The organism is Pseudomonas sp. GM49, from assembly GCF_000282355.1.
Taxonomy (GTDB): Bacteria; Pseudomonadota; Gammaproteobacteria; order Pseudomonadales; family Pseudomonadaceae; genus Aquipseudomonas.
Window position 1 is genome coordinate 1 of the sequence record NZ_AKJL01000014.1, and the last position, 47,617, is coordinate 47,617.

General features: G+C 58.6%; 44 protein-coding genes, 3 tRNA genes and 1 other RNA gene. 31 read left to right on the forward strand and 17 right to left on the reverse strand.

The window, feature by feature from the left end; all coding sequences use genetic code 11:
- Positions 1–25: 25 nt before the first annotated feature.
- A complete protein-coding gene (locus tag PMI29_RS28115; RefSeq protein ID WP_007993544.1) occupies positions 26–1,432 on the reverse strand; it encodes a DUF2252 domain-containing protein in 1,407 nt (468 codons plus the stop codon).
- A gap of 142 nt (positions 1,433–1,574) precedes the next feature.
- On the opposite strand from PMI29_RS28115, the gene PMI29_RS28110 reads away from it, so the two are divergent.
- Complete coding sequence (locus PMI29_RS28110) at positions 1,575–2,483, forward strand: YeeE/YedE thiosulfate transporter family protein (RefSeq protein ID WP_007993545.1); 909 nt, start codon at positions 1,575–1,577, stop codon at positions 2,481–2,483.
- A 53-nt stretch (positions 2,484–2,536) separates the two neighbouring features.
- On the opposite strand, the gene PMI29_RS28105 is transcribed toward PMI29_RS28110, so the two are convergent.
- The 11 genes from PMI29_RS28105 to PMI29_RS28060 form a co-directional block, all read right to left on the reverse strand.
- Positions 2,537–2,716, reverse strand: a complete 180-nt coding sequence (locus tag PMI29_RS28105; protein WP_007993547.1) for a hypothetical protein — start codon at positions 2,714–2,716, stop codon at positions 2,537–2,539.
- Position 2,717: 1 nt separating this feature from the next.
- The gene (locus PMI29_RS28100) at positions 2,718–3,080 is read right to left on the reverse strand and encodes a DUF6124 family protein (RefSeq protein WP_007993549.1); all 363 of its coding nucleotides are present in this window, start codon (positions 3,078–3,080) and stop codon (positions 2,718–2,720) included.
- Positions 3,081–3,254: 174 nt separating this feature from the next.
- Positions 3,255–3,716, reverse strand: a complete 462-nt coding sequence (locus PMI29_RS28095; protein ID WP_007993551.1) for an isochorismatase family protein — start codon at positions 3,714–3,716, stop codon at positions 3,255–3,257.
- Positions 3,717–3,895: 179 nt separating this feature from the next.
- Positions 3,896–4,289: a transfer-messenger RNA gene (gene ssrA / locus PMI29_RS30715) on the reverse strand.
- Positions 4,290–4,383: 94 nt separating this feature from the next.
- Entirely contained in the window at positions 4,384–4,662 is a 279-nt protein-coding gene (locus PMI29_RS28090) for a hypothetical protein (RefSeq protein WP_007993553.1), read from the reverse strand.
- A gap of 335 nt (positions 4,663–4,997) precedes the next feature.
- On the reverse strand, positions 4,998–5,273 hold the full coding sequence (locus PMI29_RS28085; protein WP_007993555.1) for a hypothetical protein: 276 nt from the start codon (positions 5,271–5,273) through the stop codon (positions 4,998–5,000).
- Between the two features lie 198 nt (positions 5,274–5,471).
- A complete protein-coding gene (locus PMI29_RS28080) occupies positions 5,472–8,282 on the reverse strand; it encodes an FAD-binding and (Fe-S)-binding domain-containing protein (RefSeq protein WP_007993558.1) in 2,811 nt (936 codons plus the stop codon).
- A complete protein-coding gene (locus PMI29_RS28075) occupies positions 8,279–8,950 on the reverse strand; it encodes a LutC/YkgG family protein (RefSeq protein ID WP_007993560.1) in 672 nt (223 codons plus the stop codon). Before PMI29_RS28075 ends, PMI29_RS28080 begins: the two co-directional genes overlap by 4 nt.
- On the reverse strand, positions 8,950–10,401 hold the full coding sequence (locus tag PMI29_RS28070) for a LutB/LldF family L-lactate oxidation iron-sulfur protein (protein ID WP_007993562.1): 1,452 nt from the start codon (positions 10,399–10,401) through the stop codon (positions 8,950–8,952). The genes PMI29_RS28075 and PMI29_RS28070 overlap by 1 nt, the downstream gene beginning before the upstream one ends.
- Positions 10,398–11,222, reverse strand: a complete 825-nt coding sequence (locus PMI29_RS28065) for a (Fe-S)-binding protein (RefSeq protein WP_007993564.1) — start codon at positions 11,220–11,222, stop codon at positions 10,398–10,400. The genes PMI29_RS28070 and PMI29_RS28065 overlap by 4 nt, the downstream gene beginning before the upstream one ends.
- A 151-nt stretch (positions 11,223–11,373) precedes the next feature.
- Complete coding sequence (locus PMI29_RS28060) at positions 11,374–13,068, reverse strand: lactate permease LctP family transporter (protein WP_007993566.1); 1,695 nt, start codon at positions 13,066–13,068, stop codon at positions 11,374–11,376.
- Positions 13,069–13,329: 261 nt separating this feature from the next.
- On the opposite strand from PMI29_RS28060, the gene PMI29_RS28055 reads away from it, so the two are divergent.
- Positions 13,330–14,097 (forward strand): GntR family transcriptional regulator, encoded by a 768-nt coding sequence (locus PMI29_RS28055; protein WP_007993567.1) that lies wholly within the window; start codon positions 13,330–13,332, stop codon positions 14,095–14,097.
- Between the two features lie 158 nt (positions 14,098–14,255).
- Here PMI29_RS28055 and smpB read toward each other — a convergent pair whose 3' ends face one another.
- Entirely contained in the window at positions 14,256–14,738 is a 483-nt protein-coding gene (smpB, locus tag PMI29_RS28050; protein WP_007993569.1) for an SsrA-binding protein SmpB, read from the reverse strand.
- Between the two features lie 118 nt (positions 14,739–14,856).
- Here smpB and PMI29_RS28045 point away from each other — a divergent pair, with 118 nt between their 5' ends.
- The 3 genes from PMI29_RS28045 to PMI29_RS28035 are packed head-to-tail and all read left to right on the forward strand — an operon-like array spanning position 14,857 to position 17,016.
- Complete coding sequence (locus PMI29_RS28045) at positions 14,857–16,260, forward strand: sodium-dependent transporter (RefSeq protein WP_007993571.1); 1,404 nt, start codon at positions 14,857–14,859, stop codon at positions 16,258–16,260.
- Positions 16,261–16,267: 7 nt separating this feature from the next.
- Positions 16,268–16,702 (forward strand): type II toxin-antitoxin system RatA family toxin, encoded by a 435-nt coding sequence (locus tag PMI29_RS28040; RefSeq protein ID WP_007993574.1) that lies wholly within the window; start codon positions 16,268–16,270, stop codon positions 16,700–16,702.
- An 11-nt stretch (positions 16,703–16,713) separates the two neighbouring features.
- Complete coding sequence (locus PMI29_RS28035; protein WP_007993576.1) at positions 16,714–17,016, forward strand: RnfH family protein; 303 nt, start codon at positions 16,714–16,716, stop codon at positions 17,014–17,016.
- A 61-nt stretch (positions 17,017–17,077) separates the two neighbouring features.
- Here PMI29_RS28035 and PMI29_RS28030 read toward each other — a convergent pair whose 3' ends face one another.
- On the reverse strand, positions 17,078–17,605 hold the full coding sequence (locus tag PMI29_RS28030) for an outer membrane protein assembly factor BamE (RefSeq protein WP_007993578.1): 528 nt from the start codon (positions 17,603–17,605) through the stop codon (positions 17,078–17,080).
- 97 nt (positions 17,606–17,702) lie between these two features.
- Between PMI29_RS28030 and fur the strand changes: the two genes are divergently transcribed.
- Positions 17,703–18,107 (forward strand): ferric iron uptake transcriptional regulator, encoded by a 405-nt coding sequence (gene fur, locus PMI29_RS28025; RefSeq protein WP_003197684.1) that lies wholly within the window; start codon positions 17,703–17,705, stop codon positions 18,105–18,107.
- A 75-nt stretch (positions 18,108–18,182) separates the two neighbouring features.
- On the opposite strand, the gene recN is transcribed toward fur, so the two are convergent.
- Entirely contained in the window at positions 18,183–19,856 is a 1,674-nt protein-coding gene (gene recN, locus PMI29_RS28020; RefSeq protein WP_007993581.1) for a DNA repair protein RecN, read from the reverse strand.
- Positions 19,857–20,096: 240 nt separating this feature from the next.
- Between recN and grpE the strand changes: the two genes are divergently transcribed.
- From grpE to PMI29_RS0129785, 8 genes are all read left to right on the forward strand, one after another.
- Positions 20,097–20,663: a nucleotide exchange factor GrpE gene (grpE, locus tag PMI29_RS28015; protein WP_007993584.1), complete on the forward strand. Its 567-nt coding sequence runs from the start codon at positions 20,097–20,099 to the stop codon at positions 20,661–20,663.
- Positions 20,664–20,765: 102 nt separating this feature from the next.
- Positions 20,766–22,682: a molecular chaperone DnaK gene (dnaK, locus tag PMI29_RS28010; RefSeq protein ID WP_007993585.1), complete on the forward strand. Its 1,917-nt coding sequence runs from the start codon at positions 20,766–20,768 to the stop codon at positions 22,680–22,682.
- A 295-nt stretch (positions 22,683–22,977) separates the two neighbouring features.
- Complete coding sequence (gene dnaJ, locus PMI29_RS28005) at positions 22,978–24,102, forward strand: molecular chaperone DnaJ (RefSeq protein WP_007973132.1); 1,125 nt, start codon at positions 22,978–22,980, stop codon at positions 24,100–24,102.
- A gap of 10 nt (positions 24,103–24,112) precedes the next feature.
- The gene (gene dapB, locus PMI29_RS28000) at positions 24,113–24,916 is read left to right on the forward strand and encodes a 4-hydroxy-tetrahydrodipicolinate reductase (protein WP_007993588.1); all 804 of its coding nucleotides are present in this window, start codon (positions 24,113–24,115) and stop codon (positions 24,914–24,916) included.
- A 259-nt stretch (positions 24,917–25,175) separates the two neighbouring features.
- A complete protein-coding gene (gene carA / locus PMI29_RS27995) occupies positions 25,176–26,312 on the forward strand; it encodes a glutamine-hydrolyzing carbamoyl-phosphate synthase small subunit (protein WP_007993591.1) in 1,137 nt (378 codons plus the stop codon).
- Between the two features lie 118 nt (positions 26,313–26,430).
- Entirely contained in the window at positions 26,431–29,652 is a 3,222-nt protein-coding gene (carB, locus tag PMI29_RS27990; protein ID WP_007993593.1) for a carbamoyl-phosphate synthase large subunit, read from the forward strand.
- Positions 29,653–29,654: 2 nt separating this feature from the next.
- Entirely contained in the window at positions 29,655–30,131 is a 477-nt protein-coding gene (greA, locus tag PMI29_RS27985; RefSeq protein WP_033051914.1) for a transcription elongation factor GreA, read from the forward strand.
- 49 nt (positions 30,132–30,180) lie between these two features.
- Positions 30,181–30,564: a hypothetical protein gene (locus PMI29_RS0129785; RefSeq protein ID WP_033051915.1), complete on the forward strand. Its 384-nt coding sequence runs from the start codon at positions 30,181–30,183 to the stop codon at positions 30,562–30,564.
- A 9-nt stretch (positions 30,565–30,573) separates the two neighbouring features.
- Here the strand turns inward: PMI29_RS0129785 and PMI29_RS27980 are convergent, their stop codons facing one another.
- Positions 30,574–30,882, reverse strand: coding sequence for a YhbY family RNA-binding protein (locus PMI29_RS27980; protein ID WP_007942889.1), 309 nt, complete (start codon positions 30,880–30,882; stop codon positions 30,574–30,576).
- A gap of 105 nt (positions 30,883–30,987) precedes the next feature.
- Here PMI29_RS27980 and rlmE point away from each other — a divergent pair, with 105 nt between their 5' ends.
- The 17 genes from rlmE to PMI29_RS27905 all read left to right on the forward strand — a co-directional run bounded on the left by rlmE (position 30,988) and on the right by PMI29_RS27905 (position 47,168).
- Complete coding sequence (rlmE, locus tag PMI29_RS27975; protein WP_007988685.1) at positions 30,988–31,620, forward strand: 23S rRNA (uridine(2552)-2'-O)-methyltransferase RlmE; 633 nt, start codon at positions 30,988–30,990, stop codon at positions 31,618–31,620.
- Between the two features lie 199 nt (positions 31,621–31,819).
- Positions 31,820–33,730, forward strand: a complete 1,911-nt coding sequence (ftsH, locus tag PMI29_RS27970; protein ID WP_033051913.1) for an ATP-dependent zinc metalloprotease FtsH — start codon at positions 31,820–31,822, stop codon at positions 33,728–33,730.
- An 8-nt stretch (positions 33,731–33,738) separates the two neighbouring features.
- Positions 33,739–34,590: a dihydropteroate synthase gene (gene folP, locus PMI29_RS27965; protein WP_007993598.1), complete on the forward strand. Its 852-nt coding sequence runs from the start codon at positions 33,739–33,741 to the stop codon at positions 34,588–34,590.
- A gap of 16 nt (positions 34,591–34,606) precedes the next feature.
- Positions 34,607–35,944 carry a phosphoglucosamine mutase gene (gene glmM / locus PMI29_RS27960; protein WP_007993599.1) on the forward strand — a complete coding sequence of 446 codons (1,338 nt, stop codon included), beginning with the start codon at positions 34,607–34,609 and terminating at the stop codon, positions 35,942–35,944.
- A gap of 66 nt (positions 35,945–36,010) precedes the next feature.
- A complete protein-coding gene (gene tpiA, locus PMI29_RS27955; RefSeq protein WP_007993600.1) occupies positions 36,011–36,766 on the forward strand; it encodes a triose-phosphate isomerase in 756 nt (251 codons plus the stop codon).
- Between the two features lie 4 nt (positions 36,767–36,770).
- Positions 36,771–37,154, forward strand: coding sequence for a preprotein translocase subunit SecG (secG, locus tag PMI29_RS0129790; RefSeq protein WP_017336473.1), 384 nt, complete (start codon positions 36,771–36,773; stop codon positions 37,152–37,154).
- A 22-nt stretch (positions 37,155–37,176) separates the two neighbouring features.
- A tRNA-Leu gene (locus PMI29_RS27950) sits at positions 37,177–37,262 on the forward strand.
- Positions 37,263–37,359: 97 nt separating this feature from the next.
- Positions 37,360–37,436: transfer RNA gene (locus PMI29_RS27945), tRNA-Met, on the forward strand.
- Between the two features lie 138 nt (positions 37,437–37,574).
- Entirely contained in the window at positions 37,575–38,033 is a 459-nt protein-coding gene (gene rimP / locus PMI29_RS27940; RefSeq protein ID WP_007993601.1) for a ribosome maturation factor RimP, read from the forward strand.
- A gap of 59 nt (positions 38,034–38,092) precedes the next feature.
- Positions 38,093–39,574: a transcription termination factor NusA gene (nusA, locus tag PMI29_RS27935; RefSeq protein WP_007988680.1), complete on the forward strand. Its 1,482-nt coding sequence runs from the start codon at positions 38,093–38,095 to the stop codon at positions 39,572–39,574.
- Between the two features lie 27 nt (positions 39,575–39,601).
- Positions 39,602–42,127 carry a translation initiation factor IF-2 gene (gene infB / locus PMI29_RS27930; protein WP_007993602.1) on the forward strand — a complete coding sequence of 842 codons (2,526 nt, stop codon included), beginning with the start codon at positions 39,602–39,604 and terminating at the stop codon, positions 42,125–42,127.
- A 159-nt stretch (positions 42,128–42,286) separates the two neighbouring features.
- Complete coding sequence (gene rbfA, locus PMI29_RS27925; protein WP_007973108.1) at positions 42,287–42,688, forward strand: 30S ribosome-binding factor RbfA; 402 nt, start codon at positions 42,287–42,289, stop codon at positions 42,686–42,688.
- 3 nt (positions 42,689–42,691) lie between these two features.
- Positions 42,692–43,609 carry a tRNA pseudouridine(55) synthase TruB gene (gene truB / locus PMI29_RS27920; protein ID WP_007993603.1) on the forward strand — a complete coding sequence of 306 codons (918 nt, stop codon included), beginning with the start codon at positions 42,692–42,694 and terminating at the stop codon, positions 43,607–43,609.
- A gap of 115 nt (positions 43,610–43,724) precedes the next feature.
- On the forward strand, positions 43,725–43,994 hold the full coding sequence (gene rpsO / locus PMI29_RS0129795; protein ID WP_011332409.1) for a 30S ribosomal protein S15: 270 nt from the start codon (positions 43,725–43,727) through the stop codon (positions 43,992–43,994).
- A 217-nt stretch (positions 43,995–44,211) separates the two neighbouring features.
- Positions 44,212–46,317 carry a polyribonucleotide nucleotidyltransferase gene (gene pnp, locus PMI29_RS27915; RefSeq protein ID WP_007993604.1) on the forward strand — a complete coding sequence of 702 codons (2,106 nt, stop codon included), beginning with the start codon at positions 44,212–44,214 and terminating at the stop codon, positions 46,315–46,317.
- A gap of 139 nt (positions 46,318–46,456) precedes the next feature.
- Positions 46,457–46,532: transfer RNA gene (locus tag PMI29_RS27910), tRNA-Thr, on the forward strand.
- A gap of 330 nt (positions 46,533–46,862) precedes the next feature.
- Positions 46,863–47,168: a DUF6388 family protein gene (locus tag PMI29_RS27905; RefSeq protein WP_007993607.1), complete on the forward strand. Its 306-nt coding sequence runs from the start codon at positions 46,863–46,865 to the stop codon at positions 47,166–47,168.
- 121 nt (positions 47,169–47,289) lie between these two features.
- Here the strand turns inward: PMI29_RS27905 and PMI29_RS27900 are convergent.
- The coding region (locus tag PMI29_RS27900; protein ID WP_007993609.1) for a nicotinate-nucleotide diphosphorylase at positions 47,290–47,617 on the reverse strand (328 nt) is incomplete at its 5' end.

Sequence of the window (47,617 nt, forward strand, 5' to 3'; positions counted from 1 at the left end):
CCCCGCGCCGGAGCCTGCCACACCGCTACGGCAGGTGATCTGCGGCAAAGTCGGCTTCCGACCGTGCCCGCAATCGGCCCTTGCGACAGGCTTGCTGGAACCGCTCGAAATCGCGCTCGTTCTGCTCGGTATAACCCCGGGCATATTTATAGAGCGCGTCGGCCAGTGCCTCGCTCTTGCCGATGTAGCCGCTGATCACCGCCGCGCGCCCGGAAGACTTGGCATGGGCACGAGCCAGGGCCCGGCCGCAGAGCCGGCCATAGGCCGCGAATGCGTCGCCATCGAAAGTCTCGAGTTCGGCGGATATTTTCATATCGCGCAATTGCCGCACATAGAAATGCCGTCCGCTGGGGCCGGTGGTCCAGCCGAGGAACAGGTCGCTGGCCGATTGCATCAACCGCTGACCGTCGACCACCCGCTGCCCTTCATGCCGCACTCGTGACTTGGCTTTCACGTAGCCTGCGAGCACCGAGCGCCGCGCTTCCTTGAATTGCAGGAACAACGGGAACTCCTGATCGTCGGTCAACAGCGCCACCAGGCAACGGGTGCCGACACTGCCGACACCCACCACTTTGAACGCCACGTCCTGAACATGAAACCGCGACACCAGATCGCGGCGGTCCGCTTGCAGGGTGCCGCGATAGTCGCGCATGAAGGTGTCGTAGAGCGGGCGCCAGTCCGAGAGGCGCAACCAGTCATCATCGGCGTCCAGCAGCGTGGTGTTTTTGTGCAGGTGGAAAATTTCTGGCAGGTCATCGCGAATGATCAGACGACCATGGGCGTCGCGTTCGCTGATTTTTGGCAGCAGTTCGGCATGGGTGCGACGCTCGGCTTTTTCGATGGCCCGTTCCACGTGTTCCAGGGTGCTTTTGTTGGCCTGCGCCAGCAGGTCGTCATAGCTGATGGCCTCGTACCAGGTTTCCAGCGCACTTTGTTCGGCGCATTCGAGCATGGTTTTCTGATAGGCGCCCACGACCTGATGGCAAACCGTTTCTTCAACCGTTTCCCCATGACGCAGATCGCGAGCCGCCACCAGGAAACTTGCCACCAGACGTTTCAAGTCCCACTCCCACGGCCCGGGATGGGCTTCGTCGAAGTCGTTGACACTGAACAGCAGATTGCGTTCAGGCGTTGCGAAGCCCCCGAAATTCATCAGGTGGCTATCACCGCAAATCGGCGAATCCAACCCCATGTTCGAGGTGCCCGACAGGTCGTGGGCCTGCAGCAGCGCATTACCGCGATAGAAGGTGAAAGGTGACACCAGCATTCGCCCGTAGCGCAACTCCACCAGCGATTTGACGCGTCCTTCACTTGAGGCCTTGATCAGCGGTATCGGGTCGCGGGCGACATTTCCCAAGGAGGCTTGCGAACTGCGCGAGCACTTCTTGCGCGCATCCTTGCCTTGCTTCAAGCGGTCGGTGAGGGTGGTCATGAGGGCCTATTCGACAGGTGTTGTAGGGCATATGCCGATTGAGTGTAGAAGGGCTTTACGGGGTCATCCCAAGTGTTTGCGCAGCGGCTAGTCTCTCTCTCAGGCATCGGCACGATGTCACTGACCGGAGACAGGGAGGCCTGTGCTTTCACTGCTGATTTCGCTGTTGTTGGCGTTCCTTATCGGCTGGGTGTCCCAACGCATGGGCATGTGTCTGGTCAACGCCATGGGGCTGCTGCTCAAGCGCCGGCCGACCCTGTTCGTGTCGTTGGTCAGTTGCGGTTTGTTCGGCCTGTTGCTCGCGCCGTTCTACGCCTTGTTTGGCGTCAGTCAGCCGTTGTTCATTCCCGAGGTTGGCTACTTGTCGCTGGTCGGTGGCGGGCTGTTGTTCGGCCTCGCCTCGGTGCTCAATGACGGATGCAGCGTCGGCACCCTGACCAAACTCGCCAGCGGCAACCTCAACAAGGTTTTCACCATCCTCGGCTGGGTGCTGGGCATCGTGCTGTGGCATCACCTGAACATGCTGACCGAACACCGGGCGCTGCAAATGCCGATGATTTCCAGCCGTCATTACTGGCTGGTCATCGGCATCGTGTTGCTGATTTTGCTGTCTTTAATCCGGATCCACGGTGACAAACACCTGGTGCTGTCGAGCCTGTTGCTGGGCGCGCTGACCAGCGCCCTCTACACCTTCGAACCGCAGTGGACGCCCAGCGTGTTCTTTTACGATCTCTCGAAAATGTTCTGGTTGCCGGGCGAAAACATGCTGACCCAGCAACGTGTCGCGGTGTTCAGCCTGTTGCTGGGGGGTATGCTCTGTTACACATTGCATCGTCGTACGTTCAACTATCAGCGGTTTGAAGTGATGACGGCGGGCAGGCATTTACTGGCTGGCGTGCTGATGGGGACCGGTGCCTCGATGATGCTGGGCGGGAATGACTCGCAGATATTGTTGGTGTTTCCGACACTGACCTGGGTAGGCGCTGTGCCGTTGGTGTCGATTGTGTTGGGGATATTGGTGGGGGTTTGGGTGAGGCGGTTGCGTGGTTGAGTGATCGCGGCTCTGAGTTGGACGATCTCAATGGGATCGTCCATGTTCAAGGATCAAACCCGCGCCTGTTTGCTGTAAACACCCACATCCGCCGCGAAGCACTCCAGCAATGGCATCGCTGTGCGGATGCGATAGGCCGCTGTTTCGTGCAGAACATCCAGTGGTACTTCGGCGTCGATCAGTAGTGATGCGATGGTGCAGTCGATGCCGGTCATCGTCATGTATCGATCCATCTCAAGCCTCCACTTCATCAAGTGGCGCAATGTTGTCCAGCGCCCGATTCACCAGCAATTGCGCCAGCACAGCCAATTGCTGGATTGCCAGGGCGATGTTGCGGCGCGAACTTTCAAGATCACAGGCCAGGTCAGTGCTCATGACGTTGAGCGAGGCGAGGGTTTCGCTGGCGTGGGTGAGCAGGGACGGCGTGTCGATGTCGGGGCGGATGGTGAAGACGTGGCTGACGGGGTCGAGGTGACTGGGGTTGCGCAGGCGGGCGCTGATGGCGGGTTCGGTGGTTTTGGAGAGTTTGGATAAGTCGGGTGTTTTGTTGGTTGGATCAGATGAAGAGTTTTGTGGAGTGGGGCTGTGTTTTTTCATGATGGAGATCCTGGTCTATTCATAGGAGCTGCCCCGGTTTTCAGTCTGTCAAAACTGATCGCTGATGTTCAGCGACCCCAGAAGGCTATCTTCGAGAATCAGCGTCCGCCAGTTCATGAAAGGCGATGCGTTTTGCGGGAAATTTCCTAGGACGTGGTGAAGTCATTGCACCGATCACAGGTCACTCGATCGCACCATGTGCTTGAAATGATGCTCCCAAAGCCTGACCCCCAACCCGCCCGTCCGGTCCAGCGACGACCCCACCGTCAAGTCCGTAATCAACGTCGGCTGCAAACCCGCATCAAACAGCGCAAACCCCGCCGCCAGGCAGCAGGTCTCCGTCTGAAGGCCGCAGACCAATACCCGGTCCACCTTCAGGCTTTTTAAATACTCGATGGTCTCAGGCGACGGCGCGTATCCGTGCTTGATGAAGATGCGGTCAGCCTGGATCAGACAGTCGTCGTCCGGGGCGGGGTGCCAGCCGAGCTGTTTCTGGAAGGGGGTTTTGGATTCGTCGTGGCGTTCGACGGTGGCGACGCTGGGCAGGGTGCCGATGAGTGTCTGGATGCCATCGATGAGCCATTGGGGTGGGGCGAAACTGGGCTGGAGGTCGATGATCAGGAGGGCTTGGCGCATGGGCGTCTCCGGGGTAGGTCGCGGTGACGGTGGCTTCTGTGGCCGCTGGGTATTTGTGTTGATCTGGCTGGCCTCTTCGCGGGCAAGCCCGCTCCCACAGGGGGGGCGGTGTGGCATGGATTGTAGAGTCCCGGATGCAACAAAACCCGCACTTGGCGGGTTTTGTTTTGCTTCGTATTTGGTGGAGCCGGGGGGATTTGAACCCCCGTCCGCCAGTACTCCGCTGTCGGTACTACATGCGTAGCCGTGTCTATTAAGTTAACCCTCAGCGACCCGACGGGCAGGGTGCTTTGGGCGAGTTGTGTAAGTTTTAGCCGCTTCGTCCACAACGTACTGCACGGCGATTCTGTTCTATATGACAATCACTTTGGGTTTACAGACATCCCCTGATGATTGCTGGACCCGAAGGTACCAGGAGGGAAGGGCTAAGGCTGCTTACGCAGCGAGAGCGTATTCCCCGTAGGTTTCGTCATTGGCAACTATAGGAAGTTGCAACAGTGGATTTACGAGTTCTGTTACCAACTCGGCATGCACCTAAAGTTTCGCAACCGGCGTCGAATCCTAAACGGCCCCGAGCCTGGTGCTCTTTGAATCAAGTGAGCAACAAGCCCGTACAGTGTACGTCAACGTGACTCAGAAGGCCAACCCGAAGGTTGGCCAGCACAAATTATGGGTGGGGCTCGTTGCTCTGTCTGTCAGCGAGTGCCAATGCCTGGGTGGCCTCGGTGACGCATTTCTTGTCGTCTCCGGAGGCTTGTGAGGCTTCGGCGCTGGACATCAGCCTTTTGATCTCCATTGTGGTGTTTCCGGAGGTCGCCGGCAGCGCATTCACTTTGCCTTTGAGCTCTTGCAGCTTGCTCGTACAGAGGTTGTTGTCCGCAGCAAATACAGGAGTGGCCAACATTGCAGCAGAAATGAACAGGCCAGCGAGTGCGGTACGTTTCATGGATATCTCCTGGATCGGATGGTCTCGGTGCTGACGTATGAGCGGGCGGCCAGGCCGAGCCCGAAAAACAGCCACGATTGATGGGGCCTATCTAAAAGACTACGACGCAACGCAAGAATTCGGTTTTTTCAGAGAACGTGTCGAGCTTTTTCCAGAGATGCGCACGGTTACACATTTCCAGACCCCGGATGCAACAAAACCCGCAACTGGCGGGTTTTGGTTTGCTGCGTATCGGACGCAGTCGGGCTTTTAACTCCCGGCTACCAGTACTTCGTTGTTGATGTACGCCAACAAGGCCCAGGAGGCCAACCCTAAGGCTGACCTTGAGCTGAGAGTTACTTCCCGCCTTTGCTCGCGTTCTTGAGGTCCTGGATGGTTTGGTTGGTCTCGGCGACGCAATCATCAATACCTTTTTTGGTGCCTTTTGCATGGTCGGCTTGGGCCTTCTCGACAGAGTCTGCTACTTGCTCAGCCATTTCGGGAGGAATCTGTGCCTTTGCGTTTTCGATGGTTTGCAGGTTGACCGCGCATAGATCTTTTTCGGCGGCAAACGAGGGGGAGGCCAGCATTGAGGCAGTAACGAACAGACCAAACAGTACAGAACGTTTCATGAGTATCTCCTTGAACTGAGTGGCCAGGCATCGCTGACCATCAGGACGGGCTGCCGAGTTTTGGAAAGGTCCCACGTTTGCAGGACTTGATCTGTGGACTGCGGCGGCACGTCAGGGTTCTATTTATTGCTGTAATGCTATCAGTTTTGGCAGGAAGCACTAAAAGGGCAGATGAATGCGCCTTTCGTGAGGTTCTGCTCAGGTCGCCCTAGCCTGGGTAACGCGGTCCACGAGATAGACTAGTCCGTGGTAGTCAATGCCGCCATGTTGCGTCAGACCGATCTCACAGGTGCGGCTGGTGGAAATGCCTTCGCTGCATTGTTGCACCGCGTCCTTGAGCGTGCGCAGCGAATGGGCGTTCAACTCCGGCGTGGTGAAGCCCTTGTCACCGGCAAACCCGCAACAGTGAATGCCTTCAGGAATGACCACGTTTTTGCTGCATTTGCGCGCCAGATCGATCAACGCCTGACTTTCGCCAAGGTGCTGAGTGCTGCAAGTGACGTGTACCGCAATCGGCGCTTCCTGCGGTGTGAAGTCGAGGCGATCCACCAAGTGCGTGCGGATGAAACGCACCGGGTCGTAGAGGTCCAGTCGAACTTCGCCAAGGTCTTGAGTGAGCCGTAACGTACACGGGCTGGTGTCGCAGTAAATCGGGTCGAGCCCGCCGCGACTGGCGTGCAGCAAGGCGCCGATCAGTTCCTGGCGTTTATGTTCGGCTTGTTCGGCGTAGCCTTTGGAGGCGAATGGCTGGCCGCAGCAGAGGTTGTCCAGATTGTCCGGGAAGACCACCTGGTAACCGGCCTTCTCCAGCAGCCCGCGGGTTTTGTCGTACAACGACACCTGCTCTTTATCCCCCGCCGCTGGCCCCATAACCCGCGACACACAAGCCGCCAGGTACACCACCCGAGGGCGTTCGTCCGACACGGCGGGACTGAAGCGGATGGCTTTTTCCGGCTGCGGCATGGCGTTGGTCCACAACGGGACCTGTCCCTTGGACAGCTTGGTTACGGCAGCGGAAAGTGTTGCCAGTCGCGGCGCGCCCAGCAACAGACGCGCACCGTTGGCGACGTGCAGGGTGAAACGCGCCCCTTGCAGCGCCGTGGCGAAGTTTCCTTCAAGCCAGTTGGCGGTTTTCGTATGTGTTGCCTTGCGGCTGCGCAGTTTTTTCACCAGTTCGCCGGTATTGATGCCGACCGGGCAACGTTGTGCGCACAGGCCGGTGGCGGCGCAGGTATCGATGCCCTGGTATTCGTATGCGGCTTCGAGTTCGGCAGTATCGACGCCGGCACGTTTTTTTGCCTGAATGTCGCGCCAGATCACGATGCGTTGGCGTGGACTCAGGGTCAGGCCCTTCGACGGGCAGACGGGTTCGCAGAAGCCGCACTCGATGCACTTGTCCACAATCTCGTCGGCGGCCGGCAAGGGCTTGAGGTGCTTGAGGTGGATCTGCGGATCTTCACTGAGCACCACGTCTGGATTGAGAATGCCGTTGGGATCGAGCAGACGCTTGAGCTGCCACATCAACTGGTAAGCATCGCTGCCCCATTCCAGCTCGACGAACGGCGCCATGTTGCGCCCGGTGCCGTGTTCGGCCTTCAGTGAACCGCCAAATTCCACCGCCACCAGTTGCGCCACGTCGTCCATGAACGCTTGGTAGCGTGCGACTTCTTCCGAGTTGTTGAAGCCTTGGGTGAAGACGAAGTGAAGATTGCCTTCCAGCGCGTGTCCGAAAAGGATTGCTTCGTCGTAGTGATGTTTGTCGAACAGCTCGATCAGGCGGTTGACGCCGACGGCCAGTTGTTCGACCGGGAAGGTGACGTCTTCGATGATCACCGTGGTGCCGGTCTTGCGCACCGCGCCGACGGCCGGGAAGGTGTCTTTGCGGATGGCCCAGAGGCGGGCGTTTTCCTGCGGGTCTTCAGTGAAATCGACCTGCTTCTCCACCGGGAACGCCTTCAGCGACGCCATGATCTGCGCCAGTTGCTCGTGCAGCAGTGTGGGTGATGCGGCGCGAGATTCGATCAGCAAGGCGCAGGCATTGTTCGACAGATGCTGTACGAAAGGCGGCATGCCGGGTTTGTTCTGCACTGAACGCAGGCTGCGTCGGTCCAACAGTTCCACGGCCGACACCGGTTGGCTTTTCAACACGGTGACCGCGTTGCAGCAGGTCTCGACATCCGGGAACACAATCAGGGCCGAGGCCTTGTTCGGGTGGTCGATCACCGTGTCGTAGGTCACGGCACTGATGAACCCTAGCGTGCCCTCGGAGCCCACCAGCAAGTGGCTCAAGATATCCACAGGCTCGTCGAAATCCACCAAGGCATTGAGCGACAGGCCGGTGGTATTTTTCAGACGGTATTTGTGGCGGATTCTCGCAGCCAGCTCAGCGTTTGCCCGGGTCTCACGACCAAGAGTCGCCAAGCGCTCCAGCAGGGTGGCGTGGCTTTGGCGAAACGCCGCAACGCTGGCGGCGTCCTCAGTGTCGAGACGACTGCCGTCGGCCAGCACCAGACGAATGCCGGCCAGGGTGTGATAGGTGTTTTGCGCCGTGCCGCAGCACATCCCACTGGCATTGTTGGCGACGATTCCGCCGATCTTGCAGGCGTTGATCGAGGCCGGATCCGGGCCGATCTTGCGTCCGAACGGCGCCAGCCAGGCATTGGCCTGGGCGCCGATCACCCCCGGTTGCAGGCGGATTTGCGCGCCTTGCCCGCGGATTTCGCGACCGTTCCAGTTTTCCCCCAGCACGATCAGCACCGAATCGCTGATCGCCTGGCCAGACAGGCTGGTGCCGGCGGCGCGGAAGGTCACCGGCACCTGATCGCGTTGCGCCAGTTGCAGCAGTGCCACCACTTCGTCTTCGGACTCGACGCGAATCACCAGTTGCGGAATCAATCGATAGAAACTGGCGTCAGTGCCGAAGGCCAGGGTCGACAGAGGGTCGTCGAAACGTCGTTCTTGAGGAATCAGTTGCTGTGCATCGCGCAGGAAAGTGGCCGGTAGACTCATTGGTCCTCCAGGATCAGCACCACCAGGTCCTTCGGACCGTGAGCGCCGTACGCCAGGACTTGTTCGATGTCGGCGGTCTTCGACGGGCCGGACACCAGCAACGCATTGGTCGGCATGCCCTGGGCCCATTCGAACTCCTGTTGCACCTGATAGAAGTTGTCGCGGATTTCGCTGGCCTTGAGCAGGGCGAAATGCACCGGAGGGGCCAGGCTCATCAAGCGCGGTTCTTCCCGCGTCGGCCAGAGAATCAGGCTGCCGGTCGCCGCGATGGCGCCGAGGGTGGTGGTCAGGCTCGCCGGGGTATCGTTGAACAACTCGGCTTTCCATTCTTCGACCGGGCGGTCGTAGGCCTTGAGCATTGGCAGGCCTGGATTATTCGCCCAGTGTTGTGTGATGCGTTGACCGTGGGGCGTTGTCGGTGCGATCAGCAGACTCGGCAACTGGCGGTCCCGCAGCAATTGCGCGAGTAGCGTTGGCCACTCTTCGCCGGACGTCAGATGAATTTCCGTGTGCACCGCTTCCATCAGCTTGCGCAGTTGCGCAATGCGCTGCTCAGGAGCGTAGGTGTAAGGCTGGGTCACCAGTTCGACATCAAAGTTGTCGGCCACCGGTGTGGTGCCTGTCAGACTATTACGCAGTTTGGCTAGGATATTTTGCTTGGCGCTCATCAGCGGTCTCCCTTGGCAAAGTGCTCGCGGGCCATGTCATGCAGTGAGCGGGCAGCGGGTTTCGGCGCGCTGTGATTTTGCGTCCACGGGCCGACATTGCTCGGCGTGAGGGCACGCAAACGGGTGGCGAAAAAGCCGAACAGGCGATACAGCGTCGGCGAACTGTTGAGCTTCGCCCAGGCGTTCCAGATGAACCGTTCCTTGCGCGAATACTTGCTGCCCTGGCCGCGCATCACTTGATGGGGGCTGTCCGGGGCCTTGACGTTTTCTTCGCGCAGACGCCGCAGCAAAGCAGGGATCGGGATTTTTACCGGGCATACATCCCCGCAGGCTCCGCATAGCGAAGAGGCGCTCGGGTGATCCGGGACTTTCGCCAGGCCGACCATGTGCGGGGTGATGATTTTTCCGATAGGGCCGGGATAAACCTCCCCATAGGCATGGCCGCCGATTCGGGTATACACCGGGCAATGATTCATACAGGCACCGCAACGGATGCAGTTCAGGGTCTGACGCAATTCGCTGTCGGCAAAAGCCTGGCTGCGGCCGTTATCGAGCAGTACGAGGTGCACTTCCTGCGGGCCGTCGAGTTCATGTTCCTTGCGCGGGCCGGAGATCATGTTGACGTAAGTGGTGATCGGGATGCCCAGCGCCGAGCGGGTCAGCAGCGACAATAGCGGCACCACGTCGCGCAGGTTCTCCACGACTTTTTCGATACCGGTGACGGCGATGTGCACAGGTGGCACCGTGGTGGTCATGCGACCGTTGCCTTCGTTTTCCACTAGCAGCAGGGTGCCGGTTTCGGCCACGGCGAAGTTGACGCCGGAGACGCCGATGTCCGCTTCGAAGAATTTCTGCCGCAAGACCTTGCGACCGATCTGAATGAGTTGGTCAACGTCCTTGGTGTATTCCACTCCAAGCTTGTCGTGGAACAAGGACGCGACCTGACCGGCGTTCTTGTGGATTGCCGGCATGATTATGTGTGAAGGCTTCTCGTGGTCGAGCTGGACGATGTACTCGCCCATGTCCGATTCCAGGCATTCAATGCCCCGGTCAGCAAGGAAATGGTTCATCTCCATTTCTTCGCTGACCATCGATTTGCCCTTGATCACTTGCCGCCCCTCGTGAGCGCGGATGATCGAGAGGACGATGCCGTTGGCCTCGTCCACCGTTTCCGCCCAGTGCACTTTCACACCGTTGCGGGTCAGGTTCTGTTCCAGTTGCTCGAGCAGGTCGGGCAACTTGGAGAGCGCGCGGGCACGGATTGCATTGCCCAGTGCGCGCAAGTGTTCTCTTTCGTGGGCATCGCTGAAAGCTGCTGCCCGTTTGGTCATCAGTGAATCCATCGCCTTGCGAAAGTTGCCTCGCAATTGCGCGTCACCCAGCGCGTTGTGGGCGCGGGTGCGGAAATCTTCTTCTACGGCAACCGTAGGAATAATCGTGGAAGTGCTCATCGGGCACCCCCGGTACGCTGCCAGAGGAAGCTGGCCAGATGCTGACCGCGCAACGCTTCCTGCTGTTTTTCCAATGAGCCGTTGATGTTCATCAAACAGCCGCAGTCGGCACTCAATACCTGATGCGCGCCGGACTCCTTCAACGCCCGGGTCTTGTCAGCCACCATCGCGCCGGAAATGTCTGGCATACGGACGCTGAATGTCCCGCCAAAGCCACAGCATTCACTTTCGTGATCGTGATTGACCCGCTCCACATTGCTCAACTGCGACAACAATTCGCGGCCGTGCAGGTGGGTGTTCATTTCACGGCGTGCCGAACACGAGGTGTGCAGCGCGACTTTCACCGGTTCGCCGCTGTCTTTGAGCTGCACCTTGCAGACAAACAACAGGAACTCGGCCAGCTCAAAGGTTCTGGCGGCCAGCGCCTGAACCTGTTTCAACGTTTCCGGCTCGTCCTTGAACAAGTCGGCATAGTGTTCGCGCAACATCCCGGCGCAAGAGCCCGAAGGCACCACCACCGGATAATCCCCGGCAAACAACGCCAGTTGCGAGCGCGCCACGGTCCGTGCCTGCTCGGTGTAACCCGAGGTGTAGGCCGGTTGTCCGCAGCAGCTTTGTCCTTGCGGGTACTCGACACGAATGCCCTCGCGCTCCAGCAGGTGGATCGCGTCCATTCCGGCTTCGGGGTAGAACAAATCCACCACGCAGGTTCCGAACAGATAGACCCGTGACGGTTTCTCGCTGGGGTATTGCCGAGGCTCGGGCAGTGGCGGGGCGACACGGGTCGCATTCGGCACAGCGTTGTAAAAAAGCTCGCTCATCAGGCGTGTCTCCGGGTGGTCCCGGTTATTCGTCCGTTGAGGCCGCTGAATATAGAGAGGGAAGCTTTCAGCAGCCTTACAGACCGGGGTGTGAGTAGCGGACGCCGGGGGCGTGTCCCGGCGTCGGTTTTTATCGTGTTGCTTGTAGTCCTTAGTGCACCAGCATCCCGGTGAACCAGTAGGCTTGGGCCAAGGTGATAAGGCCGACAATCGTTGCAAAGAATAGGCTGTGCTTGAGGGTGAAGCGGAACAGATCCGATTCTTTGCCCACCAGGCCGGTCGCGGCACAAGCCACGGCGATCGATTGTGGCGAGATCATCTTGCCGGTCACGCCGCCGCTGGTGTTCGCCGCCACCAGCAAGGTGTCGTTGACACCGATCTGGTGCGCGGTGGTCGCTTGCAGCGAGCTGAACAGGGCGTTGGACGAGGTATCGGAGCCGGTGAGGAACACGCCCAGCCAACCGAGGAACGGCGAGAAGAACGGGAACGCTGCGCCCGTTGCCGCCAGTACCAGGGCCATGGTCGAGGACATGCCCGAGTAGTTCGTCACGAAGGCAAACGCCAGCACCATGCCGATGGACAGGATCGGCCAGCGCAGTTCATAAAAGGTCTCTTTCAAAGTGGTCAGACCAGTTTTGAAGTTGACCTTCAGCACCAGCATCGAGATCAGTGCCGAAAAGAATATCGCCGTGCCGGTCGCGGAAATCGGGTCCAGTTTGAATACCGCCGGGATGGCGGTCGGCGCGGCCACGATGGGTGCAACCTTGATCACCATCTGATCCAGGTGCGGAATGGCAAAGTTGAACACGAAGCTGTACATCGAGCCGCCAGCGGCAAACATGGCCTTGAACGGTTTCAGGGTCCAGATGGTGACCAGTACGGTGAGAATCAAAAACGGCGACCAGGCCTTGAAAATTTCCCCGAGGCTGTAAGGCGATGCCACGGTTGTGCGCTTCTGGCCGAAACCACCGACGCTGGCGCTCACCACGGAGGCCGAGACGGCGCCCACGATGTGTTGGCCGGCGGCGCGTTTTGGTTGCCAGACTTTCAGGAACAGGGTCAGGGCAATCAGGCTGGCCAGGGCCGAGGTAATGTCCGGCAGTTCCGGACCGATGAAGTTCGAGGTGAAGTACTGGGTCACGGCAAAGCTCAAGCCGGCCACCAGCGCTGCAGGCCAGGTTTCCCGCACGCCGCGCAGGCCATCCATCATGAACACCAGCCAGAACGGCACGAACATCGACAGCAGCGGCAGTTGGCGCCCGGTCATGGCGCCGATCTTGAATGCGTCGATACCGGTCACTTGGCCGGCAACGATGATCGGAATGCCGAGAGCGCCGAAGGCTACCGGCGCGGTGTTGGCGATCAGGCACAGGCCGGCGGCATACAACGGATTGAAGCCAAGTCCTACCAGCAGGGCGGCGGTAATCGCTACCGGCGCGCCGAAACCGGCTGCTCCTTCGAGGAAGGCGCCGAAGCAGAAACCGATCAGCAGGACTTGCAGACGCTGGTCATCGGTAATCGACAGGACCGAACTGCGGATGACTTCAAACTGACCACTCTTGACCGTCAGTTTGTAGAGGAACACCGCTGCCACAATGATCCAGGCAATCGGCCACAGGCCATAAGCGAAGCCATACCCGGCGGCGGCGAACGCCATATCGACCGGCATCTGGAAAGCGAAGATCGCCACCAGAATCGACAAAGCCAGGGTGATGCTGCCAGCCACATGGCCCTTGAGGCGGAATACGGCCAGGGCCAGGAAGAAAAACACGATGGGGATGACGGCGGCGAGTGCGGACAGGCCGAGGCTGCCGAGCGGGGTATAGAGCTGTTGCCAGGTTTGCATATGGGGTGGCCCCTAATTGTTGTTGGTCAGGCACTGATCAGCGTTCTTGGATAATTGGTAAGACCAATTTACAATCGCTGTTGGCTAGGGTAAAAGCCTTGTAGGCGGTGTGTCAATTTGCCGCCCTAAAACTTTTGTCGAATGCAAAGTGCGCAGGTCGTCTGCCTGGTATGACCAAATGCGTTGTGACAGGTGCTGGCGTGGCGCCGATAGGCCAGAATAGAGCCCCGGCGAGCCGTCGGGTCGTGGAGTAATCGAGTTATGGGGTTTGATCAGATTCGTCAGCGCCGTTTGTCTGACGATATTGTCGAGCAGCTTGAGGGCATGATCCTCGAGGGCACGCTGAGAGCGGGTGAGCGCTTGCCGGCCGAGCGCGCGCTGGCCGAGCAATTTGGTGTGTCACGCCCTTCGTTGCGCGAAGCCATTCAGAAGCTGACCGCCAAGGGTCTGCTGGTCAGTCGCCAGGGCGGCGGCAACTATGTGGTGGAGTCGCTGGGTAGCACTTTCAGTGATCCCTTGTTGCATCTGCTGGAAAGCAATCCCGAGGCGCAACGCGATCTGCTGGAGTTTCGCCATACGCTGGAAGCGTCTTGCGCCTACTACGCGGCGCTGCGTGCTACGGATGTGGATCGCGAGCGGCTCACCGCGGCGTTCAACGAATTGCAGGACTGCTATTCGCGTCACGAACAAGTGAGTCGTGCGGAAGAGGGGGCGGCGGACGCAAGTTTTCACCTGGCGATCGCCGAGGCCAGCCACAATGCCGTGTTGCTGCACACCATTCGCGGGCTGTTCGACCTGCTCAAGCGCAACGTGGTGACCAACATCGGTGGCATGTACAAGCAACGTACTGAAACCCGCGACATGCTGATCACGCAGCATCGGGAGTTGTACCAGGCGATTATCGAAGGGCGGGCGGAGCAGGCACGGGAAGTTTCCAGTCGGCACATTTTGTATGTGCAGGAGGTGCTGGAAGAAGTGCGTCAGGAAGTGCAGCGCATGGCCCGGGCGGAGCGGCGCAAGGGGATGTAGTCAGTCGGATGTGTATCGTTTTTGCGATCGCCATCGCGAGCAAGCTCGCTCCCACAGGGTTTCAGGGTTGCCGCAAAAACTATTGGCAGCCACAGACCTTGTGGGAGCGGCGGTGCGGCGATCCGACTTGCCCGCGAGGGGACCTCAAGGCGAAAGAATTACTCTTCCTTGCCCTTGTTGCGCACCGCGCGCTGCAACTCCCGACCGGCGTCGCGTTCGCGCTCGGTATCGCGCTTGTCGTATTCCTTCTTGCCCTTGCCCAGAGCGATCTCGCACTTGACCATGTGCTTGCTCCAGTACCAGGACAGGCACACGCAGGCGTAACCCTTCTGCTGCACGGCGGCGGCCAGCTTTTCCAGCTCGCGCCGGTTGAGCAGCAATTTACGGGTGCGCACCGGGTCAGCGATGACGTGGGTGCTGGCGGTCGTCAGGGGCGTAATGTGGCTGCCGAGCAGCCAGGCTTCGCCATCCTTGAGCAGTACGTAGCTGTCAACCAGCTGCAGCTTGCTTGCCCGCAGACTTTTTACTTCCCAGCCGGCCAGGACCAGACCAGCCTCGAACCGATGTTCGATGAAGTAATCGTGTCGCGCCTTTTTATTTTGCGCGATGGTCCCTGTTGGGTGTTTCTTCTGTTTAGCCATAGGGGCGGCATTATAGGGAGTTGCACGCGAGTCGGCTACGGTGTTGCTGCGTGCTTGAGCAGGTTGATTGAATCCCGGACAATGCGGCCTCTTTTTTGAACGCTTGGGCGTGATAACGATGTCGACAGACAAGGTTTCTGTCCACGGCAGTTGGGCTAGCCGCTGGGTCTTCATACTCGCCGCGACCGGTTCGGCCGTGGGGCTGGGTAGTATCTGGAAATTCCCGTACATGGTCGGTGTCTATGGCGGCGGCGCCTTCGTGCTGATGTTCCTGGCCTGTATTGCATTGATCGGCGTGCCGGTCATGCTGGCGGAAACCCTGATCGGCCGGCGTGCCCGGCAGAGCCCGGCCAATGCCTTGAAGATGCTGGCGGTCGAGGCGGGGCACTCGGCGAAATGGTCCTGGGGGGCATTTGCCGGGATGATCACGGCGTTGCTGATCCTGTCTTTCTATAGTGTGGTTGGCGGCTGGTCGCTGGATTACATCATCGACATGGGGCGTGGCGACTTCCAGGGAGCGACGCCGGACCAGGTGGGTGCCTACTTCGGCAATGTGATCGCCGATCCATGGCGCCTGACACTTTGGCACACGATTTTTATGCTGTTGTCAGCGGTAGTGATCGCCAAGGGCGTGGTTGCCGGGCTTGAACGCAGTTTGCGCATCATGATGCCGTTGTTGTTCGTGATGGTCCTCGTGCTGCTGGGCTACAGCATGACCACCGGACATTTCATGGAAGGCGTGCATTTCATGTTCGACTTCCACCCCGAAAAAGTCCTCGACGGTTTGCTGCCCGCCATGGGCCACGCGTTCTTTTCCCTGAGCGTGGGCGTCGGCTCGATCATGATCTACGGTGCCTACATGCCGAAGCACTCGTCGATTTCAGGCACGATTGTCGGCGTGGCGCTGCTCGATACCTTTGTTTCCCTGGTGGCCGGTCTGGCATTGTTTCCGATTGTTTTCGCCGCGGGTCTGAACCCGAGCGAAGGGCCGGGGCTGATGTTCGTCAGCCTGCCGTTTGCCTTCGGTAACGTGGCGTTCGGGCAGTTGATGGGCGTGGTGTTCTTCGTGCTGGTGGCGGTTGCTGCCTGGAGTTCGGCGATTTCCCTGCTTGAGCCGATGGTGGCCTACCTGGTCGAACGCACTAAGGTGAGTCGTGCATGGGTCACCTTCTGGTTGGCTTTCAGCTGCTGGTTTGTTGGTCTGGGCACGGTGTTCTCCTTCAATATCTGGAAGGAGGCCAAGTTCTTCGTGAACGAAGGCGGGATGTTCCACCTCTACCAATGGGGAGCAACCGGTGGCCTCGACTTCTTTGGTGTGATCGATTTCTTCACCTCGCGACTCATGTTGCCGCTTGGCGGTTTGTGTTTCGTGGTGTTCGCGGGCTGGATCATGGGGCGTGAAGCGGTGCGCGACGAGTTGTCGATCCGCAACCCTGCGCTGTTTGACCTGTCCTTGTTCTTGATGCGCTATGTGGCGCCCATCGGCATTCTCGTAGTGTTTGCCGCCCAGCTGTGGAAGTGACGCTGACATGACGACACACATTTCACGTTCGGCCTTGCTGCCGTACCCGGCACAAGCGCTGTATGACCTGGTCAACGACGTGGCACGCTATCCGGAGTTTCTGCCGTGGTGCTCGTCGGCCGAAGTCCTGGAGAGCACCCCTGAGCATATGCGGGCGAGTGTCGGGGTGGCGAAGGGCGGCCTCAGTCAGCATTTCGTGACGCGTAATACCCTGGTTCCCGGGCAATCGATCGAAATGAACCTTGAGGAAGGTCCGTTCAATCAGCTGCATGGCGTGTGGGTGTTCAAGCCACTGGGCGAGAAGGCCTGCAAGATCAGTCTTGATCTGTCGTTCGATTATGCCGGGCCGTTGGTTCGTGCCACCCTGGGGCCGCTGTTCAACCAGGCGGCCAATACACTGGTGGATGCGTTCTGCCAGCGTGCCAAGCAGATACATGGTTGAGGTCATGGGTGATGATTGAAGTCGAGGTGGTTTACGCGGCCGTAGACCGTCAGATGCTGTTGACGGTGGCGGTGCCTGCCGGAACGACTGTGCGGGCGGCCTTGCTTGGGTCGGTCCTGGCTCAAGAGTTTCCGGAGCTGGATCTGACCCAATGCCCTGTGGGTATCTTTGGCAAGGTTGTAGCCGATCCAGAGAGTCGGGCAGTCCAGGCTGGGGATCGCATCGAGGTTTACCGACCTTTGCTGGCCGATCCCAAAGAGGTTCGCCGACTGCGCGCGGCAAAGGCTGCCGAGGCCAAAGCCCGCAATCAGTGAGTGGCTTGAACGCCAGACATTAAAAAGCCCGGGCATGCCGGGCTTTTTATTGCGTCGCAAATTATTGCGGCGAGGTTTCCAGTGGTCGCGGCGTCGGGACCGGAACGGTTTCTACACCGTCGACGTCCTTCTGGATCTGATCCAGCAACGAACCTGGTTTGACCGGTTTTTCCGGTTTTGGCTTCTCGACGTTTTCTGCCGGGGCAGCCACTGTCGTGCCGCTGTCCTTGCCGAGAATGGCTTCGTCACGGCTCACGCCTGGCATGAAATCGCCAGAGAGGCTGACAAGCTGATCATTTGGGTTGAAGATAACACTGATGCGTTCCTGTTGGCGTTCACCGCCACCAGGTTGCAGGCTGTACAGATAATCCCAGCGATCGGCATGGAACGTGTCAGTCAGCAGAGGGTTGCCCATGATAAACCGTACTTGCTTACGGGTCATTCCCGGGCGTAACTGGTCTATCATGTCCTGCGTGACGACATTGCCCTGCTGGATGTCGATTTTGTAAACCCCGGGGAATGAACAACCGGCGAGTGCGAGCAGTCCCACAAAGGTGAAACTGGTTAGCAAGAGCTTGGTGTTTTGCATCGGTGGGCGACTTCCACTATCTTGGCTGGGACAACGTAAACGCCGATCATACCCGCATTAAGAGAAGCTGCGAAGCAGCATCGCGAGAAAGCTGACCATGGTTGAAAATAGCGAACTACGCAAAGCCGGCCTCAAAGTGACCCTGCCACGGGTCAAGATTCTGCAAATGCTCGATTCCGCCGAGCAGCGCCACATGAGTGCCGAGGATGTCTACAAGGCCCTTATGGAGGCTGGTGAGGACGTCGGTCTGGCCACGGTTTACCGTGTTCTGACCCAGTTCGAGGCAGCTGGCCTTGTGGTGCGGCACAACTTCGACGGAGGCCATGCGGTCTTCGAACTGGACGACGGAAAGCATCACGACCATATGGTCAACGTCGAAACCAGTGAAGTGATCGAATTCTTCGACGAAGAAATCGAGCGGCTTCAGAAAGCAATCGTCGACAAGTATGGCTTCGAGATGGTTGATCACAATCTGGTGCTGTACGTGCGCAAGAAAAAGTAAGCATGTCGCGCGAACATCCGTTCGCGAAACGAGCGAAGGCGACCCCAGGGTCGCCTTCGTGCTTTCCGGCTTTACTCAAGCTTTGGCGGCAACCACCATTTTTTTCGCGTGAGCCAGGGACTCCTTGGTGAGATCGATGCCGCCCAGCATCCGTGCGACTTCTTCGACGCGGTCATTCTTGCTCAATTTGGAAACGGCCGTACGGGTGGCATCTTCTCCGCGTACTTTATGCACAAATAGATGCTGATGACCCTGCGCTGCGACTTGCGGCAAGTGGGTCACGGTCAGTACTTGCCCACGCTCGCCGAGCCTGCGCAGCAACTGGCCGACGATTTCTGCGGTCGGGCCGCCGATGCCGACGTCGACTTCGTCGAATACAAGGGTCGGTACACGGGAGGTCTGCGCGGTGATCACCTGAATCGCCAGGCTGATCCGCGACAGCTCGCCACCGGATGCCACTTTCGCCAGGGCTTTCAGTGGCTGGCCAGGGTTGGCGCTGACCAGCAGTTCTACCTGCTCGAGGCCATTTGGCAGCAGTTCATCGCTGCTGTTTGGGCGTAGTTCAATGGTGAAGCGACCGCCGGGCATGCCCAGTCGCTGGATTTCCTGCTCCACGGCGCTGGCCAGGCTATTCGATGCTTGATGTCGTAGATCGCTCAGCTCTCGGGCCTTTTCCTGATAGTGCCGGGCATAGGACGACAGCTCATCGCTCAGTCGCTCGATGGATTCGTCGTTGGCGTTGAGGGTTTCGATTTCATCCAGCAGTTTCTGTTGCATCTCGGCAACTTCAGTCGGCTGGATGCGGTGTTTGCGCGCCAGGGTGTAGATCGCGTCGAGGCGTTCTTCAAGGTATTGAAGGCGCGACGGATCAGCATCGAAATTGTCGAGGAAGCGGTTCAGTTCACCCACGGCCTCTTCAACCTGGATCTGTGCACTGGTCAACAAGCTGCTGGCTTCGCCCAGCGCACCGATCGAGCTGTTCACACTCGACAGGCGGTTGAGGCTGGCGGTGAGGGCGTTCAGGACATTCCCGGAATCACTTTCACTGCATTGCTCGACGACTTGCCGGCAAATGCCGAGCAGTGTCTCGGCGTTGGTCAGGTTCTTGTGTTCCTGTTCCAGCTGCTCCAGCTCGTTGTCGCCAAGGCCGAGGTTTTCCAGTTCTTCGAGTTGATAACTGAGCAATTGATGGCGGGCGCGTTGCTCGTCACCGGAATTGGAGAGTCGCTCCAGTTCCTGGCGGGTCTGGCGCCAACGCTGGGCGGCGAGCTGAACCTGCCGGGCAAGGTCGGTCGCGCCGGCATATTCATCGAGCAGGCGACGGTGGGTGTCGGTCTTGAGCAGGGATTGGTGTTCGTGCTGGCTGTGAATGTCGATCAACAGCTCGCCCAGCGCCTTGAGATCGCCAAGCGGGCAGGGCGTGCCGTTGATGTAGCCACGCGAGCGCCCTTCGGATGTGATCACCCGGCGCAGGATGCATGGGCCGTCGTTTTCGAGGTCGCGTTCGGCCAGCCAGGCGCTGGCTTCCGGAATGTCGGCCAGATCGAAGGTGGCCAGGATATCGGCCTTGTCGGCGCCGGGGCGGACCACGCCGCTGTCGGCGCGATCACCCAGGGTAAGGCCCAGCGCGTCGAGCATGATCGACTTGCCCGCGCCGGTTTCCCCGGTGATAACGCTCATCCCGCGATCGAGTTCGAGATCGAGATGTTCAACGATGGCGTAGTTGTGTACGGACAGGTGCACCAGCATATGGGCCGCTCCCAGGTGTTAGGTCTGGTTATTTATACAGTGTTTTGTTTCGGGCTGACAATGCCTCTCGTTAGCTCGATTCGCTTGGTCCGACAAAACCCTTATCGCGAGCGGGAATGACAAAGCGGTTGTTTTTTGTAGGGTTAATCGTCGGCCCCCCTTGAAGCCGGATTTTGCGGCCCCATATAGCTGGGCAGAAGCGCGAGTTGAGCTCGCGGACGATATTGAAAGGAGAAATCTATGGCTGACGAACAGACAGTGGATACGCAAAACCCAGACGCCAACCAGGCGCCCGAGGCTTCGGGTGAAGACCTGGCGGCTCGTGTACAAGTGCTCGAAGAGCAACTGGCAGGCGCTCAGGATCAGGCTTTGCGTGTAGCCGCCGATCTGCAGAACGTCCGCCGTCGCGCCGAGCAGGATGTGGAGAAGGCTCACAAGTTCGCGCTGGAAAAATTCGCCAGCGACCTGCTGCCGATCGTCGACAGCCTGGAGCGCGGCCTGGAACTGTCCAGCCCGGACGACGAAAGTATCCGTCCGATGCGCGAAGGCATCGAGCTGACCCTGAAAATGTTCCACGACACTCTCAAGCGTTATCAGCTTGAAGCGATCGATCCGCATGGCGAACCGTTCAACGCCGTTCACCATCAGGCAATGGCCATGCAGGAAAGCGCCGACGTCGAGCCGAACAGCGTTCTGAAGGTGTTCCAGAAGGGCTATCAGCTCAATGGTCGCCTGCTGCGCCCGGCGATGGTCGTGGTCAGCAAGGCGCCTGCGCCGGTTTCGCCTTCGATTGACGAGCAGGCTTGAAATTCGCCGCAAGGCCCCCATTTATAAGTCAAGCGTTTAAGTGCTACCGCAGTTAGCCACCACTGCTGCGGCAACCAAATCCAAAGTTTCGGGAGAGTGAACATGGGCAAAATTATCGGTATCGACCTGGGGACAACCAACTCCTGCGTCTCCGTGCTGGAAAACGGCAAGGCAAAAGTTATTGAAAACGCTGAAGGCGCGCGTACCACGCCGTCGATCATCGCTTACGCCAACGATGGCGAAATTCTGGTTGGCCAGTCGGCCAAGCGTCAGGCAGTGACCAATCCGCACAACACCCTGTACGCGGTGAAGCGTCTGATCGGTCGTCGTTTCGACGAAGAAGTCGTGCAGAAAGACATTCAGATGGTCCCTTACAAGATCGTCAAAGCTGACAACAGCGATGCCTGGGTTGAAGTGAACGGCCAGAAAATGGCGCCGCCACAAATCTCGGCTGAAATCCTGAAGAAAATGAAGAAGACCGCCGAAGACTACCTCGGCGAGACCGTGACTGAAGCGGTGATCACCGTTCCGGCCTACTTCAACGACAGCCAGCGTCAGGCCACCAAAGACGCCGGCCGCATCGCCGGTCTGGACGTAAAGCGTATCATCAACGAACCGACCGCGGCTGCTCTGGCTTACGGTATGGACAAGGCGAAGGGCGATCACACCGTGATCGTTTACGACCTGGGCGGTGGTACTTTCGACGTTTCCGTGATCGAGATCGCTGAAGTCGATGGCGAGCACCAGTTCGAAGTACTGGCCACCAACGGTGACACGTTCCTGGGCGGTGAAGACTTTGACATTCGTCTGATCGACTACCTCGTCGACGAATTCAAGAAAGAAAGCGGCATGAACCTCAAGGGCGACCCGCTGGCCATGCAGCGCCTGAAAGAAGCTGCTGAAAAAGCCAAGATCGAACTGTCTTCGAGCCAGTCGACCGACGTGAACCTGCCGTACATCACTGCAGACGCCACCGGTCCTAAACACCTGAACGTGAAGATCTCCCGCGCCAAGCTCGAAGCATTGGTGGAAGACCTGGTTCAGCGCACTATCGAGCCTTGCCGCATCGCGATGAAAGATGCCGGTATCGACGTTGGCGCGATCAACGACGTGATCCTGGTGGGCGGTCAGACCCGTATGCCACTGGTTCAGAAGCTGGTAACCGAGTTCTTCGGTAAAGAAGCTCGTAAAGATGTGAACCCGGACGAAGCTGTTGCCATGGGTGCTGCCATCCAGGGTGCGGTACTGGCCGGTGACGTGAAAGACGTTCTGCTGCTCGACGTCAGCCCGCTGACCCTGGGTATCGAAACCATGGGTGGCGTGATGACCGCGCTGATCGAGAAAAACACCACGATTCCTACCAAGAAATCGCAAGTGTTCTCGACTGCCGACGACAACCAGGGCGCCGTGACCATTCACGTGCTGCAGGGCGAGCGTAAGCAAGCCGCACAGAACAAGTCCCTGGGCAAGTTCGACCTGGCCGACATCCCACCGGCTCCACGTGGTGTGCCGCAGATCGAAGTGACCTTCGACATCGACGCCAACGGCATCCTGCACGTAGGTGCGAAAGACAAGGCTACCGGCAAGACTCAGTCGATCGTGATCAAGGCCAACTCCGGTCTGTCCGACGAAGAAATCGAGCGCATGGTGCGTGATGCCGAGGCTAACGCCGAGGAAGACCGCAAGTTCGAAGAACTGGCCACTGCCCGTAACCAGGGTGATGCACTGGTTCACTCGACGCGCAAAATGGTTGCCGATGCCGGCGATAAAGTGACCGCTGAAGAGAAGACTGCAATCGAGGCGGCAGTTGTTGCCCTGGAAGCCGCCGTCAAAGGCGACGACAAGGCTGCTATCGACGCCAAGGTTGAAGAGCTGTCGAAAGTCTCCGCTCCAGTGGCGCAGAAGATGTACGCCGAACAGGCTCAGCCTGCTGAAGGCGCGGCGCCGCACGCTGAATCGGCTGAAAAGGCTGACGACGTTGTCGACGCCGAGTTCGAAGAAGTCAAAGACCACAAGTAAGTTGTTGGTCGGCCGGTTGACTGCCTTTAGGCGGTGACTGGTAGGATGTCGCCGCGCGGGAGCTTGCTCCCGCGTTGGCGTATCTGGAATACGCGAATTTTTACAGCATGCGACAGCGTTCGGATGCTGGCGGTATGGTCGGAAATGCTCCTGCTTTTCGAGTCGCAAGTACCGCAAGAATCAAAGACCAGGATCGTTGAATTGACGTGAGTTGGGTCCGGGCCTGTATTGGGGCTCAACGAGTTCGGCAGACTCAGGAGGGTTGTGTCGGACGTCCTTAAGAGTGCAAAGACTTATGGCAAAGCGTGACTATTACGAAGTGTTGGGTGTTGAGCGTGGCTCAAGCGAAGCGGACCTGAAAAAGGCCTACCGTCGCCTGGCAATGAAGCACCACCCGGACCGTAATCCCGATGACAAGGCGTCGGAAGAGATGTTCAAGGAGGCCAACGAGGCCTACGAAGTGCTGTCGGATTCCAGCAAGCGCGCGGCATACGACCAGTACGGCCATGCCGGTGTCGACCCGAGCATGGGTGGCGGCGGTGCCGGGTTCGGTGGTCAGAACTTCTCCGACATCTTTGGCGATGTCTTCAGTGACTTCTTCGGTGGCGGTCGCGGCGGTTCCCGTGGCGGCGCTCAGCGCGGCAGTGACTTGCGCTACACCCTGGAACTGGACCTCGAAGAGGCGGTGCGCGGTACGACCGTGAACATCCGCGTTCCGACGCTGGTCAACTGCAAGCCTTGCGACGGCTCCGGTGCCAAGAAAGGTTCTTCGCCGGTGACCTGCCCGACTTGCGGCGGTATCGGTCAGGTGCGCATGCAGCAAGGCTTCTTCTCGGTGCAGCAGACCTGCCCGCGCTGCCATGGCCAGGGCAAGATCATTTCCGATCCGTGCGATTCCTGTCATGGCGAAGGTCGTGTCGAAGAGTACAAGACCCTGTCGGTGAAAGTGCCGGCCGGTGTCGATACCGGTGACCGCATTCGTCTGTCCGGCGAAGGCGAGGCGGGCGCTCAGGGTGGCCCGACCGGCGATCTGTACGTGGTGATCAACGTGCGCGAGCACTCGATCTTCCAGCGTGATGGCAAACACCTGTTCTGCGAAGTGCCGATCAGCTTCGTCGATGCGGCGCTGGGTGGCGAGCTGGAGATTCCGACCCTTGATGGTCGGGTCAAGCTGAAGATCCCTGAGGGGACGCAGACCGGCAAGCAGTTCCGTGTTCGTGGCAAGGGTGTCGCGCCTGTGCGTGGCGGTGGTGCGGGTGACTTGATGTGCCGTGTGGCGGTCGAGACTCCGGTCAACCTGAGCCGTCGCCAGCGCGAAATGCTCGAGGAGTTCCGTAGCTCCCTGGCGGACGACAACAGCCATTCACCGAAAACCACTGGTTGGTTCGAAGGCGTGAAGCGCTTCTTCGGCGATTTGTAAGGAGACAGGCATGCGACGTATTGCAGTGATGGGCGCCGCCGGGCGCATGGGCAAGACCCTGATTGAAGCGGTGCAGCAAACCCCGGGCGCCGGTCTGACGGCGGCAGTGGATCGTCCTGACAGCACGTTGGTCGGCGCGGATGCCGGCGAGCTGGCTGCGCTGGGTCGTATCGGTGTGCCTCTGTCCGGCGATCTGGATCGGGTGGTCGACGAGTTCGACGTGCTGATTGACTTCACGCATCCGACGGTGACCCTGAAGAACCTGGCCTTCTGCCGTAAACACGGCAAGGCGATGATCATCGGTACTACCGGCTTCAGTGTTGAAGAAAAGCAGTTGCTGGCGGATGCGGGCAAGGACATTCCGATCGTCTTCGCGGCCAACTTCAGCGTGGGCGTCAACCTGTGTCTGAAGTTGCTCGACACGGCAGCTCGCGTGTTGGGCGACGATGTCGATATCGAAATCACCGAGGCTCACCATCGGCATAAGGTCGATGCGCCGTCCGGCACTGCCGTGCGCATGGGTGAGGTGATTGCAGATGCCCTGGGTCGTGATCTGAAGAAGGTGGCGGTGTACGGTCGTGAAGGCCAGACCGGTGCTCGCGAGCGCGAGACCATTGGTTTTGCCACTGTACGCGCCGGCGACATCGTTGGCGATCACACGGTGCTGTTCGCTGCCGATGGCGAGCGTGTCGAGATCACCCACAAGGCGTCCAGTCGCATGACTTTCGCCAAGGGTGCGGTGCGTGCTGCGTTGTGGCTGGATGGGCGTGAGCCTGGCCTATACGACATGCAAGACGTGCTCGAACTGCGTTAAGATGCACCCGAAATCGGGCTCGCGCACAGCGTTTGAGCCCGGTTTTGTTCCGCCAAGCGACGTCCTGTCGCATTCTCCAGCCTTTAAGGCTCATTGGCGGTAGACCAAAAATGCCTTTTTCTGTAAGCTACAGCTTTAGTGTGTCCACTAAAAGCGCGCAGAATAATTCAGTGAAGAAGCGGGGTGACGTGTCCATACGTCACTCCGCTTTTTTACAACCTGCGATCGCCCTTTCAGGCTTTATTTACGGGAGGTCTTCTTGACTAAGCCAGCCATACTCGCCCTTGCTGATGGCAGCATTTTTCGCGGCGAAGCCATTGGAGCCGACGGTCAAACCGTTGGTGAGGTGGTGTTCAACACCGCAATGACCGGCTATCAGGAAATCCTTACCGATCCTTCCTACGCCCAACAGATCGTTACCCTGACTTACCCGCACATCGGCAACACCGGCACCACGCCGGAAGACGCCGAGTCGAACCGCGTCTGGTCCGCTGGCCTGGTTATCCGTGACCTGCCACTGGTTGCGAGCAACTGGCGTAACACGATGTCCCTGTCCGATTACCTGAAAGCCAACAACGTTGTGGCAATCGCCGGTATCGACACCCGCCGCCTGACGCGCATCCTGCGTGAAAAAGGCGCGCAGAACGGCTGCATCATGGCCGGTGACAACATCTCCGAAGAAGCTGCCATCGCCGCCGCCCAGGGCTTCCCTGGCCTCAAGGGCATGGACCTGGCGAAAGTCGTCAGCACCAAAGACTCCTATGAATGGCGTTCGACTGTCTGGGATCTGAAAACCGACAGCCACGCGACCCTCGAGGCGTCCGAACTGCCATACCACGTGGTTGCCTACGACTACGGCGTCAAGGTGAACATCCTGCGCATGCTGGTCGAGCGCGGTTGCCGTGTGACCGTAGTGCCTGCTCAAACCCCTGCTGCCGATGTGCTGGCGCTGAAGCCGGACGGCGTGTTCCTGTCCAACGGCCCTGGTGACCCGGAGCCTTGCGACTACGCGATCCAGGCGATCAAGGACGTGCTGGAGACCGAAATTCCGGTCTTCGGTATCTGCCTCGGTCACCAGCTGCTGGCCCTGGCCTCCGGTGCCAAGACCCTGAAAATGGGTCACGGCCACCACGGTGCCAACCACCCCGTCCAGGACCTGGACAGCGGCGTGGTGATGATCACCAGCCAGAACCACGGTTTTGCCGTAGACGAAGCGACCCTGCCAGCCAACGTCCGTGCGATCCATAAATCGCTGTTCGACGGCACCCTGCAAGGTATCGAGCGTACCGACAAGAGCGCCTTCAGCTTCCAGGGTCACCCGGAAGCCAGCCCTGGCCCGAACGACGTAGCGCCATTGTTCGATCGCTTCATCAACGAGATGGCCAAGCGACGCTGATCGCTCGCCTTGATGTTGCAAAGCTTGAGGGTGGTCCCGACACCGGTGGCCCCCTCAAGTCTTCAGAGATTGAACAAGACGGCTTGCCGACTGACCTGCGGATTTGAGTGACAAACCCATGCCAAAACGTACAGACATTAAAAGCATCCTGATTCTCGGTGCTGGCCCGATCGTGATCGGCCAGGCCTGCGAATTCGACTACTCCGGCGCCCAGGCCTGCAAAGCCCTGCGCGAAGAGGGTTACCGCGTCATCCTGGTGAACTCCAACCCGGCCACCATCATGACCGACCCGGCCATGGCCGACGCCACCTACATCGAACCGATCAAGTGGCAGACCGTTGCCAAGATCATCGAGAAAGAGCGTCCGGACGCGCTGCTGCCAACCATGGGCGGCCAGACTGCTCTGAACTGCGCCCTGGACCTGGAGCGCGAAGGCGTTCTGGAGAAGTTCGGCGTAGAGATGATCGGTGCCAACGCCGATACCATCGACAAGGCTGAAGATCGTTCGCGTTTCGACAAGGCCATGAAGTCCATCGGCCTGGCGTGCCCGCGTTCCGGTATTGCCCACAGCATGGAAGAGGCCAACGCGGTCCTCGAGAAGCTCGGCTTCCCGTGCATCATCCGTCCGTCCTTCACCATGGGCGGCACTGGCGGCGGTATTGCTTACAACCGTGAAGAATTCGAAGAAATCTGCGCCCGTGGTCTGGACCTGTCGCCGACCAAAGAGCTGCTGATCGACGAATCCCTGATCGGCTGGAAAGAGTACGAGATGGAGGTTGTCCGCGATAAGAAGGACAACTGCATCATCGTCTGCTCCATTGAAAACTTTGACCCGATGGGCGTGCACACCGGTGACTCGATCACCGTGGCTCCGGCACAGACCCTGACCGACAAGGAATACCAGATCCTGCGTAACGCCTCCCTGGCGGTACTGCGCGAGATCGGCGTGGAAACCGGCGGTTCCAACGTTCAGTTCGGTATCTGCCCGAACACCGGCCGCATGGTCGTGATCGAGATGAACCCGCGTGTATCCCGTTCCTCGGCCCTGGCTTCGAAAGCTACCGGTTTCCCGATTGCCAAGGTCGCGGCCAAGCTGGCTGTGGGCTACACCCTGGACGAGCTGTCGAACGACATCACCGGCGGCAAGACCCCGGCGTCCTTCGAACCGTCCATCGACTACGTCGTCACCAAGCTGCCACGCTTCGCTTTCGAGAAGTTCGCCAAGGCTGACGCGCGCCTGACCACTCAGATGAAGTCGGTAGGCGAAGTCATGGCCATCGGCCGTACCTTCCAGGAATCCCTGCAGAAAGCCCTGCGCGGTCTGGAAGTCGGTGTTTGCGGTCTGGACGAGAAGGTTGACCTGGCCAATCCGGAAAGCATGAGCGTGCTCAAGCGCGAGCTGACCGTGCCGGGCGCCGAGCGTATCTGGTACGTGGCGGACGCCATGCGCGCCGGCATGAGCGTTGAAGACATCTTCGGCATGACCATGATCGATCCTTGGTTCCTGGTGCAGATGGAAGATCTGATCAAGGACGAAGAGAAGGTCAAGACCCTAGGGCTGACCAGCATCGACCGCGATCTGATGTTCCGCCTCAAGCGCAAAGGCTTCTCCGATATGCGCCTGGCCAAGTTGCTGGGTGTGACCGAGAAGAGCCTGCGCGCTCACCGTCACAAGCTGGAAATCTTCCCGGTCTACAAGCGCGTCGACACCTGCGCTGCCGAGTTTGCCACCGACACCGCGTACCTCTACTCGACGTACGAAGAAGAGTGCGAAGCCGCACCATCGGGTCGCGACAAGATCATGATCCTGGGCGGCGGTCCGAACCGCATCGGCCAGGGCATCGAGTTCGACTACTGCTGCGTACACGCGGCACTGGCGCTGCGCGATGACGGGTACGAGACCATCATGGTCAACTGCAACCCGGAAACCGTTTCTACCGACTACGACACTTCCGATCGCCTGTACTTCGAGCCGGTGACCCTGGAAGACGTGCTGGAAATCGTTCGCGTCGAGAAGCCGAAAGGCGTGATCGTCCAGTACGGCGGCCAGACCCCGCTGAAACTGGCCCGCGCCCTGGAAGCCGCTGGCGTGCCGATCATCGGCACCAGCCCTGACGCCATCGACCGTGCTGAAGACCGCGAGCGCTTCCAGCAAATGGTCCAGCGCCTGAACCTGCGTCAGCCGCCAAACGCTACCGTGCGTAGCGAAGATGAAGCGATTCGCGCTGCTGCGAAGATCGGTTACCCGCTGGTGGTGCGTCCGTCCTATGTACTGGGCGGCCGTGCGATGGAAATCGTTTACGAAGAAGAAGAACTCAAGCGCTACCTGCGTGAAGCGGTTCAAGTGTCCAACGACAGCCCGGTGCTGCTGGACCACTTCCTCAACTGCGCCATCGAAATGGACGTGGATGCGGTCTGCGACGGCAAGGACGTTGTCATCGGCGCGATCATGCAGCACATCGAGCAGGCCGGCGTTCACTCCGGTGACTCCGCATGTTCGCTGCCGCCGTACTCGCTGCCGGCGCACATCCAGGACGAGATGCGCGAACAGGTCAAGAAAATGGCCCTAGAACTGGGTGTAGTCGGCCTGATGAACGTTCAGTTGGCGCTGCAAGGCGAAGACATCTACGTCATCGAAGTCAACCCGCGCGCCTCCCGTACCGTTCCGTTCGTGTCCAAGTGCATCGGTGTTTCCCTGGCGATGATCGCTGCCCGCGTGATGGCCGGTAAAACCCTGAAAGAACTGGGTTTCACCAAGGAAATCATTCCGAACTTCTACAGCGTGAAAGAGGCGGTGTTCCCATTCGCCAAATTCCCTGGCGTTGACCCGATCCTCGGCCCGGAGATGAAGTCCACCGGTGAAGTGATGGGCGTGGGCGACACCTTCGGTGAAGCGTTCGCCAAGGCCCAGATGGGTGCCAGCGAAGTGTTGCCGACCGGCGGTACTGCGTTCATCAGCGTACGTGACGACGACAAGCCGCTGGTTGCGGGCGTGGCCCGTGATCTGATCAACTTGGGCTTCGAAGTGGTCGCCACTGCCGGTACTGCCAAGCTGATCGAAGCGGCAGGCCTGAAAGTGCGTCGTGTGAACAAGGTGACCGAGGGTCGTCCGCACGTGGTCGACATGATCAAGAATGACGAAGTCACGCTGATCATCAACACCACCGAAGGTCGTCAGTCGATCGCTGATTCGTACTCCATTCGTCGTAATGCCCTGCAGCACAAGATTTACTGCACCACCACCATTGCTGCTGGCGAAGCCATCTGCGAAGCGCTGAAGTTCGGTCCCGAGAAGACCGTACGCCGCTTGCAGGATCTACACGCAGGATTGAAGGCATGAGCATAACGAAGTACCCAATGACCGTTCAGGGCGCTCGCGCCCTGGAAGAAGAGCACACTCACCTGACCAAGGTCGTTCGTCCGAAGCTCAGCCAGGACATCGGTACGGCCCGCGAGTTGGGTGATTTGAAGGAAAACGCCGAGTACCACGCTGCCCGTGAGCAGCAGGGTATGGTCGAGGCGCGGATCCGTGATATCGAAGGCCGCATGCAGAATGCGGTGATTATCGATGTGACGACCATTCCTCACAGCGGTAAGGTGATTTTCGGTACCACCGTGGAAATCGCCAACGTCGAAACAGATGAAAGCGTGACTTACCAGATCGTTGGTGAGGACGAGGCTGACATCAAGCTTGGCAAGATCTCTGTCGGCTCGCCGATTGCCCGCGCCTTGATTGCCAAGGAAGAGGGTGATGTGGTTGCAGTCAAAACGCCTGGCGGCGTTATCGAGTACGAGATTGTCGAAGTTCGCCACATCTGAAGGCCCGCGCCCGTTTCGAGCGGGCGCCACGCTTTGGCAGCTGACCCAGATGTTGTGGGTCGGCGGCTTGTGGCTATTGCAAATCGGTCTGTTGCCGGTGCTGGGGCGAATTGGCCTGGCGCCGCTACTGATCGACGAAATCGCAGGCATGCTCAATACGCTGGTAGTGGGGTTCGCTACGGCGTGTGTGATATTTCAGGCTTTGGTGCTGATAAAGGCCGAGGGCCTTGTCAGTCTATGGCGGGATATTCGCGGGCAACTGCTGATGATGGCGCTGTATGCGTGTGCGATGTACTTCGCGGTGCGTTTCGGCTGGCCGGATGCCGTGCGTTGGCAGTCGTTCAGCTATCTTGTTCTGGGTTTTTCCGGGCTGGTGCTGGTGTTGCAGCCGATACCGGGATGGAGTGGCAGGGTGCGCGAAGCACACCCTTGACCCTTGCCATCACTTGAAGCGATGGACGTTCGACAGCTGCTTGTTGACGCTGAAGTTCTTGCGGTAGATCAGTGCCATCTTGCCGATGACCTGAACCAGATCCGCTTTGCCGACCTTGCACAGCTCTGCAATGGACGCCAGGCGCGATTCGCGATCGAGGATGTTGAGCTTGATCTTGATCAGCTCGTGATCCGCCAAAGCGCGTTCGAGTTCGGCTAACACACCTTCAGTCAAACCATTGTCTGCCACAATCAAAACTGGTTTCAGATGGTGGCCAATGGATTTGTACTGTTTCTTCTGCTCTTGAGTGAGCGGCATAATCTGACCCCTGCGTCTGATCTTGTAAAAAGCGGCGGCCAGTTTACCCGAGCGAGTCCGGGACCGCCCAGTTAATCACGACCCGTTTTATTTCCGAGGTATCCCGTGGCCCGTTCCAAGACAAGCCTTAAGTGGCTGCAAGAACATTTCAACGACCCATTCGTCAAAATGGCACAAAAAGACGGGTACCGTTCCCGCGCCAGCTACAAACTGCTGGAGATCCAGGAAAAGGATCGCCTGATCCGCCCTGGAATGAGCGTAATCGACCTTGGTGCGGCACCCGGTGGGTGGTCCCAGGTGACCAGTCGTCTGATTGGTGGGCAGGGCACACTGATCGCTTCTGACATTCTTGAAATGGACAGCATCCCCGACGTCACCTTCATTCAAGGCGACTTTACCGAGGATGCCGTGCTGGCCCAGATTCTCGACGCCGTCGGAAATAAAGAAGTAGACCTTGTGATTTCCGACATGGCCCCCAATATGAGTGGATTGCCGGCCGTTGATATGCCGCGCGCGATGTTCCTGTGCGAATTGGCACTGGATCTGTCGACGCGGGTGCTCAAACCCGGTGGTGATTTTTTGATCAAGATCTTCCAGGGCGAAGGTTTCGACGAATTCCACAAGAGCGTTCGCCAGCAGTTCGAGAAGGTGCAGATGCGCAAACCGACCTCGTCGCGCGACCGTTCTCGCGAGCAGTACCTGCTGGGCCGCGGTTTCCGCGGCCGCAGTGAGGAATGAGTGAATTTTCGATCAGGGTGATAGGATTTTTGTATTACGCCTTGTCAGAATTAGCGAATATTGTGTAGGAAGTGTTTCACAAAGGGTTACAGACGGCGCCTGCCAAGTTGTAGGTAATGTAGTAAGTTAGGCCGGTGAATATCATGCGAAGCGCGCGCCAGTAGCGGAGCTTGCTTCAGAGGGTAGTTAATTGAACGATATGGCAAAGAATCTGATCCTGTGGTTGATCATCGCGGCTGTCCTGGTGACGGTGATGAACAACTTCTCCAGCCCTAACGAGCCGCAGACCCTCAACTATTCCGACTTCATCCAGCAGGTCAAGGATGGCAAGGTCGAGCGCGTGGCGGTTGATGGCTACGTGATTACCGGCAAACGCAACGATGGCGACAGCTTCAAGACCATTCGCCCGGCGATCCAGGACAACGGCCTGATCGGCGACCTGGTGGATAACCACGTCGTGGTCGAAGGCAAGCAGCCTGAGCAGCAAAGCATCTGGACTCAACTTCTGGTCGCCAGCTTCCCGATCCTGGTGATCATCGCCGTGTTCATGTTTTTCATGCGGCAGATGCAGGGCGGTGCAGGTGGCAAGGGCGGGCCGATGAGCTTCGGTAAGAGCAAGGCGCGCCTGCTCTCCGAAGATCAGGTGAAAACTACCCTGGCTGACGTTGCCGGTTGCGACGAAGCCAAGGAAGAAGTCGGTGAACTGGTCGAGTTCCTGCGTGATCCGGGCAAGTTCCAGCGCCTGGGCGGCCGCATTCCTCGCGGTGTCCTGATGGTCGGTCCTCCGGGTACCGGTAAAACCTTGATCGCCAAGGCCATCGCCGGCGAAGCCAAAGTACCGTTCTTCACCATTTCCGGTTCCGACTTCGTCGAAATGTTCGTCGGTGTGGGTGCCAGCCGTGTTCGCGACATGTTCGAACAGGCCAAGAAACACGCCCCATGCATCATCTTCATCGACGAGATCGACGCTGTCGGTCGCCATCGTGGTGCCGGAATGGGTGGTGGTCACGACGAGCGCGAGCAGACTCTCAACCAGTTGCTGGTCGAGATGGACGGCTTTGAAATGAATGACGGCATCATCGTGATTGCTGCCACCAACCGTCCTGATGTGCTGGACCCTGCGCTGCTGCGTCCAGGTCGTTTCGACCGTCAGGTTGTGGTAGGTCTGCCAGACATCCGTGGTCGCGAACAGATTCTCAAGGTTCACATGCGCAAAGTGCCAATGGGCGACGATGTTGCTCCGGCCGTGATCGCTCGTGGTACTCCAGGGTTCTCGGGTGCCGATCTGGCCAACCTGGTGAACGAGGCATCGCTGTTCGCTGCCCGTGCCGGCAAGCGCATCGTCGAGATGAAGGAATTCGAACTGGCGAAAGACAAGATCATGATGGGCGCCGAGCGCAAATCCATGGTCATGTCTGAGAAAGAAAAACAGAACACGGCTTACCACGAAGCGGGCCACGCCATTGTGGGTCGTGTCGTGCCTGAGCATGATCCGGTGTACAAGGTGTCGATCATCCCGCGCGGTCGTGCGCTGGGTGTGACCATGTTCCTTCCGGAAGAAGATCGTTACAGCCTGTCCAAGCGTGCATTGATCAGTCAGATCTGCTCGCTGTACGGAGGTCGTATCGCTGAAGAAATGACCCTGGGCTTCGATGGCGTGACCACCGGTGCTTCCAACGACATCATGCGCGCCAGCCAGATTGCGCGGAACATGGTGACCAAGTGGGGTCTTTCGGAAAAGCTCGGCCCGTTGATGTATGCCGAAGAAGAGGGTGAAGTGTTCCTCGGTCGCGGCGGCGGTGGTCAGAATGCAAGCTTCTCCGGTGAGACAGCCAAGCTGATCGACTCCGAGGTGCGCAGCATCATCGATCAGTGCTATGGCACGGCGAAGCAGATTCTCACGGACAACCGTGACAAGCTCGATGCAATGGCCGATGCCTTGATGAAGTACGAAACAATCGATGCCGAACAGATCGACGACATCATGGCGGGTCGTCCGCCTCGTGAGCCGCGCGACTGGTCAGGTGGTACGGGTACTTCCGGCACCCCTCCGGTGGTGCAGGATGAGCGTCCGGAAACGCCGATCGGCGGTCCTGCTGCTGACGTATAAGGTTTGAAATGACTTCTGTTCAGTCCTCGACCCGGTTGCCTTGCGGCAACCGGGTTCTTGATTTGGCCCAGACGCATGTCATGGGCATTCTCAATGTCACTCCTGATTCTTTCTCCGATGGTGGCCAATACAGCCAGCTCGACGCGGCCATGCGCCACGCCGAGGCCATGGTGGCGGCCGGCGCGACGCTGATCGATGTCGGTGGCGAATCCACTCGTCCTGGTGCCAGGGCGGTGTCGCCACTGGAGGAGCTGGAGCGCGTAGCGCCCATTGTCGAGCGCATCAGTCGCGAGTTGGACGTCATCATCTCGGTCGATACCTCCACGCCAGCGGTCATGCGTGAAACTGCGCGCCTGGGTGCCGGGTTGATCAATGATGTGCGTTCGTTGCGTCGCGATGGCGCGCTGGATGCAGCGGCAGCCACCGGACTACCGGTTTGCCTGATGCATATGCTGGGAGAACCAGGCGATATGCAGGACAATCCGCAGTATCAGGACGTTACAAGGGAAGTCGGTGAGTTTCTCGCCGAGCGCATGCATCAGTGTTCAATGGCGGGTATTCCAGCTGAGCGGATCATTCTTGACCCCGGCTTTGGCTTCGCCAAGACCTTGCAGCACAACCTGAGCTTGTTCAAACATATGGAAGCCCTGCATGCCTTGGGGAGGCCCCTGTTGGTCGGGGTTTCGCGAAAGAGCATGATTGGTCAGGCATTGAATCGTCCGGTGGAAGACCGACTGTATGGTGGTTTGGCGCTTGCGGCACTGGCTTCGGCGAAAGGTGCGCGTATATTGCGCGTCCATGATGTAGCCGAAACAGTGGATGTGGTCCGGATGATCGCCGCAGTGGAATCAGCCGAATAAGAATGATGGAGCACTTATGAGCAAAAAATATTTTGGCACCGATGGTATTCGTGGGCGCGTCGGTGAATACCCGATTACTCCTGATTTCATGCTCAAGCTTGGCTGGGCTGCAGGTATGGCGTTCCGCAAGATGGGCGCCTGCAAGGTCCTGGTAGGTAAGGACACCCGGATCTCCGGCTACATGTTCGAGTCTGCGCTTGAGGCGGGGCTTACTTCCGCAGGTGCCGATGTAATGCTCCTTGGTCCGATGCCGACCCCGGCGATTGCCTACCTGACGCGCACCTTTCACGCCGAGGCCGGCATCGTGATCAGTGCGTCGCACAATCCGCATGATGACAATGGCATCAAGTTCTTCTCCGGCAAGGGCACCAAGCTTCCGGATGAAGTCGAGCTGATGATCGAAGAGTTGCTCGATACGCCAATGACCGTGGTGGAGTCGAGCAAGATCGGCAAGGTGTCGCGTATCAATGATGCGTCGGGGCGTTATATCGAATTCTGCAAGAGCAGCGTGCCGACCGGCACCAGCTTCTCGGGTATGAAAGTCGTAATCGACTGCGCCCACGGTGCGACTTACAAAGTGGCGCCGAGCGTGTTCCGCGAGTTGGGCGCTGAAGTCGTCGTGCTGTCGGCGCAGCCGAATGGTTTGAATATCAACGACAATTGCGGTTCGACCCATATGGGGCAGCTGCAGGCTGCCGTCGTCGCTGAGCAGGCCGATCTGGGTATCGCCTTCGATGGTGACGGTGACCGCGTTCAGATGGTCGATCACACGGGGGCGGTGGTGGATGGCGACGAATTGCTGTTCATCATTGCCCGTGATCTGCATGAGCACAACAAGCTGCAGGGCGGCGTGGTTGGAACCCTGATGAGTAACCTGGGGCTGGAGCTGGCCCTTGCTGATCTGGGTGTTCCATTCGTGCGTGCCAATGTCGGTGACCGCTATGTCATTGCCGAGCTGCTGGAGCGCAACTGGATTGTGGGTGGTGAAAACTCCGGGCACATCGTGTGTTTCAGCCACACCACCACGGGTGATGCAATTATTGCGGCGCTGCAGGTGTTGATGGCGCTGAGCAGGCGTGACGAAGGCCTGGCGCAATCCCGGCAGGCGCTGCGCAAGTGCCCTCAGGTGCTGATCAATGTGCGTTTCGGTGGTGGCGCAAGCCCTCTCGACCATCCGTCGGTCAAGGAAGCCAGCGAGCGTGTGACCAAGGCCATGGCGGGGCGTGGGCGGGTGCTGTTGCGCAAGTCCGGAACCGAACCGCTGGTACGTGTGATGGTCGAAGGCGAAGACGAAACGCAGGTTCGTGGCTATGCCGAAGAGCTGGCAAAACTGGTTACTGAAGTTTCTGCCTGAATTCGGCTTGCCAGCCTTGATTGTGTTGGGTAACATCTGCGCCCACTTTGACCGACGAGGTACAGCATGCGTCGCCCTATGGTAGCTGGTAACTGGAAGATGCACGGTACCCGCGCCAGCGTCGCTGAGCTGATCAACGGCCTTCGTGACTTGGCCTTGCCGAGCGGTGTTGATGTCGCGGTATTCCCGCCTTTTCTGCATATCAATCAAGTGATTGATGGCTTGAAAGGAAAGTCGATTTCGGTCGGCGCGCAGAACTCTGCGGTGGAATCCGGACAAGGTGCGTTGACCGGTGAAGTTGCACCGAGTCAGTTGGTGGATGCAGGTTGTTCCCTGGTGCTTGTCGGGCACTCCGAACGCCGCCAGATTATGGGCGAGCAGGACGCAGTGCTGATCCGCAAGTTCGCAGCGGCGCAGGCATGTGGCTTGATTCCGGTGTTGTGCATAGGGGAAACCCTTGAACAGCGTGAAGCCGGAAAGACTCTTGAGGTTGTCTCGCGTCAGCTGGGCAGTATCATTGAGGAGCTGGGTGTCGGTGCCTTTGCCAAGGCAGTGATCGCTTACGAGCCGGTCTGGGCCATTGGCACCGGGCTGACTGCTACGCCACAACAGGCGCAGGATGTGCACGCAGCCATTCGCGTCCAGTTGGCGGCAGAGAATTCTGAGGTTGCACAAGGTGTGCGGCTTCTATACGGCGGCAGCGTGAAGGCGGCCAATGCGGTCGAACTGTTCGGCATGCCGGATATCGATGGGGGCCTCATTGGTGGGGCTTCCCTGAATGCAGATGAGTTCGGTGCGATTTGTCGCGCCGCGGGAAACTGAAAAAATGCTGGAAACAGTCGTAGTCGTTTTTCATCTGCTGGGTGCATTGGGCGTAGTAGCTCTGGTTTTGCTGCAGCAGGGTAAAGGTGCGGACGCTGGCGCGTCTTTCGGAGCAGGTGCTTCAAATACTGTGTTCGGAAGCCAAGGTTCCTCTACCTTTCTTAGTAAGTTTACTGCTATACTTGCCGCAGGTTTTTTCATAACCAGCTTGGGGTTAGGTTACTTTGCTAAAGAGAAGGCTCACCAGCTGACTCAAGTAGGTCTCCCAAACCCGGCGGTACTGGAAGTTCCAAAGCAACAACCGGCTTCTGATGATGTCCCGGTGCTTCAAGAGCAAAAGTCGGCTACTCCAGCGACTGACGTGCCTCCAGCTCAAGAGCAGAAGTAAGAAGGGTTTCAAACGTAGTATTGCCGAGGTGGTGGAATTGGTAGACACGCAACCTTGAGGTGGTTGTGCCCATAGGGTGTAGGGGTTCGAGTCCCCTTCTCGGTACCAATTAGTCAGGAGAGCCCGCTGTTGCGGGCTTTCTTGCAGGTGGAAGGTTACATTGACCCTGTAGGGGATCGGTCGTATACTTCCGCCCCAGCTTTGTCGCGGGGTGGAGCAGTCTGGTAGCTCGTCGGGCTCATAACCCGAAGGTCGTCGGTTCAAATCCGGCCCCCGCAACCAGTTTAAGGAGCCCCTTTTAAGGGGCTTTTTGTTAGCTGGACACTTTCAACGCCGCTGTTCGACGGCGTTTCAAGGATGGGCGTTTAGCCCATTTTTTTATTTTGCATAGCATGCACATACATGCACTAGGGGGTTCAGGTGTCGAGCAAGCTAGAAGAGTTGCAGGCCTTGCTGGCCCCGGTGGTCGTGGCCCTAGGCTATGAATGCTGGGGTATTGAGTTTTCGGCCCAGGGTCGCCACTCAATGTTGCGCGTTTATATCGATAAAGAAGGCGGCGTGCTGGTGGACGATTGCGCCATCGTCAGCCGTCAGATCAGCGGTGTGCTGGATGTTGAAGATCCAATCGCCGTTGAATACACCCTTGAAGTTTCCTCGCCTGGCATGGAACGCCCGCTGTTCACTCTTGAGCAGTTTGCAAAATTTGCCGGTGAACAAGTGAAGATCAAGCTGCGCTCGCCTTTTGAAGGACGACGCAACTTTCAGGGCCTTCTGCGCGGCGTAGAAGAGCAGGATGTAGTGGTGCAAGTAGAAGACCATGAGTTCCTGTTGCCGATCGATATGATCGACAAGGCCAACATTATTCCCAGTTTTGACTGAGGCGTGCCAGATACTGCGGATCCCGCGGATCCAATGGCTTGCGAAAGGCGAGGCGTACGATGAGCAAAGAAGTACTGCTGGTTGTTGAGTCGGTATCCAATGAAAAGGGCGTACCGGCAAACGTGATTTTTGAAGCGCTGGAGCTGGCTCTGGCCACTGCGACCAAAAAGCGTTTTGAAGACGAAGTTGATCTGCGTGTGGAAATCAATCGCCACACTGGCGCTTACGAGACTTTCCGTCGCTGGACGGTCGTCGAGGAAGCAGACCTGGACGATCCGGCCATCGAAACCTGGCCGAGCAAGGTTGCCGAAACGCATCCTGGCGCCAAGGTCGGTGACGTTGTCGAAGAGAAAATCGAATCCATCGAGTTCGGCCGCATTGCTGCACAGACTGCCAAGCAAGTCATCGTGCAGAAAGTACGCGAAGCCGAGCGCGCTCAGGTTGTTGACGCTTACCGCGAGCGCCTGGGTGAAATCATCTCCGGCACCGTGAAAAAAGTCACCCGCGATAACGTGATCGTCGATCTGGGCAACAACGCTGAAGCGTTGCTGGCCCGTGAAGACATCATTTCTCGCGAAACATTCCGGGTTGGCGTGCGCCTGCGTGCGCTGCTCAAGGAAATCCGCACCGAGAACCGCGGCCCGCAGTTGATCCTGTCGCGTACCGCGCCGGAAATGCTGATCGAGTTGTTCCGCATCGAAGTGCCGGAAATTGCCGAAGGCCTGATCGAAGTGATGGCTGCGTCCCGTGATCCGGGTTCGCGCGCCAAGATCGCCGTTCGCTCCAAGGACAAACGCATCGACCCGCAAGGCGCTTGCATCGGTATGCGCGGTTCGCGCGTCCAGGCAGTGTCGGGTGAGTTGGGCGGTGAGCGTGTTGATATCGTTCTTTGGGACGACAACCCGGCTCAGTTCGTGATCAACGCCATGTCCCCGGCCGAGGTTGCGGCAATTATCGTTGACGAAGATGCCCACGCAATGGACATCGCCGTTGGCGCAGACAATCTGGCTCAGGCCATCGGTCGCGGTGGTCAGAACGTGCGTCTGGCTAGCCAGTTGACTGGCTGGACCCTGAACGTGATGACCGAATCGGACATCCAGGCTAAACAGCAAGCAGAAACCGGCGACATCCTGCGCAACTTCATCGACGAGCTGGAAGTCGACGAAGAGCTGGCTCAGGTGCTGGTTGATGAAGGCTTCACCAGCCTGGAAGAGATTGCCTACGTACCGTTGGAAGAAATGCTCAACATCGACGGCTTTGACGAGGAAATCGTCAACGAGCTTCGCGCTCGTGCCAAGGATCGCTTGTTGACCAAAGCCATCGCTACTGAGGAAAAGCTGGCAGACGCCCATCCGGCCGAAGACCTGCTCTCGCTTGAGGGTATGGACAAGGATTTGGCGATGGAACTGGCGGTGCGCGGCGTAATTACCCGCGAAGACCTGGCCGAGCAGTCTATTGACGACCTGCTCGACATCGACGGCATTGACGATGATCGTGCCGGCAAGTTGATCATGGCCGCCCGAGCCCACTGGTTCGAGTAATTAGGCGCGGCCTGAGGAGAGAAGTGCATGACGCAAGTCACGGTGAAACAACTGGCCGATGAGGTCAAAACACCGGTAGAGCGCCTGTTGCAGCAGATGCGTGAGGCAGGTCTGCCGCACACCGCCGCCGAAGAACATGTGACTGACAGTGAGAAGCAATCGTTGCTGACTCACTTGAAAAGCAGCCACAAGGCGAAAGTGGAAGAACCACGCAAGATTACGCTGCAGCGTAAAACCACCAGCACCCTGCGGGTTGCTGGCAGCAAAAGCATCAGCGTTGAAGTACGCAAGAAGAAAGTCTTCGTACAGCGCAGCCCGGAAGAAATCGAAGCCGAGCGCAAGCGTGAACTGGATGAACGTCGCGCAGTAGAAAATGCTGCACGTCAGAAGGCTGAAGAAGAAGCCAAGCGTCGCGCCGAAGAAGAAGCGCGCCGCCAGCCTGCTGCTGCGCAGACCGCTCCTGCCGAACCTGTCGCAGCGCCTGTCGCAGTGGCCGAGCCTGTGCGCGAAAGCGCTCCGGTTGTGGCGGCTGCCCCGGCTCCTGCGGCCGACACTCGCAAGCGTGACGAACAGCGTCGTCCGGACAAACCACGTGCCGACGACAACAGTCGTCGCGGTGGCGGCGATGGCGAGCGCAAAAACGCTCCGCATCGTGCTTCGGTCAAGGAAAAGGCGCCGGCTCCACGCGTTGCTCCACGTACTACCGACGAAGAAAGCGATGGCTTCCGTCGTGGTGGTCGCGGCAAGGCCAAGCTGAAGAAGCGCAACGCTCACGGTTTCCAGAGCCCGACCGGCCCTGTCGTGCGCGAAGTGAAGATCGGCGAAACCATCACTGTTGGCGATCTCGCTCAACAGATGTCGGTGAAGGCTGCTGAAATCATCAAGTTCATGTTCAAACTGGGTACTCCAGCGACCATCAACCAGGTACTGGATCAGGAAACTGCCCAGTTGGTTGCCGAAGAGCTGGGCCACAAAGTGACCCTGGTCAGCGACACCGCCCTGGAAGATTCCCTGGCCGAGTCCCTGAAGTTTGAAGGCGAGGCAGTTTCCCGTGCGCCGGTCGTGACCGTAATGGGCCACGTTGACCACGGTAAGACTTCCCTGCTCGACTACATCCGTCGTGCCAAGGTTGCTGCTGGCGAAGCCGGTGGTATCACCCAGCACATCGGTGCGTACCACGTTGAAACCGACCGTGGCATGGTGACGTTCCTCGACACCCCTGGTCACGCCGCGTTCACCGCGATGCGTGCCCGTGGTGCCAAGGCGACCGACATCGTGATCCTCGTGGTTGCAGCGGACGACGGTGTGATGCCGCAAACCATCGAAGCTGTTCAGCACGCTCAGGCTGCTGGCGTTCCGCTGGTTGTCGCGGTGAACAAGATCGACAAGCCAGGTGCTGACCTCGATCGTATCCGTAGCGAACTGTCGGTTCACGGCGTGACGTCGGAAGAGTGGGGTGGTGACACGCCATTCGTACCGGTCTCGGCGAAGATGGGTACCGGTGTAGACGAACTGCTCGAAGCGGTATTGCTGCAAGCCGAAGTCCTGGAATTGACTGCAACACCATCGGCTCCTGGCCGTGGTGTCGTGGTTGAATCCCGTCTGGACAAGGGCCGCGGCCCTGTAGCTACCGTTCTGGTTCAGGACGGTACGCTGCGCCAGGGCGACATGGTCCTGGTCGGTTCGAACTATGGCCGTGTTCGCGCCATGCTCGACGAGAACGGCAAAGCCATCAAGGAAGCCGGTCCTGCCATCCCTGTCGAGATCCTCGGCCTGGACGGTACTCCGGATGCCGGCGACGAGATGAGCGTGGTTGCCGACGAGAAGAAAGCCCGTGAAGTGGCTCTGTTCCGTCAAGGCAAATTCCGCGAAGTCAAACTGGCCCGGGCTCACGCCGGCAAGCTGGAAAACATCTTCGAAAGCATGGGCCAGGAAGAGAAGAAGACGCTCAACATCGTCCTCAAATCCGACGTCCGTGGCTCGCTGGAAGCGTTGAACGGTGCCTTGAACGGCCTGGGTAACGACGAAGTGCAAGTGCGTGTGGTCGGTGGCGGCGTCGGTGGTATCACCGAATCCGACGCTAACCTGGCGCTGGCCTCCAACGCTGTACTGTTCGGCTTCAACGTGCGTGCCGATGCCGGCGCGCGCAAGATCGTCGAGCAGGAAGGTCTGGACATGCGTTACTACAACGTGATCTACGACATCATCGAAGACGTCAAGAAAGCCCTGACCGGTATGCTCGGCAGCGATGTTCGCGAGAACATCCTGGGTATCGCCGAAGTGCGTGACGTGTTCCGTTCGCCGAAGTTTGGCGCGATCGCAGGTTGCATGGTGATCGAAGGTGTCGTTCACCGTAACCGTCCAATCCGTGTACTGCGTGAAGACATCGTTATCTTCGAAGGCGAGCTGGAATCCCTGCGCCGCTTCAAGGATGACGCTTCCGAAGTACGTGCCGGCATGGAATGCGGTATCGGCGTGAAGAGCTACAACGACGTCAAGGTCGGTGACAAGATCGAAGTCTTCGAGAAGGTGCAGGTTGCTCGCAGCCTCTAACTCGCGAACTTCAGGAGCCGTGACGGGTAGCCGCATGCAAATGCGCAGCTCGCCACCAGGACTCTAAACGCAACGCCCGGTCTGGCTTTTGTCAGGCCGGGCGTTTGCCGCTTTCAGACCTTGCGGGTTTCACCGTGGGGCAGTAACAGGTAACAATACATGGCAAAAGAATATAGCCGTACCCAACGTATCGGCGATCAGATGCAGCGTGAGCTGGCACAACTGATCCGTCGTGAAGTCAAAGACCCGCGCGTCGGCCTGGTCACTATTACCGCAGTGGAAGTCAGTCGTGACGTCGGTCACGCCAAGATCTTCATCACCGTGATGGGGCAGGATAGCGCCGAAGAAATCGCACAAAGCATCAAGGTGCTGAACTCCGCCGCCGGCTTCCTGCGCATGCAACTGGCTCGCGAGATGAAGCTGCGCAGCGTTCCGCAGCTGCACTTCCACTACGACGAAAGCGTCGTGCGTGGTGCGCACCTGTCGGCATTGATCGAGCGCGCAGTGGCTGAAGACAATCAGCATCCGGTTGCGGCAGAAGCCGAAGACACCAAGGAGTAATCGGTGGCTCAGGTCAAACGTATCCGTCGTAACGTCAGTGGCATCATCCTGCTCGACAAGCCGCTGGGGTTCACCTCCAACGCGGCCTTGCAGAAGGTTCGCTGGTTGCTCAATGCCGAGAAGGCCGGACACACCGGCAGTCTCGATCCCTTGGCCACAGGCGTGTTGCCGCTGTGCTTCGGCGAGGCCACCAAGTTCTCGCAGTACCTGCTCGATTCCGACAAGGGTTATGAAACCCTGGCGCAACTGGGTAAGACCACCACCACGGCGGATGCCGAAGGTGAAGTTTTGCAGGAGCGTCCGGTGACCGTTGGTCGCTCCGATATCGAGGCTGTACTGCCGAAATTTCGTGGGCAAATCAGTCAGATACCGCCGATGTACTCGGCACTCAAGCGTGATGGGCAGCCGCTGTACAAGTTGGCCCGTGCTGGTGAAGTAGTGGAGCGCGAACCGCGTTCTGTTACTATTACGCGCTTGGAATTGCTGGCCTTCGAAGGTGATACTGCGCGGCTGGCGGTGGATTGCAGCAAAGGCACCTATATCCGTACCCTGGTGGAGGATATCGGTGAGCAACTCGGTTGTGGCGCTTACGTTGCAGAACTGCGACGTACCCAGGCCGGGCCATTCACCCTGGCGCAGACGGTTACCCTGGAAGAGCTGGAAGCGGTACATGCCGAAGGCGGCAACGAAGCGGTCGATCGCTTCCTGATGCCATCGGACAGCGGCCTGCTGGATTGGCCACTGTTGCAGTTCTCGGAAGCGAGCGCGTTCTACTGGCTCAACGGCCAGCCGGTACGTGCCCCGGATGCTCCGAAGTTCGGCATGGTGCGGGTACAGGATCACAATGGTCGCTTCATCGGTATTGGTGAAGTGAGCGAAGACGGGCGTATCGCGCCACGTCGACTGATTCGGTCAGAATGACCGGACGAGGGTGGCTGTTAACAGGCACGGTCACTACTCATTTTTAGATACAGGGATTTGTCCCTGGCCTGTTGAAACTGTTTCTGAAACAGTTTCCTGATAAAAGGATTGCCTCATGGCTCTCGACGTTCAAGAAAAAGCTCAAATCGTAGCTGACTACCAGCAAGCTGTTGGTGACACTGGTTCGCCAGAAGTGCAAGTTGCACTGCTGACCGCCAACATCAACAAACTGCAAGGTCACTTCAAGGCCAACGGTAAAGATCACCACTCCCGTCGTGGTCTGATCCGCATGGTTAACCAGCGTCGTAAGCTGCTGGACTACCTGAAAGGCAAGGACGTGAGCCGTTACAGCGCTCTGATCGCTCGCCTGGGTCTGCGTCGCTAATAAGCGATTGCGCTAGAGGTTGGTTGTCTGTCGTGCGTCAGCGGGTTTCCCGCCGGCGCATGGCAGGCTCCCAGCCTCAAGTTTTATCTGGATGTCTGCTTTACCGTATTACCTGTGTGAGTACACCCCGGACAACCGGTCGGGCCGATTCCCGGCGTTGCCCAAGAATTTCGCAAGAAACCAGTTCCCCCAAGAGCCACAAAGAAGGTAGGACACCGTGAACCCGGTAATCAAAAAATTCCAGTTCGGTCAGTCGACCGTTACCCTCGAGACTGGCCGTATCGCCCGTCAGGCCTCCGGCGCAGTATTGGTCACCGTTGACGACGACGTCAGCGTATTGGTGACCGTAGTCGGTGCCAAGCAAGCCGATCCAGGCAAGGGCTTCTTCCCTCTGTCTGTTCACTACCAGGAAAAGACTTACGCTGCCGGCAAGATCCCCGGCGGTTTCTTCAAGCGCGAAGGCCGTCCTTCCGAGAAAGAAACCCTGACTTCCCGACTGATCGACCGTCCGATCCGTCCGCTGTTCCCGGAAGGCTTCATGAACGAAGTGCAGGTTGTCTGCACCGTCGTTTCCACCAGCAAGAAGACCGATCCGGACATCGCTGCGATGATCGGTACCTCGGCTGCCCTGGCCATCTCCGGCATTCCTTTCGATGGCCCGATCGGCGCTGCCCGCGTTGCGTTCCACGAAAGCACCGGCTACCTGCTGAACCCGACTTACGAGCAACAGGCTGCTTCGAGCCTGGACATGGTCGTTGCCGGTACTTCGGACGCTGTGCTGATGGTTGAGTCGGAAGCCAAAGAGCTGACCGAAGACCAGATGCTGGGCGCGGTACTGTTTGCTCACGACGAATTCCAGGTTGTGATCAACGCTGTCAAAGAACTGGCTGCCGAAGCTGCCAAGCCAACCTGGACCTGGGCTCCACAGCCTGAAGCCACCGAACTGCTGGGCGCTATCCGTGCCGAGTTCGGCGAAGCGATCTCCCAGGCCTACACCATCACCGTCAAGGCCGACCGTTACGCTCGCCTGGGTGAGTTGAAGGATCAGGTCGTTGCCAAGCTGTCCGGTGAAGAAGGCCAGCCTTCCTCCGCCGAAGTCAAAGCGGCTTTCGGCGAAATCGAATACCGCACCGTTCGCGAAAACATCGTAAACGGCAAGCCACGTATCGACGGTCGCGACACTCGCACCGTGCGTCCGCTGAACATCGAAGTCGGTGTTCTGCCAAAGACCCACGGTTCGGCACTGTTCACCCGTGGCGAAACCCAGGCTCTGGTAGTCGCGACTCTGGGCACCGCCCGTGACGCGCAGCTGCTGGACACCCTGGAAGGCGAGAAAAAAGACCCGTTCATGCTGCACTACAACTTCCCTCCGTTCTCGGTGGGCGAGTGTGGTCGCATGGGTGGCGCCGGTCGTCGTGAAATCGGTCACGGCCGTCTGGCCCGTCGTTCGGTTTCGGCCATGCTGCCTGCCGCTGATGTGTTCCCGTACACCATCCGCGTGGTTTCGGAAATCACCGAATCCAACGGTTCGAGCTCCATGGCTTCCGTTTGCGGTGCTTCCCTGGCCCTGATGGACGCCGGCGTGCCGATGAAGGCGCCGGTTGCCGGTATCGCCATGGGTCTGGTTAAAGAAGGCGAGAAATTCGCCGTCCTGACCGACATCCTGGGTGACGAAGACCACCTGGGCGACATGGACTTCAAGGTAGCCGGTACCGCCAAAGGCGTCACCGCGCTGCAGATGGACATCAAGATCAAGGGCATCACCGAGGAAATCATGGAGATCGCTCTGGGCCAAGCCCTGGAAGCGCGCCTGAACATCCTCGGCCAGATGAACCAGATCATTGGCCAGTCGCGTACCGAACTGTCGGCCAACGCTCCGACCATGATCGCGATGAAAATCGACACCGACAAAATCCGTGACGTCATCGGTAAAGGCGGCGCGACCATTCGTGCGATCTGTGAAGAAACCAAGGCTTCGATCGACATCGAAGACGACGGTTCGATCAAGATCTTCGGCGAAACCAAGGAAGCGGCAGAAGCTGCCCGTCAGCGCGTTCTGGGCATCACCGCTGAAGCCGAAATCGGCAAGATCTATGTCGGTAAGGTTGAGCGCATCGTCGACTTCGGCGCATTCGTCAACATCCTGCCAGGCAAGGACGGTCTGGTTCACATCTCCATGCTGAGCGACGCTCGCGTTGAGAAAGTGACCGACATCCTGAAAGAAGGTCAGGAAGTGGAAGTACTGGTACTGGACGTGGACAACCGCGGCCGTATCAAGCTGTCCATCAAAGACGTGGCAGCCGCCAAGGCTTCGGGCGTTTAATCACGCCCCACGCCTGACCGCTTCAACGTTTTAAAAAATGCCCTGCCGTGAAAACGGTGGGGCATTTTTTTGTCTGTAGATCACTGAGATGATTGGTGAAGTTGCCGGAGTCGAAACTCAGTGCTAGGTTTAGCCCACCGCCCGTGTAGCTCAGCCGGTAGAGCAGCGCACTCGTAACGCGAAGGTCGCAGGTTCGATTCCTGTCTCGGGCACCATATCCCCCTCGGTGATTCCACCTTTCTGCTCAGGTCCTCGACGGTACGCTTGAGGTTCTCGAGTTCGCGGTCCTGATCGCTGTTTGAATTTATGTTCCCGCCATCATCAAAACATCGTGTGCACAACTTTTTGCGGGCAGATGCAAAGAGACGTGTAAATCCGCGGCCAAACGTCCTATATTCGGAGCCTGCCTGAGCAACGCCCAGCAGTTTTCAGATGATCCAGAATGGTTCTGAAGGCCAGATAAACCGGGCCTGATCCGGTTTTTGTGTCAGAGAGATCCTTGAAGATCCAGATCCATCTTCCATTCCCAGATCAGCGAGAACGCCATGACCGATAAAGAGATGACCCAGGAAGCCCGACACGAAGAGGCTCTGAAGAAGTATTTGCTCGATTCGCCCCAGCTAGCTGAAGAGATCAAGGACTTGCCCGCCGATGATCAGAAAGACCAGATTCAGTGGGCGTTCGAGGACGAAGCGGAAGCCCAGGGCTTGCAGCCGTGGGAATTGACACTCAAGTACACCTCAACGCCGCAGGAGTACGAGACAGAACGCCTGAAGCTGCACAAGGAGGCGGCCGAGGTGTTGGGTGTCGAGTGGGAAGAGTACTGCGAAATGAACAATCTGGTGGTGTGACACTTATGTAGGAGCGAGCTTGCTCGCGATGACGGCGTGTCAGCTTGCACATTTCTTGAATGTGCCACCCTCATCGCGAGCAAGCTCGCTCCTACAGTTTTGGCAACTCACATCCGTGTGATCAGAGACTCAGGCGCATCGATAGATCGACCGCCTTCACATCTTTGGTCATCGCACCGATCGAAATGTAATCCACCCCGGTCTGTGCAATCGGCAGCAACGTGCTTTCATTGATCCCGCCGCTGGCCTCCAGCTTGGCTTTGCCGGCATTCAGGCGCACGGCTTCGCGCATGTCGTCCAGGCTCAGTTCGTCGAGCATGATGATGTCGGCACCGGCCGCCAGCGCTTCTTTCAGTTCCTCCAGGCTTTCCACTTCAATCTCTACCGGTTTGCCCGGGGCGATCTTGTGCGCGGCGGCGATGGCCTGCGCGATGCCGCCACTGGCGGCG

Bases quoted from the DNA above. Each gene is read 5' to 3' on its own strand.
- PMI29_RS28115 (WP_007993544.1), bottom strand. From the start codon at position 1,432: ATGACCACCCTCACCGACCGCTTGAAGCAAGGCAAGGATGCGCGCAAG.
- PMI29_RS28105 (WP_007993547.1), bottom strand. From the start codon at position 2,716: ATGGATCGATACATGACGATGACCGGCATCGACTGCACCATCGCATCA.
- PMI29_RS28100 (WP_007993549.1), bottom strand. From the start codon at position 3,080: ATGAAAAAACACAGCCCCACTCCACAAAACTCTTCATCTGATCCAACC.
- PMI29_RS28095 (WP_007993551.1), bottom strand. From the start codon at position 3,716: ATGCGCCAAGCCCTCCTGATCATCGACCTCCAGCCCAGTTTCGCCCCA.
- PMI29_RS28090 (WP_007993553.1), bottom strand. From the start codon at position 4,662: ATGAAACGTACCGCACTCGCTGGCCTGTTCATTTCTGCTGCAATGTTG.
- PMI29_RS28085 (WP_007993555.1), bottom strand. From the start codon at position 5,273: ATGAAACGTTCTGTACTGTTTGGTCTGTTCGTTACTGCCTCAATGCTG.
- PMI29_RS28080 (WP_007993558.1), bottom strand. From the start codon at position 8,282: ATGAGTCTACCGGCCACTTTCCTGCGCGATGCACAGCAACTGATTCCT.
- PMI29_RS28075 (WP_007993560.1), bottom strand. From the start codon at position 8,950: ATGAGCGCCAAGCAAAATATCCTAGCCAAACTGCGTAATAGTCTGACA.
- PMI29_RS28070 (WP_007993562.1), bottom strand. From the start codon at position 10,401: ATGAGCACTTCCACGATTATTCCTACGGTTGCCGTAGAAGAAGATTTC.
- PMI29_RS28065 (WP_007993564.1), bottom strand. From the start codon at position 11,222: ATGAGCGAGCTTTTTTACAACGCTGTGCCGAATGCGACCCGTGTCGCC.
- PMI29_RS28060 (WP_007993566.1), bottom strand. From the start codon at position 13,068: ATGCAAACCTGGCAACAGCTCTATACCCCGCTCGGCAGCCTCGGCCTG.
- PMI29_RS28055 (WP_007993567.1), top strand. From the start codon at position 13,330: ATGGGGTTTGATCAGATTCGTCAGCGCCGTTTGTCTGACGATATTGTC.
- smpB (WP_007993569.1), bottom strand. From the start codon at position 14,738: ATGGCTAAACAGAAGAAACACCCAACAGGGACCATCGCGCAAAATAAA.
- PMI29_RS28045 (WP_007993571.1), top strand. From the start codon at position 14,857: ATGTCGACAGACAAGGTTTCTGTCCACGGCAGTTGGGCTAGCCGCTGG.
- PMI29_RS28040 (WP_007993574.1), top strand. From the start codon at position 16,268: ATGACGACACACATTTCACGTTCGGCCTTGCTGCCGTACCCGGCACAA.
- PMI29_RS28035 (WP_007993576.1), top strand. From the start codon at position 16,714: ATGATTGAAGTCGAGGTGGTTTACGCGGCCGTAGACCGTCAGATGCTG.
- PMI29_RS28030 (WP_007993578.1), bottom strand. From the start codon at position 17,605: ATGCAAAACACCAAGCTCTTGCTAACCAGTTTCACCTTTGTGGGACTG.
- fur (WP_003197684.1), top strand. From the start codon at position 17,703: ATGGTTGAAAATAGCGAACTACGCAAAGCCGGCCTCAAAGTGACCCTG.
- recN (WP_007993581.1), bottom strand. From the start codon at position 19,856: ATGCTGGTGCACCTGTCCGTACACAACTACGCCATCGTTGAACATCTC.
- grpE (WP_007993584.1), top strand. From the start codon at position 20,097: ATGGCTGACGAACAGACAGTGGATACGCAAAACCCAGACGCCAACCAG.
- dnaK (WP_007993585.1), top strand. From the start codon at position 20,766: ATGGGCAAAATTATCGGTATCGACCTGGGGACAACCAACTCCTGCGTC.
- dnaJ (WP_007973132.1), top strand. From the start codon at position 22,978: ATGGCAAAGCGTGACTATTACGAAGTGTTGGGTGTTGAGCGTGGCTCA.
- dapB (WP_007993588.1), top strand. From the start codon at position 24,113: ATGCGACGTATTGCAGTGATGGGCGCCGCCGGGCGCATGGGCAAGACC.
- carB (WP_007993593.1), top strand. From the start codon at position 26,431: ATGCCAAAACGTACAGACATTAAAAGCATCCTGATTCTCGGTGCTGGC.
- PMI29_RS0129785 (WP_033051915.1), top strand. From the start codon at position 30,181: ATGTTGTGGGTCGGCGGCTTGTGGCTATTGCAAATCGGTCTGTTGCCG.
- PMI29_RS27980 (WP_007942889.1), bottom strand. From the start codon at position 30,882: ATGCCGCTCACTCAAGAGCAGAAGAAACAGTACAAATCCATTGGCCAC.
- ftsH (WP_033051913.1), top strand. From the start codon at position 31,820: ATGGCAAAGAATCTGATCCTGTGGTTGATCATCGCGGCTGTCCTGGTG.
- folP (WP_007993598.1), top strand. From the start codon at position 33,739: ATGACTTCTGTTCAGTCCTCGACCCGGTTGCCTTGCGGCAACCGGGTT.
- glmM (WP_007993599.1), top strand. From the start codon at position 34,607: ATGAGCAAAAAATATTTTGGCACCGATGGTATTCGTGGGCGCGTCGGT.
- tpiA (WP_007993600.1), top strand. From the start codon at position 36,011: ATGCGTCGCCCTATGGTAGCTGGTAACTGGAAGATGCACGGTACCCGC.
- secG (WP_017336473.1), top strand. From the start codon at position 36,771: ATGCTGGAAACAGTCGTAGTCGTTTTTCATCTGCTGGGTGCATTGGGC.
- nusA (WP_007988680.1), top strand. From the start codon at position 38,093: ATGAGCAAAGAAGTACTGCTGGTTGTTGAGTCGGTATCCAATGAAAAG.
- infB (WP_007993602.1), top strand. From the start codon at position 39,602: ATGACGCAAGTCACGGTGAAACAACTGGCCGATGAGGTCAAAACACCG.
- rbfA (WP_007973108.1), top strand. From the start codon at position 42,287: ATGGCAAAAGAATATAGCCGTACCCAACGTATCGGCGATCAGATGCAG.
- rpsO (WP_011332409.1), top strand. From the start codon at position 43,725: ATGGCTCTCGACGTTCAAGAAAAAGCTCAAATCGTAGCTGACTACCAG.
- PMI29_RS27905 (WP_007993607.1), top strand. From the start codon at position 46,863: ATGACCGATAAAGAGATGACCCAGGAAGCCCGACACGAAGAGGCTCTG.